Raw genomic sequence first — 55730 nt, 5'->3', positions numbered from 1 at the left:
CTTCGCCCGCATGAAGGCCTGGAAGATCCTCCGTGACTGCCGCCTCAAGGGGGACGGCGTTCATACCGCCATGCTCGGCATTGCCCGCCTGCACAACCTGCTGCAGGCCGCGTAGCCGTTCACTCCTCCGGAGGCTCAGCCCACCAGGCGCCCATCAAAGATCAATAGCGGGACAGCCCTTAGAGCAGCGCGGCCACCTGCGCGGGGATCTCGGTGACGCCGTCCGCACGGCGGACCGCGTGCTTGCCCAGCGCTTCGGATACGTCGGTGAGCTGTGCGGCCTTGAGCTGACGGGAGATGACCGTGATCCTGTCCTGGAGCTCGCCCGCCACACCGGGGCCCGTGATCGTCCCCGCGAAGCGGTAGTAGTCCATGCCCGCGATGCTGGCGAAGAAGTCGCCGCCGGTGATCCGGCGCATCACCGTCTCGCGCTGAAGCCAGCTCGTGTACCCGGGCTGGATCGGGATCTCCAAGTAGTCCTTGAACGTCTCGTCCCGGTGCCAGTCCTGGCCGTAGGACACGGTGACCGAGGCCTTGACCACGGAGAACAGGTCCGCCTCCACCGTCGAAGAGACCGAGAAGCTCTTGGTGGTCCCGACGGTGACCTCCCCGCCGATGGTCCGTGTGATCACATCAGGCGTGCTGTTGGTGACGGCGGCACCGACACCCACCGGGGCCCCGTAGTCGAACGACTGCTGCTCGGAGCGGGCGATGACACTGACCCAGGGCACCCCCAAAAGCATGCCGAACACGTCGGCGTGGCGCGGGTCGGCGAGGTCCAGCGGGGTCATCGCGAGTGCCCGGGCGGGGTCGAGGCCCTCGGCACGGAGCTGGTGGTCGATCTCGGTGTTGTCGGCGGGCTGCACGAGAAGCGGCATGACGACCTCCTTCTTCCGGGAAGAGCCCCCGGAGACGTTGTCCAGCGCACGACATCATTCCTCTCCCGAAGGAGGATGACGGTGCAGTGGAGGAGCATTGGCCTGAACTCGTCGTGTAGTCATACCGGAGCTGAGGGTGATACGCGGTCGAGGCCGCTCCGCCGGCAGAGTAAGAGATCAGCGGAAGCTGGACGGGGACGGCGCCAGCGCCCGGCTGGCGCCCGGATCAGGGCGCCAGCGGATCACACCGGCATCACTGGTGCCCGCCGTGGCCGCCTGCACGCTGGGACGAACTACACGCCGTCGTCTCAGTCCTGTCGCGTCGGAGCGCCCAATGAGGGCGGGTCTTGGCCAACGCGCTGGCCGTGCTGGACTGAGGTCAGCACGGATCTTCAGCACCCGGAAGGGGCGGGGCCCGGGGCGGCCGGCTTTTCCTGGTTGGGATGGCGGTCGCCCCAGGGGTGGGGTCAGAGCCGGGTGGGCATGACCAGGGCGCGGAAGACGTCGGCCTGGTCGACGCCGTGCAGGAGGACGGGATCGAGCGCGGCGGTGAGGTTGATCCGCGTGACGGGGCCGCTGATCTGCCGGACGGCCCTGACGAGCAGTTCCGGCCGGAAGGCGATGGTCAGCGGCTCGCCTTCGAGGCCGGCGGCGATCCGGTCGCGGCTGCGGCCCTCGTGGTCGCTGCCGGCGCGCACGGTGATGTGGTCGGCGGCGATGTCCAGGACGATCAGGTCGCGCTCGCCCAGCAGGGGCTGGATGTGCTTGAAGGCGTCGGTCAGGTCCTGGGTGCCGGTGGTGGCGACGGACGTGAACGTGGTGGGGAACGGACGATCGGGGAGTACGCCGTCGATGATGGGGCCGGTGGCCCGCCGGCCGGGGATGCTGACGGCGTAGTGGCGCCCGGTGATGGCGAGTTCCACCTTTTCGGCGTCGGCGAACACGCGGGCGCCGTCACGAAAGACGCCGGCCGGAAGGATCGTGCTGCCCTGGGTGCGGGGCATGTCCAATCCTTCCCCCTTGACGGCCGGGTTGGGGGTCCAGGGCACGTTGGCGACGTGGATGACGTGGCCGTCGGTCGCGGAGAGCACCATCGTGGTGCCGCTGAGGGTGAACTCGACGCCGGTCGAGACCGAGCGCTTCTCGTCGACGCCTTCGGGCGCCACGGCGCGGGCACCCGCCGCGACGCGGGCGGCGGCTTCGGCCAGCGCGGCGCCGTCGACCGTGCCGCTCGCGTCCGGGACGGCCAGCAGGGCCGGGTAGTCGGTCAGCGCGAAGGTCGGCAGGGCGATGCGCACGGTCCCGCACGACAGGACGAGGTCGGTGCCGTCCACGGCCAGCGTGGTGGGCTGGCCCGGCGGGAGCGTCGTGACGACGTCGACCAGCAGGCGCCCGGGCACCAGGACGGTGCCCGCCTCGGCCACCACGCAGTCCTCCACCGCGCGGGTCGAGCGGTCGGTGTGGTGGTCGACACCCGCCAGGGTCAGGGTGTTGTCGGCGGCTTCGAGTCGTATGCCGGCCATCGCCGGAGTCGACGTGGTGTCGGGAATGGCTCGCAGCGCCCACTGTGCCGCGTCGGACAGCTTGTCGGTGTCGATGGTGAGCTTGATGGCCGGGCTCCGTTCAGACGGTGGTGCTGGTGCGGGCGACGGCGTCGCGCCCATTGCCGTGGGCGGCGGTCGCGGTCGCTTCGGCACCGGAGTTGGTAAGGCGGTCGGCGTTGAGGCTGTCCATCGCGCAGACCGCCTACACCAACCGGGCTGGCCGAGCCTGGTGCCCTGGCGGTGGCGTGCGCGTCGCTCGAACCAGTACCGCACACAACACGGCGACCCTCAGGTGGCGAGGGTTGGTGACAACTACCGCGTTCAAGTGACAGCTATCGCTGTCCGGCACAACAGCCAGTGGTCGCGTCAAGAAGGCGGGTTTGCGCCCGATGCGAACGTTTGTTCGAAGATGAGGGTGTGTCGTCCTCGCCCGTTCCCACGTTCGTGCCGTCGCCGGGTGATGCCCAGTGGGCGCCGCAGAACTTGATGGACGGGCCAGGGCGCAGCCGGTTCGTGGACTGCTGGACGCTGGTGTGGGTGCGCGTCGGTGGCCGCTGGGTGCTGGGGCTGCTGACCGTGTGGTGCCGGCCGTGGAACAGCGGACAGTGGATCGCGCACGTGCGCTGGGGCAAAGACGACCACGGTGACCCCGCCACGTGGGGGTGGCTGCTCTACGACCCGGCCACGATCCGCCCGGTGCCCGCACCGCCCGACGACGCCCCCGCCCCCACGCCCGTGTCTTGGGGCCGCGGATGAGCGCGCCCGCACCAGCATGGACCGCGGACGCCGAACGGCTGGCCGCGCTGCTGGAGGCCACCGCCCCCGCCCACCAGCACCTGCGGGCGCCGACGACCAACCGCTGCGCATCCCGGAGGTGCTGGCCGACCTGATCCTGGGCGGGGCGCTGGCCCGCGGGACGGTGGTCGAGGTGCCGGATGCCGGGTTGCGCCTGCTGCTGGCCGGCGCCGGCTGTTATCCGCCCCAGTGCGAGTCCGGGCTGAGTGCCTGTGTCTATACCTCGACCTTAATGAAGATTCGGAATTTTTCACGAGCCTCATCAGCCTGACGTGCGTTTCGGGGCTCGTCCGAATGGCTCGTGTGGAAGGCGCTCGGAAGCCGCGGTTGGTTGCATGGCATCGGTGCAGCAGGGTGCTGCTTTCACGAGGGGTGAACCATGTCTTCCCACCTGGGTGCGCGTCGGACGGGTCTTCTTACCGTCTTCGCGGTCACAGTCGGCCTGCTCTTGAGTCCGCATGCGCAAGCTATGACTGGTGGCACTCCGGCCGACCCTGGCCAGGACCTAGAGGACGTCGCGTTTCTCCATCCTGATGGGTCCTTGGCCTGCGAAGGATCGATCATCAGCGCGACTGCGATCCTGACCTCGGCAGCATGCGTCGACGGTGAGCACGGCGTGACCCTCGCGTTCCGTTACGGCTCCCACGACGACAGCGCGGGCGGGCACATCGGCTTGATCGGCGGCAGGGTGATCGACCCGGACTACAACCCGACCACACACGACTCCGACATCGCGGTGGTGCATCCTGTCCTGCCCGTGGTGCTGGACGCCAACGCGCAGCCCATCCAGCTGGCCTCCGACGGATCAGACCCCGGCCCCGGTAGCACGGTCATCGAATCAGGTTGGGGGAATGCCGCTACACAACAGGCGGCCCGAGCCGTCGCCCCCAACCTGTTGCAGCAAGCGCAGTTCATGGTCATCCCTGGTGCAGAATGCCAGTCTGCACTGGGCAAGCCTGTCAACTCGGCGACCATGATCTGTTCCTCCAGTCGGAACGCAGCCGAGTGCTTCGGCGACTCAGGCGCCCCCATGTTCTCCTACGGGACGGATGGCCGACCGGTCCAGGTGGGTATTGTCTCGTGGGGGCCGCGCACGTGCTCCAACGCTCCCACGGTGCATGCCCGGGTGTCGTACAGCCTTGATTTCATCCAGAAGGCTTCGGCCGGGTAGTTCATCAGCTCCCAGCTCTCTCGGAGAGGTAGCCCGGCACTCCCTTTCCTCAGGTCTGATGTGATCCACCCCCTTTGGGGTTGATCACATCATCGCCCAGGCGCTGCTCGCAGGGTGGCGAATCTGCTGACGGGGCGTTCGCGGCCGTGGGAAGCTGGGGCCGTGCCGCTGTTCGCGGGTCCCTGGGACCTGTTGTTGATGGAGAGTCAGTCCCGTTGGGCTTCGCGGGGCGGGGGCTGGCCCTTGCGGCGGGACTGGCGCTGGGTGAGGCGCCTGGTCATCAGCGTGATCGCCGCCCAGGTGATCAGCGACTCGGAGTGCTGGATCAGCCGTTCGTAGTCGCGGGCGTGCCGGCGGGCGTGCATCACCCAGGCGTGCGAGCGCTCCACCACCCAGCGCCGGGGCAGGACGACGAACCCCTTGGCGTCCTTGGGCCGGTTGACCGTCTTGATGGTGAGGTTCAGGTACTTCTTCGCCCAGCTCACCAGTTGTCCGGCGTAGGCGGAGTCGGCCCAGACGATGGTGATCTGCGGGTGCATCAGGCGGAGCCGGAACAGCACCTCCTTGGCCGCGTCGCGGTCGGTCATGTCGGCCGGGGTGACCATGACGAACAGCGGCAGGCCCTTGGTGTCGACGACCAGGTGCCGCTTGCGGCCGTTGATCTTCTTGGCCGCGTCGTAGCCGCGCGAGTCCCGGCCGACGGTCTCGGCGGCCTTCACCGACTGCGAGTCGATGATCGTGGCGACCGCCCCGGGAGCGCGGCCCATCTGCCGTCGGACTTGCTGGCGCAGCTGGTCGCGTAGCTGGCCGATGACGCCGGCCGCCGCCCAGCGGGCCATGAAGCCGTAGGCCGTTCGCCAGGGCGGGAAGTCCTTCGGAAGTGCTCGCCACTTGCAGCCGGTGTCGACCACGTAGCGGATCGCGTCGACGATCTCGCGGCGCGGGTGCTTCTCCGGCCGGCCTCCCCTCGGGGTCTCGCAGGCCGGGGTGGGCAGCAGCGGCTCGATCAGGGCCCACTCGTCGTCGAAGGTGTCCGACGGGTAGCAGCGGCGCCGGGCCATGCCGTCGGCCTCCCCTCAGAGAGAGGCTCGGGCCAGCCGCTTCGCGGCCGGCCCGAGCAATCAGGAGTCGATGAAGTCGGCGATCACGTCGAGCGTGGACTCCACCGAGTTGAGCTGGGTGTTCAGGTGCTTGATCCAGCGGCCCTTGGGCTGAAGTGCCGCGTGCGGGGCCACGACCGAGGTGATGAACCGGCGGATCTTGGTCAACTTCTCGCGGATCACCGCGACTTCGTAGGCCTGCAGCTCGGCTGGGTCGGAGCAGAACTTGTAGCCCTCGGTGCGGTTCCAGATCAGTGGCGGCCAGCCACGCTCGGCGATGATGTCGCGTAGGCAGGCCAGCCCCGCTCTGACCTGGCTCGGGCTCAAAGCCGAGGCCCGGGCCAGCTGGTCGAAGACCAGGCCGGCCGGGCGGGCCTCGAACAGCACGAAGCGCACGGTGTCCGCGTGCCGCTCGGCGGCGGGCGACCTGGGCTGGGAGGCGCGTGGCATGCCACTACTCGCCCTGCAGCAGGCGGGCCAGCTCGCCGTCGACGTCCACCTTCCCGGTGTCCACCGCCGTCTCGATCCAGTCGAGGGTGGCCCGGCAGGCGGCAATCCGCTCGTGGATGATCGCCTGCTCGTCCGGGTTCAGCTGCCGGTCGCGCAGGCCCGGGACGACCCGGCCTGCCGCGGCGACGAACGCGTGGCAGGCGGTCACCAGGGCCAGGAACTCCACCGACCGGTCGATCTGGCGGACCGCCGGCGCCACCGGGCTGGCCTGCGCGAAGTGCTCGCGGGCCTGCCGGCCGCGCTCGACCTGGGCGTGGTTGACCTGGTGGCGGGCGGTGTGCCTGTTGACCGGACTACCGGACGACACACCGTGGTGCTGAACGGAGCACGTGCTGGCTGACCGGTAGACCTCACTCGTGATGAGAGTGAGGATCGGGTGAGGTCGTTGGACGAGGCGGAGCGGGATCTCGCTGCCATCCGCCTGCCGAAGTGGGGCAGGGTGGTCCCGGCCGAGGGCGTCGTGCCTTGGCTGGTGGTGGCCCCGGACGGGACGCCGGTGGTTCCGGTCCGCAGGTATTTGCACGACTTCGTGGCACGGAACCGGCCTGGCTCGGTCCGAAGTTACGCGTACGCGCTGCTGCGGTGGTGGCGGTGGCTGCTCGTCGTCGACGTCGAGTGGAGCAGGGCCACGTCCGCAGAGGTGCGGGACCTGGTGCTCTGGCTCCGGCAGACGTCCAAGCCGCGCAACTCACCACGCACACGGTCGGCGGCCACCGCGGGCACGGTCAACCCGATCACCCGCAAGCGCAACCTGAACGACCAGTACCAGCCCAGGACGATCCGGCACAGCAACGCCGTCATCCGCAGCTTCTACGAGTTCTGGATCGAGACCGGACACGGGCCCCTGGTCAACCCCGTGCCACTGGACCGCAGGGGCGGCCGGCCGAACGCCCACCACAACCCGCTCGAACCCTTCCGACCGGAAGGCCGGATCCGCTACAACCCCAAGGTCCCCAAGAACAAGCCGCGCGAGATCCCCGACGAGCGGTGGAACGCGATCTTCGGCGCCCTGCGCTCCAACCGCGACCGGGCCCTCCTCTCACTGGACATCAGCAACGCGGCCAGGGCCAGCGAACTCCTCGGCATCCGCAGCGTCGACCTGGACTGGGGCGACCAGCTGGTCAGGGTCAGCCGCAAGGGCAGCGACGACCTCCAGTGGCTGCCGGCCAGCCCGGACGCGTTCGTCTGGCTCCGCCTCTACCTCGCCGAACTCGGCCCCCTGGAGCCGAACGACCCGGTCTGGTGGACACTTCGCCGCCGTGACCGCGGCGACGGGCTTCGGCGCCAGCCGATGAACTACGAGGCCCTGCGCGCGGTGTTCCGCCGGATCAACGCGGTGCTGGCCACCAACTACACGATGCATGACCTGCGGCACACCGCCGCGCTGCGGATGAGCCGAGACAGGAACCTGACCCTGCTCGATGTGCAGACGATCGTGGGCCACGCCCACCTCAGCACCACCGCGGACGTCTACCTCATCGAGGACGAAGCCGTGGTGATCCGCCGCGTCGCCGAGCACCTGGCCCAGCGAGAGGAGCGAGCTCGCCAGCCCGCACCGCCGGTCGCCGCCGGCTACCACGCTGCCGACCTGGCCGTGCTCTTCGGAGGTCTCCCGCAGTGACCATGACCACGACCGCCAGGTCGGCATACCCCGTCCGGTCGGCTCCTCCACTCGAACCCCCGCAGACGACCGCTCCGGAGCGCGGACCGTTCGACAGCTTTCCCATCGAGAGAGTGCTGGAACTGCTGCCGTCGCTGGCCTCCTTCCCGCCGCCGACCGGCAAACGAAACCGGAGCAAACGTACCGAGCGCTCGCGCGGGACCGCCCGGATCCTGGACTGGCTGCTGACCTTCCCGGGCGACGGGTGGCAGGAGCGCTGGACCGTTTCGGGAGCCGACCGCAGCACCGAATGGATCGGCCAGGTCACGGCCGGATACGGGCGCGTCGAAGCAACGCGGCGAGAAACCACAACGGAGGGCCTGGCCTGCATTCTGCTGGCCAGGGTGGTGCGGCCGAGCTACGAGTTCCTCCAGTGCTACCGCTCGTCGGGGCTCCACCGCCAGGCCAAGCAGGAGTTCGGCTCCGAGTTGTTTGAGCAGGTCCGACGGGCCGGACTCGCCCGCGGAGTGATTCCCAGTCAGCTGAGCACGGCCGAGAACAGCCTGGTGAAGGTCTGCTTCCGCACCGGACGCGGACTTGCCCAGCTCACGGGCCGAGGACCTGGTCGCCTACCACGAGTGGCACCGGCGGACCTTCGCCAAGGCACCCGCCGGCCTTCACGCCGCCTGGGACCTGGCGCGCGACGCTGGCGTTCTGACCGAGGAGCTGCCCCTTCGCCGGACGCTCGCACGCGGGCCGCTGTCCACGGCACAACTCGTCGACCGGTATGGCATCCGGCCGGGCCCGGTCCGGGACCTTCTCGTGCGCTACCTCGACGAGCGCCGTCCCAGCCTGGACTACAGCTCCCTGTCCGGCCTGGCCAGCCAGCTGGTGGGCGCGTTCTGGGCCGACATCGAGAAGCACCATCCCGGGATCTCCAGCCTGCACCTGGCACCGGAGGCCGCCGAGGCATGGAAGCAACGGGTGAAGGTGATCACCCGGGAGGGCAAGGCCCCCGTCCCCCGCGAGAACTGGGTCAGCGTCCTGGCCGCGGTTCGCGCCTTCCACCTCGACCTCGCCGAGTGGGCTCTGGAGGACCCGAGCTGGGCGGTCTGGGCGGTTCCCAGCCCGGTCCGCCGCTCCGACACCGGCGGCTTCACCAAGGTCAAGAAGAAGGCCCGCGCCAAGATGCACCAGCGGGTGCGCGAACGCCTTCCCCGCCTGCCCGAGCTCGTCGCCACCGCCGAGCAACACCATGCCGACCAGCAGCGATTGCTCTCAGCGGCCGAGGCCACCCCGGTCGGCGAGACCTTCACCCACGGCGGCCGGCACTACCAGCGCGTCGACAGGAAGCACGACCGGAGCAGGAAGCGCCTCCACTACCGGCCCACCATCGTGCTCGCCCAGGACCCCGCCACCGGCGAGCAACTGGACCTCACCCGCAGCGAGGACGAGGCGTTTTGGGCCTGGGCGGTCATCGAGACCCTGCGGCACACCGGGATCCGTCTCGAAGAGCTGCTGGAGCTGACCCAGCTGGCGCTGGTGTCCTACCGGCTCTCCGACACCGGCGAGATCGTCCCACTGCTGCAAGTCGTCCCGTCCAAGAGCAACGAGGAGCGGCTTCTGCTCGTCAGCCCCGAGCTGGCCAGTGTCCTCGCCACCGTCATCAGCCGTCTCCGCGGGGACAACGACGGCATCGTTCCCCTCGTCGCCCGCTACGACCCCCACGAGCTGGTGACTGGCCTGCCTCTGCCGCACCTCTTCCAGCGCCGCGTCGGCTGGAAGCGCGACGTCATCACCACCAACATGGTCTACCAACTGCTCAACGACACCCTGGCCCGGGCCTCGCTGTCCGACCCGACCGGCCAGCCCTTGAACTACACGCCCCATGACTTCCGGAGGATCTTCGCGACCGAAGCCGTCGCTGGCGGACTGCCGGTCCACATCGCGGCCCGCGTCCTCGGTCACGCCTCGCTGACCACCACGGAAGCCTACGTTGCCGTGTTCCAGGACGACCTGATCCGCTCCTACCGGGCCTTCCTCGACCAGCGCCGGGCCGTCCGGCCTGCCGAGGAGTACCGCGAACCGACCGAGGACGAATGGCGCGAGTTCCAGCAGCACTTCCACACCCGCAAGCTCGAACTGGGTGATTGCGCCCGTCCCTACGGGACTCCGTGCCGACACGAACACGTCCCGTTGACCGAACTAGCTTGGGCTCCCTTCGAGGTCAACTCATAGTGACCACAAGGGGGTTGTTGCTCCTGCAGGTGGGTCGCGGTGACTGCGCGTGTGGTGGTGGATCTGGTTTCATCGCGTGTCGTCGAGTAGGTCAGTCGGCCCGTGGAGGTATGGATGCCAGAGCACAGCACGACGGTCCGGGACGTGGCGGCGCTGAAGGTGGCGCGGGTCGGCCGCGTCGAGAAGAGCGATGACCCGCTGCAGCCGTTCCGGCTCGTAGACGCTGATGGCACCGAGGTGGCGGCGGTCAGTGAATTCCTGCACCACATGGTCGCAGACGACGCGAGTCCGACGTCGCTCCGTTCCTACGCCTACGAGCTGTTGGCGTGGGTCAGGTTCTTACGCGCCGTGGACGTTCCCTGGCATCTGGCGAGCCGCATCGAGGCCCGTGACTTCGCACTGTGGCTGAAGACCACGAAGAAGCCGCCCCGGCAGCGTCGTCCCGACGCGCCCGCCCCCGGCTCGGTGAACCCGGTCACGGGGAAGGCCGTGCCCGGCGAGCACTATGCCGCTCGGACCAGGCGGCACGCTCGCGCGGTGATCCGCTCGTTCTACGAGTACCATCGCGAGACCCATGGCCGACCGCTGATCAACCCGTTCCCGCAGGGAAGGGCTGCCGACGAGGGGAGTCCGAATGCGCATCACAACCCGATGCAGTCGTTCCGGCGGCCCTCGCGCCGGGGCACCTACCAGCCCAAGGAGCCCAAGCCGACCCCGAGGATCATTCCTGACCAGGCGTTCAACGACCTGTTAGCCGGGTTGAAGTACAACCGGGACAGGGCTCTGATCGCGTTCTACATCTCCACCGGCGCCCGCGCCTCCGAGCTGCTGGGTGTCCCGCAGGGCCTGGTCTCGCCCGGGGACCAGACGATCGGCGTGGTCCGCAAGGGCAGCCAGGCCCTGCAGCACCTTCCCGCCTCCGCCGACGCATTTGTATGGCTGCGGCTCTACCAGCAAGAACTGCGCGGCATGGTCCCCAAGCACCCGTCGGAGCCGCTGTGGTGGACGCTGCGACGGCCCTTCCGCCCGTTGGAGTACGACGCGGCCCGGATGGTCTTCACCCGTGCCAACCAGCTGCTCGGCGCGAACTGGACCCTGCACGACCTGAGGCACAGCGCGGCCAAGAGGATGGTCCGTGATCCGAACCTGACCCTCGCCGACGTTCAGTGGGTCATGGGGCATGCCCACATCACCACCACGGAAATTTACATCGCTCCCACGCCCGACGAGGTCGTTGCCCACGTCCTGGCCCACCACGAGCGGCAGCGCGCCGAGCAGGCCAAACCGCCGGCCCCGCCGGCGCCGGGCTACCGCCCCGAGGTGCTGGCAGCGCTGTTCGGCACCGCGACTGCGGGCGGCGAGAGCCGGTGAACCCGACCGTGAACATCGACGTCGCCAGGCCCGTCGAGCCACATGTGGTGGACAAAGCGCTGGAGTGGGAACCGCGAGTCGGCGAAGCGAGCTGGTGGCAGACCCGTCAGAGCCGGGAGGGCCTGGTCGAGCGGCTGCTGAGAATGTTCACTGACCCCGTCGCGGGCCTGACCCGCGACAAGACCCGGCGGCGGGGCCTGGGCAAGCTGCTGGACTGGCTCGAAGGCCAGCCCGGAGAGACCTGGCAGGAGCGCTGGATGGCCAGCGGGGCGGACGACGCCGGCTTCGAGTGGACCGATCTGCCCCTGCAGGGACGCGGCACGCCCAAGAGCCACTGGCGCGATGAGCTGGCCACCGGGCTGGTACTCCTGGTCGCCGGGCAGGCGATCCGCCCCGGCTACCCGTGGCTGCTGCGGCAGCGCGTGACGGTGATGCTCACCGAGTCCCGGGCCGCCAGCGACCCCGATGCCTTCCAGCGGCTCGAACAGCTGGCCCAGCATGCGACAGTCACAGCGAGGTCCGACGCCCTCAACAAGCTCACCTGTTTCGTGATCCGAAAGGGCGGCCTGGTCAGCGACATCACCGTCGGCGACTGCATCGAGCTGACCGCCGCTCTGGAGGAACACCACTTCCGGGGCAGCGCCGGCCGGCCGCTGTTCTACGCCCTGCTCAAGGAGACCGGCGTGCTCCCGGCCAGCGCACCGCTGCGGCTTCGGGTGCTCCGCATCGAGGGCCGCCGCAGCGTCGAGCAGATCGTTGACGCGTACGGCATTGAATGCCGGGCCGTCCGGGACCTGCTGGTCGAGTACTTCACCGAGCGGGCTCCCGAGCTCGACCACGTCTCGCTGCGGTCGATCGCCCGCAACCTGTGCCGGTTGTTCTGGCGCGACCTGGAGATCCACCACCCCGGCATCGACTCGCTGCGGCTGGCGCCCGAGGTTGCGCAGGCGTGGAAGGAACGCCTGGCCTTCATCCGTGACGCCCAGGGCCACCCGGTGCGGCCGCGGGTGAACTTCCGCAGCGAGCTGGTGTTCGTCCGGGCGTTCTACCAGGACATCGCCCGCTGGGCCGCCGATGACCCGGCGCGGTGGGCGCCCTGGGTGGCGCCGTGTCCGATCAAGGCGAACGAGTGTGCGACGAAGAAGTCCAGGTCCGGGGTGAAGTCCCGGATGGACCAGCGGACCCGGACCCAGCTGCCGCTGCTGCCCGCCCTGCTCCGTGCCGTCGACCGGCAGCGCAAGGACGCCGAGGCCCGCATCACCGCAGCTCGCGCGACGCAGGCCGGTGGACGGTTCCTCGTTGCCGGGGAGGAGTTCGAGCGCTGCGGATCAGGGCAGGCGCGCCGCGTCTACGTCACCGAGGTGTCCGCCGGCAGGCGGCGGAACCTGACCCACGAGGAGGAGGCGGCGTTCTGGTCCTGGGCGACGGTGGAGGTGCTGCGGCACACCGGCATAAGGATCGAGGAGATGCTGGAGCTCACCCACCACAGCTTCATCGCCTACACCCTGCCCACCACCGGCGAGGTGGTGCCGATGCTGCAGGTCGCCCCATCCAAGACCGATGCGGAGCGACTGCTGCTGGTCTCCCCGGAGCTCGCGGAGGTTTTGACCGCGGTGATCTTCCGGGTCCGGGCCGGGAACGCCGCCCTGCCGCTGGTTTCGGCCTACGACGTGTTCGAGCAGACCTGGAGCCCGCCCATGCCGTTCCTGTTCCAGCGCCGGTACGGCACCGAGGACCGGCCGCTGACCCGCAGCTACATCCGCGAGTGCCTGGTCGCGACCTCGCAGGCCGCCCAGCTCACCGTGGCCGGTGACCCGCTCGAATGGCGCCCCCACGACTTCAGAAGGATCTTCGTGACCGACGCCATCCGCTCCGGACTGCCCCCTCACATCGCCGCGAAGATCTGCGGCCACGCCGCTTTGGACACCACCATGGGGTATGCCGCGATCTACCCGGAGGATGTTATCTCCCATCACCGGGCGTTCATCGCCCGCCGCAGAACCGAGCGGCCCAGCGAGGAGTATCGCGAGCTCACCGCCACTGAGTGGGACGAGTTCCTGGCCCACTTCGAACTCCGCAAGGTCGCCCTGGGGACCTGCGGCCGCGACTACGCGACCCCTTGCCAGCATGAAAACGCCTGTGTCAGATGTCCCCTACTGCTCGTGGACCCGGCCCAGATGCCACGCCTCCAGGAGATCCACGCCAACCTCGTTGACCGCCTCCAGGAGGCCAGGGACCAGGGCTGGCTCGGCGAGGTCGCCGCCATCGAGACCACCATGGCCGCCGCAGCGCAGAAGCTGGAGGCCATGCGCGAGCGTGCAGCCCAGCCCTTCACCGTCCACCTCGGCATGCCCGACTTCCGCCGGGACGCCGGACGAGGCAGCGCCGATTCGCAGGCCTGAGCGCCGATGAGTTCCGGATCTCCGGCGCACAAAATGGAGTCTTCTCAAGGCGTGTGCGGCATGATCGCGAACATGAACGAACCGGAACTGGACCTGCTCTCACGGCTGTGGGACGAGCACAAGCGCGCGATGTTCCCGCCGCACCTTCGCGGCCGGGACATCGAGGGCGAAGACCTGGTGATGCTGGACGCGAATATCGCCGGCTGTGTCTCCTCGTCCCTGGCCGGACCCCTCGATGAGCGGCACCGCAGCATCTTGCTCCAGCGCCTCGCTGTCCTTGAGACGGTCGTGCCATCGATCGGTGATGACGGCGGTGCGATCGAGTACTACGAGCGCCTGCGCGAGATGGCCACGCTTGCAACCGAATCCGGGGCCAAGGCCCAGTAGCGTCGAGTTAGGTGGGGTGGTGGATCGGCCCACGGCTCTGGCTGTGTAGGTGACCGTCGAGGGCGGCTTTGGTAGCTTCCGCAAGCAGATGCTGGCTGATGGTGCGTGGATTGTCGGCGAGAAGTGAGAGCGCTCTCGCGCGTGTCGGTGCCGTCCGGAATGATGCCCTTGTTCGAGTTCGAGTGAGAGGGCTGTGATGGACGACGAGCTGGACGATCTGATCCACCTTGCCGATCCGCCTGGGACGAGCGGTCATGTCGTCGCACTGCGGGTGCTGAAGCAACCGGAGCCGGGCGGCGAGTTCCTGGACTGTGAATTCGTCGTGTCGACGGAGACCGTCACCGGCAGCTTCCCGGTGGGGATCACGTCCCTCGACCTGGACGCGTGGGAAGAGGCCCTTGATAGTCTTGCCGGAAACCGGTTCGTCTCGTGGCTGAACTCCGGCAGGACGGTCCAGTTGAAGATCAAGCCGCTCAGTCCCAGGACAATCGGGGTGTCGATCAGCGACGACCCGTCCTCGCAGGTGATGGTCAGCCTGCCCATGTCTCCGCCGGCCGACTGGATCGATGACCATCGAGCGCGTCTGGTGAGGGCACGGCAGGTCATTTCAGGCTGACCATCTCCTGGCCGGCGCTCAGGTCACCTGTGCAATGGGACTGGGCCACCCCGCCGGTCGGTGTCGATTGGCCGAGGGGGACGATTGCCCGAACGAACGTCCCCTACGCTCCGAGGTCTCACGTGATCGTCCGGCTCAAGTCACTGCCTGGTTCCCTTGTCCAGCAACTCGCCGAGCTTGCACGGGTGAGCTGGGACCACCCCAGCGTCGATGACTTCCTCGCCGGACGGGGCTGGGACGAGTCGACGTGGAACGGCTACAACACCGCCAGCGGCCATCAGCTGATGCCAGGCGATCCCGACCGGATTGGCGCCGGCCAGTCGCGCTTCCACCTGCCGTTCTGCTTCTTCGATCCGAGCGACGACGCCGAGGCCGGCCCGCTCGGCGACGAGTTCGAGATGGACGGCTGGGCCAGCCTGGAAGGCGATCCCGTGGCCTTCGGTCACGCCTGGTCGGCGGCTTGCTCCACGGTTACCACCGAGCTCGGCGCGGCCGAGACCACGCTGAGCTGGTCCCTCGGCTCCCGGCCGTGGAACTTCGCGGGCTGGCGGGTCGGGGCCAGGGCCCTGATCGTGGCTCAAGGAGAGGAATTCGGCTCCTACGGCGAGCTGGACATGGCCGCAGTCTGGCTGGTCGACCTTGCCCCGGACGTGGCTTTTCCCGATGCGAGCGGCTTCTACAGCTGGATGCTGGGCGAAAACTGACCTCCGCGACACGCCCGAAGGCCCGATTCTCCCCACTTTCGTCCACTACTTTCAGCAACCAGCATTGGCCTACCCTGTTCAAGCCTCCGCTGCGGGTAGTTCGGATAATCCTGTATCAGATGCCCGATGCTGCAGGTCTCACCACGTCAGCGCGCGCGTCTCGCCGAGATCATTCACAACCTCAACGACCGCATCGCCGAGGCCCGCATCAACGGCTGGCTTGGCGAGGTCCAAGGCCTCCAGGTCAGCCTGACCAAGGCCAGGGAGAAGCTCGCCGCTCTCGACAGGAGCCTCCAACGTGCCTGCGGTACCGACCACGGTGTCACCGATCTCGGCATGCCAAGCGTCGCGCCACCACGAGCATGACCAACACAAGGCGGCACGAAAACCGCTGGTCACGCGAGGCGTCATGAGGGATGCTGCCGGGCATGTTCGATCGCGAGTACGCCCAGCGCATAGCCCAGGAAGACCTGGACCGCAGCTACTCGGGGCGCCTGATGGTGTCCGGAGTGGAGGCGCGTGAACTCGTCTGGATCGTCCATTACCAGACCGCGGCGTTCCTCCGAAGCGGAGATCCGGGGCAGCTCCTGGCGGGCAATGGCCCCTACCTGGTCGACCGCATCGACGGCGGTCTCCATCAGATCGGTCCGGTCTCCTACGTCACCGGCGAGTGGGAGGGCGACTACCGCCAGCGCATCCGGAAGATGCCAGTTCGCACGGCCGTCGACGACCTCCACGACGAAATCCGCCAAGCGGTGGCAGAGCAAGGTCGAATCATGGCTATGCACCTGCTACGACAACGTGTCCCGAGTCTGGTCTTCGCCGAGGTTGTCGACTATGTGACCACTTTGGAGACTGGCTCCGCGCCAGAACACCTCGTCGCCATCGCCACCAAGGCCCTTGTTCCTCCTCTCGATCCCGTCCTCATGGTGGAGACGATCCAGCCTGGACGTGGCTCCAAGAGTTGAGCTCACACGGCCAGCCCGTAGTCCGGATAATCGTCCGACATCGCCTTGAACGCGACGTTCGGGCGCCGCAGCAGACCGGTGGTCACCTCGGCGGCCACGTGCTCGTCGCGGGTCAGCTCCTCGACCACCTTCACATTGTCGGCCGGCGCGACCCTGGCGACCACCGCCGGGCGCCGCAGGAACTCGGGTGCGACCGCGGCGGCGACCTGGTCGTCGCGGGTCAGCTCCTCGACCGCCCTCACCTTGTCCTCCGCCTTGACCTGGGCGACCACGTCCGGGCGCCGCAGGAGATCGCCGGTCACCACCACGGCCACCTCCTCGTCCTTCGCCAGGGTGTGGATGGCACTGACCTTCTCCTGCGGCGTGACCGGCTTGGTGACCTGCCAGCCGACCCGCCGGTTCGCCTCGTCCGGCGTCCAGCGTGCCTTGCCCTCGGGCGGCGTGAGGATCGCGGCGAACCGCTCCTCCTCGTCCTCGATCCGCGCCAGGATCCGGTGGACCGTGAACGACACGCCCTCCTGCCGCCGCTCCTTCGGCCACCTCGAAGCCACCCACCGCACCGTCGACACCGTCTTGTAAGCCAGGCCGATGTCCTCCGAGAGGCGGAATACCGACTCCTTCACCGTGAAGAGCGAGGCGCCCGCCTCACCCTGGGCGTACTGCTCGCGCATCGGCTAGATCTCCAGCGCGCGGTCCCCAATGGTGAACTGGCCCTTCGTCTGGGCCTCCACCACCTCGCGCAGCTCGGCCACGATCGTCTCGTATCGGCTGCCGCTGACGCTGCCGACCTTCTCGGGGGTCTCGATCTCCTCGGGCATGGCTCACCACCCACCCGCGGGCCGGGCACGGCCTTCGGCCGCGACGGGACGACGGCCCGCTTCCGAGCAGCAGAGTCAATCCCACGGTGAGCTGATCACAACAAAACACTTGCAGATGAACGGAATTGACCGGGTTCGACTGCCCGATCCGTTCGCATTGCGGTCACTGTGACCGTTCGCCGAACGAATCCCTCCGGGCCCGCCAGGCCCTTGTCGCGCACCGCCGCGAGCAGTAGACGGCGTTCGAACGCCGATCCACCCCGGCCACCCACCAGGCGTCGCACTCCGGGCACTCGACCCGGCCGGCACCGCTGATCTCGGCCGCCACCCGCTTCCGCAGCACACGCTCCACCCGCCACCGCCTGGCACGACACGCCGCCGAGCAAAACACCGCATCGAGCCGCGCTTCCGGCCTCAGCCGACCACCGCAGCCCCCGCACTTCCGCTCTCCGGCCCGCCTGGCACCCTCGGACACCAAGCCAGGCTAGAGCTCCAGGCTACCCAAAGCAGGGGTTCAGACACAGGTACTCAGGAATCCCTCTTCCCCGCCCCGAACTGACTACCTGACGCCGTCGGGACCTCGGTGGTCGTGCGCTTCGGGTGGACAGCAGATTCGCGCAACCGTGAGTGACCGCAGCTGCCATAGACTCCTTGATCATGTTCAAGGGCTGGTGGCACGTCGTGCCGGATGAAGAGCGGCAGCAGTGGCTGCTGGAGCCGTTCGTGGGTGTTGGGCCACTGCGCTTCGGTATGAGCCCCGGTGAGGTGGCGGACGCCATGAGCGGCCTCACTGCGGAGGTCGAGCGACACACCCGCCAACGCGGGGTAGATGCGAACGTCTACACAGTCGTGGAAGGCAAGTATCCGAAGTTCGGCCTGCACCTCTACTACCGGGATGAACAGCTCGCAGGCATTGTGGTCGACGCTCTGTGCGGACCACAGGTCTCCGCGGACGGTGAGGCACTCGTCGGCCGGGTGCCTTCGGTGCTGGAGCAGTGGCTGCTCGATCGAGCCGAGGCCCGCGCGCCCGAAGACGAGCTCTCCTACATGAGCGCGGGCATTCCCGGCTCGGAGTCTCTGGGCGTGGTGATCAACGTGCAACGGGAGGGTGACCGCCTCCTCACCCGGCCGGTGTTCTTCCCCACCGAGGCACTCGACGACCTCTCCCACTGGCTACCGAGGGACACCTGGGAGATCCACGACTGAGCACTGCCACGACACCTGCGGGGACCATGGTCTGACCAGCAGCGTCGGGTAGTCAGCCTGTGAGGGCTGGACCAACGGCTCGAGCCCTCTGGCACGTCCACGAGTGAGGCCCCGGCCGCGACTTGTCAGGGAGGCGACCCGGGCCTGCGATCACAAGCTACCGACGCTCCGCCCTCAGCCCCTACGGACACTCCGCCCAGACCCACCAGGTCACTCGATCAGTGGCTCCCGATCTCGCCGAAACGGCTCCCGAACTCACCAAAGAACAGCCGCGACAGTCGAGTACACCATCGCCACGAATGGCCCAGACCTGGCTCCCGTTCCCACCGAAGCAGTGGCTCTCATATGACCCGACAAAATCAGCCGCCTCCAACCGGGCTCACCGACGAGCAGGCCCTGCTGTGGCTGCAGCGCGCCCAGCAGCACCGCGCGATTCACCTCATGGCCGAGGTCGCGAGCTGGGCCCTGTACAGCGAGGAGGAGGTCGAGGCGCATCCGATGTGGCGCGTGCACGGCCTGGGCGCGCTCGCGCGCCGCCTGCGGCTGCTGCTGGCCGCCACCGGGACCAGCGGGGCCGCGCTGGGCCGGGCCGCGGGACTGAGCAGCGCCCGCATCGGCCAGTGGACTACCGGCCGATCCCGCCCCGACCCCGCGCAGCGCCACCAGCTCGCCACCGCGTTGGGCATCCACGCCAGCTGGCTCGCCAAGAACCTCGACCACCGGACGCCTGCGGCCTGGTACGCCTTCGACTCGGGCTGCCCCTGCCGGGACGTCGAGCCGACCTTCATTCAGGCCCCGCTCGATGGACACAACACCGGCATCGGCGCCCTGGTCGAGCGGGGCCTTTGGTGCGCGGGCCCGGATGGCTGCGGACAGCCCTGCCTGGTCGACGGCGAGATCTTCTACCCCGCCCCGATCCTGCCCGACGGCCACGGCCCCAGGTTCGCCGCCGTCACCGACCTGCCCGTGCAGGACAACTGCGGCCCCGAACTCGCCCTGCCCTGGCCCCACGCCCTGTGGAACACCCCAGCCGGCCCCCACCGCCGCGGACCACAACGCCTACCCGTCCTGCTGACCCGCGCCCCAGCCCCGTAGTAACCGAAAAGGCCACTCATCATCCCGGCAGCGGTCCCCGCGTCGACCAGCTGCACTGCAGCACGCACCCGGGACGAACCGTCACAGGCCGCTTCCTCGGTGCATGGGTGGTCGGTCCAGGACTTCGACGTACACAATCCGGTCGTCCACGACGTCCAAGACCAGCGTCCCCTTCATGGGAAGGAGCGGCACGCACCGGTGGCCGGGGCCATACGGCTGCCCCTGCGGATGGTCTGCCGTCCGAATGCTCTGGCAAAAGGAGTCGCCGCAGCCGCATTCGCCCACCAGGGGAAGATCACGCAGGCTGGCAGCCAGGTCGTGCTCCCCCTCGACCTCCAGGAGGGCGTGGAGCTCGGTGACGAGGTCGGGGAACACATCGCGTACGAGTTGGGGGCCCTGATCCACGGCGTCACAGTACCTGCGGCAGCCAGCTCACCGGCAACAACTCAGACCAGCCGCGTTGACAAGGGGCATTGAGAGGTTTCTTCGGGCAGTTGTTCCCGCGCTGACCCCTTGCTGCGCGTCGGGTGGGACGCCGCTGGGGCGGGCATCGCGCCGGCGCCTGCCGACGTCCTCATTGGACCGCCGGTGCCAGGGCGGCCCGCATATCGCTAGCCCTCTCCTCGGAATTCCCTTATCGTGCACATGATCACCACGGCCCGCTCGTGCTGACGCCAGACGACCTGGGGGAGTCCTTTGAGCTGCACGGCCTGTAACGGCGACCCGTACATACAGGCGGTCGGCGGCTGCTCCGCCTGTGGTGCCGGTCCCGAGGCGCCGCCGGCCGGTGTTTCCTGGCCGTATACCGCGGGCCGCGCACCGTTGGCCGGCCGGATCAAGGATCCGCGCCTGCTGGCCAGGCTGACCCAAGGTCTCCTTACGGTGTCGGTCGTCCTTCCGCTGACCGCGGACGCCTCCGGCAGTGACACGGGGCCCCTCGGCCAGGCGGCCTTCCTGCTCTCGGCCCCGCTGCTCCTGACTACCGCTGTCTTCTTCATCAGCTGGTTCGCTCGGTGCCGTGACAACGCGCAGCTGTTGGCCCCGGGGAGCCAGCGCCACGCACGGGGCTGGGCGATCGGCGCCTGGTTCGTCCCGTTCGTCATGTGGGTCCTCCCGTACCGGATGGCGCGGGACATCTGGCGTGCCAACGGTCCCGCCCGAGGAGAATGGCTGCTCCACGCCTGGTGGGCCGCCTGGCTCGCCAAGACGGCAGGGGCCATCGTCGGGGTCGAGCTCGGCCTTGGGCTGGATGGCTTGAAGTGGTTCCGGTTGGTGGCCCACTCGGTGGCCGGTGTCCTGGCGATCCTGATGATCCAGCAGATCAGCGCAGACCAGTCCCGCTTCGCCACCGGCCGCACCGCAGCCGTCGTCACGGCTCCATGAGCATCGCCCCCACACTGTGCAATCGGCACAATCCGTCGACATTGCAGCAAGCGCCGCAGTCGCACGACGATGACATTCCTGATCGTCTCCGTCCTACCTCGTGGGTGCCGTCTGACGCCGCCCCAGGCTGCCATCCTCCCTCTGTCCCAAGGAGCGTTCGTGCCCGTCTTCAGCCCGATCCGGATCGCTGCGACCTGTGCTCTCGTGGTACTCGGTGTCACCGCCTGCGGTGCAGGAGGCGGCGGCGCGAAGCCGGCGGCCGCGCCCGTCCGGGCCTCTGCCTCCGCTGCATCGTCGGCCGGCGCCTCGGGTTCGACGGCCGGCACGGATCGGGCCTCGATGAGCGGTAACGAGATCCTTCAGCAGGCGTTCGACAACCTGAAGAGCCTCGGCTCGCTGACGGTCGACATGAACGGCGTACAGGACGGACAGCCGTTCCAGGGCCACATCTCGCTGGACACCAAGGGTGAGTGCCGAGGAGCGGTCGGCATGGGCGCCAAGGGCAGCGTCGACATCCTGCGCACCACGCAGACCCTGTATCTACGGCCCGATGCGACGATGGCGGCGAGTATCGCAGGCGGTTCGGCCGGTGCCCAGATCGTCAACGGCCGCTGGATGACCGGCTTTCCCGACGACTCCGACGAGGTCAAGGGCCTGACGGAGTTCTGCACCCTCGCGCAGTTCACCGCCCAGTTCACCGACGTCCAGAACAACGCCACCAACGGGGGAGCCGACACAGTCAACGGTCAGCCTGTCGTGGTCGTGAACTACACCGACACCGACGGCAGCCGCAACGAGGTGTGGGTCGCCTCCCAAGGCACCCCCTGGCTTCTGAAGGCCTCGACCCAACAAGACAACGGTGACGGCGCCACGATCGTATTCAGCGCCTTCAACGCCCCCGTCGACGCGACCCCTCCGGCCGCCAACGACATCTTCGACGCGTCGAAGTTGCCAGGGGTCTGACGTCGAGCCCCGTACGGGGCTGACGGCCAGTGCGTGATCAACGACACGCCGCGTGGACGGCCGCCTGGCGGCTACCGCCCACTCCGGGCGGCACGCCCTCGAGCAGCCACGTTGTCGACCGACCTGAACCACCCTCAGCGGCGCTGCCACCTCGGTCAACGCTTCCGCGACCAGCCGCTACGCGCTAACCCGTAGCCATCGTCCACGCCTCGAGCGCGGCAACATCACCTGAGCCTGGGCGGTGCCTGCGGCGCAGTGACCTCGATGTCAGGCAAGGGCGGCCAGGGCCTGTTCGGCGGCCCGGGTTCGGGGGTGGTCGGTGCCGAAGTGCGTGCGCCAGGCCGTTGCATTCGTCGTCAGCTCGGCGCGGGCCTGGGCCGGGTGGCCCTGGGCGGACTCGACGAGCTTGAAGACCATCGTGAGGGCCGCGGCCGGCCTGCCAGCGGGGATCGGTCCAACCAGAGGATGCAACCACGGTTGTATGACTTTTCAACCTGGGTTGAAATCGCCAGCACTCCGGGCCGCCCTGGCCGGCCTGGTGCAGCAGCAGCTTGCCAGGCTGCAGGCCGACCCGACCGTGGCCGCCGCAGTCAAGGCAACCGCGCCACAGCCGTCACCCACGCCCTGAGCGCCACAGGCATCACCCAGGCCTAACCCGCAGGGGCCGGTTCCCGCGTCGGGACCGGTTAGGGCAGGGTGGGCGGCTGTGGGGGCAGCGACTGCACCGTGAACGTGGACGTCGGGGTGGGTCGGGGCATCGGGATGCCGCTCTGGACCGGGTCGCACGGCGGGTACTTGTTCAGGGAGTGCGGGGGGCAGGGTGCCGGTTGACCGGGCGGTGTCTCCCAGGTGCAGTTGCTGCCGCAGGACCCGGGTGGGATGTCCCATGGCGGCGTGGTCGCGGGGCGGGGAGCCGGGCGGGCGGGAGGAGACTGCTGCGGGGTGTGCTGCTGTGCGGCAGGGCGCGGTGTGGGCCGTACCGAAGCGGCGGGTGGCTCGGCCGCGTCGGCCGCCGGCGACGCGGCCGACGCGGCTGGCGAGGCCGACGGAGCGGCGGTGGGCGAGGCGGCCGGTGCAGCGGAGGGCTCGGCGCTCACGGAGGGTGAGGCGGATGGCGGGGCCGATGGGCCGGGGGCCGCGGTCGAGGGCGAACCGCCAGTGGCGGCGGGAATCGCCCCGTGGCGGGCCGCCGTGGTGGAACTCCCACCCACCGCCAGCCAGCCGGCCACCGCGACCAGGGCCAGCGCCCCCGCGGCGACCACGGCCAGGGGCCCTGTGCGCCCGGCGAACCGCGCGGTCAGGGCAGCCCTGCCGCCTGTGCACGCGGCACCCCCGTCAACGCCGCCCGGCCGCCCCTGGCCCTGCTCCGGCTCCCGCTCGGACATCCGCCTACTCCCCTGATTGACCATGCTCAGCCGCGGATCCTAGCGATCGCCACCGTCACCCCCACCACCGCCCCAGCGGTGCTGCCGCCCCGGACCGGCGGCACGCCCGGCCGAAGGTGGGCCAGCGCCGCGACGAGCAGGAGCCCAGCACCCCGGCAACGACGACCCTCGAGGTAGCACAGGCGGTGAGGGTCGATCAGCCAGGCGCCGCGGCAGCTGGCAGCACTGCACACACAGCTGCGCCTCTACCTCCACACCCGGCTCTCGCCTGCGGCTGCGACGCGCAACGCATGCCGGTGCCGTCGGCGTCGCAGCCCCGGGGATCGAGGGCGACGCCGACAGAGCCGAGCGGGTGGTGGTCCTGGCATCGGGTGTCGAGGAGCCCGCTTCGGCTGGGGCGGCCTGACATCGGGCCCGCGGTGCCGGGCTGGCTGGCGAACAGCAGCCGGGGATGTCCTTCACGTTCGGCGAAGACGCGCAGCGCGGCCAGGAGGTCGGCGAACCGCTGGGCGTTGCTGCGCTTGGGGGCCTTCGCGGCCCTGGCGGCGACGGCGGCCCCGTCGGGGCCGGGCCCAGGCACGGCCCGGCCCGCAGCGCCACAAGAGCCAAGGGCCCGCCCCCCGGCGGTCGGCGCCGCCGGCCCCGCGCCTGGGTTGCCCGCTGCGCCCGGGGCCGCCGAAGGCCGAGCCCGTCGACCATGGTGTCGGCGGGGCGCAGACGCAGGCTCAGTCCCCGGTTCGCATCGCAACGTTCTGGCGAAGGTCGTTGTGGAGCCGGAGCCGGAGCCGGAGCCGGAGCCGGAGCCGGAGCCGGAGCCGGCCGCCGGTGAGAGGGTGCCACCCTGGCGAGGGACATACAGCGCGGTGGCCACTCGGTACGCTCCTCGCAGGGTCGCACGTGCGGCGGATCGTCAGGGACCGAGGGGGTGCTGCGTGGTGGCCACCACGTCGGTGAGTGAAGAGGGCCTGCGTGCGATGCTGGCCGATCGCAGCGGCCTGGAGGCCGACTCGCTGTGGTATCCCGTTCACGACGTACCGCGTGCCTACCAGGTGGTGTGGCCGTTGACGGCCGGGCAGGCCGAGGAGGTGCTGGCCGACCTGCTCGATGCCCTGCGCCGAGTGCTGCCGGCGCCCCGGCCGGATGCGCCCGGTCGAACCGGTCGGCGGTACGTGTACCTGTCGGAGATCACCGATTGCTACCAGCGGGGCGACACCCGCCGCCTCCTGGAGCGCATCTGCCGCGCCGGCATCACGCCTGCCGGCACCGCCTTCGGTGACGAGCTCTACGATCCACGCTCCGATCGGGGCTGGGGCACCCGACCCGCTGCGACCGCTGACCGCGGTGGGCAGCCGGACTGGGCCTGGTGGCAGGAGGTTCGTGCAGCCGGGCCGCGCCCGTACTACCGCCTGCCCGACCCGTGGGTCGGGCAGGGTGAGCCGCCGGTGGACCGCGCCCTTGAACTGCGCGAGAGCACCGGCAGCACCAAGGCGTACCGTGCAGCACTGCTGGCGGCGGTGCGCGAGGACCCACGGCAGATCGACTGCTGGGCCCACTTGGGCCACGACGCGTTCGAGCGCGCCGACCTCGACCCTTCGGCGCTGCGCGAGGCGTTGGGCTTCTATCAGACAGGCGTGGCAGTCGCCGAGTTGTCGCTGCCAGCGGACTTCACCGGCGTGCTCGCATGGTCGGAGCTGGACAACCGTCCCTTCCACCGGGCGCTGCACGGCCTGGGCCTGGCCTGGTGGCGCCTGGGCGAGAGCTTGAAGGCGGCCGCGGTCTTCGGCAACAGCCTGTGGACCAACCCCGACGACAACCAGGGCATCCGGGACCTGATCGGGCAGGTCAGGGTGGGCGTGCCGTGGGACCGGGCGCAGGGAGACTGACCGCAGTGGCCCGGCGATACCCGTGCTCGGGAGGGTGGTGGCTGACCGGCCCAGGGGCGGATCGGTTCCTATCGCGGGACGGTCATGGCGTCGCGGGCGGTGCGAGTCAGTTCGGCTGCCTGATCCATGGTGAGCGTGGACGGCATGCCGTCGGGGACCGGGGTGAAGCCCACGGTCCCGGTGGTGGCGTGGTCGGCCCAGGCACACAGCATCTGGAGCATTCCTGCTTGGTCCACCGTCCCGCAGCCGAGCTTGCCGTCGGTGTCGTGGGGGTCCCTCGCGGCCTCATTCGTGAACGGTTGTGCCCAGCTCGCGTGGTGGATGGTGTCGACGCCGTTGGTGGCGATGTTGGCCATGATGGCGGCCGGATCGGTGAATGCGCCCCAGGACCCGATGACCGACGGGTCGCCGTCGTCGTCCTTGCCGAGGTAGCGAACGCGCACGGTGCCGTCGATCCTGCCCGTCCCTGACGTAGCCGGCGTGGGGGTCGAGGTGGACGATGAGTCGATGGTGTACCCACCAGGCAGCGTCGCCGGGGGCACCAACCGCCATCCGCTCCCACTGCCGGCTCCGGAACCCAGGGGCGTCGCAGGTACGGCGGCCGGTTGCGTTGACGTCGTTGCGGCCGTGCTCCGCCCCTCGCCGCCGCCGCAGGCCGCCACGGAGACGACCAGCGCGGTCGACGCCGCACTCCAGATCACAACCCTCACAGCCCGCATGCTGCCCCCCGGTCGCTTTCTCGGTCACCACGAACGATCAGCAGACCCTATCCTGGCCTGCCATGCTGGAGCCGCGAAATTTCCCAGCGGTGCCAGGAGATTCGATGACGACGATGTCCACGGCCATTGGGACGTCCGGGTGAGCGGACAGTTCGTGGTCCTGGTAGGCGGACAGCTCATCTCCCTGCGCAGTGTGATTAATCGTCACTCGGAGGGACCGTTGGGGTTCGGTCCTGGTCCGCCTGTCGTAGGCGCATGTCAGGCTGCTGCCGGACCGGTTCGTGACGAGGTGGAGGGTGGCTGAGGTGTGGGAGACGGGTGAGGTCTGGCGGCTGTTGCAGCAAGATGAGCTGGTCGGGGAAATCGGGCTCTGGCGAAGATCTTGTGATGTGTCGGGGGCGACTTCGATCTTCGGCTCAGTCCTCGCCAACCTGGAGCAGAATCGCGAAGAGCTCACCGTTACTGCCAGCAACCACGCCATCGAACGTGCAGGCGGTCACGGGATCCCAGGAGTTGCCCTCCCGGTTGGTCCACCAGGTCGCGCCAGGCCCGAGACACTTCACGATGCGCGTCGCAGTGTGGTGCGCGATCTCACGGTTCATGAGCACATGGTTGGACCGTACGAGGTCGTCGGCGGCGAGCGCGGTCATCACTTCGATGGCCGCATCGGAACTGAGCGGTTCCAGGCGAGCCTCGATCTCCGAAACGCTCGGAGGAGCGACCTCGCTGGGGACGTATCGCTCCCAGAGTGGGCGGATTTCGGCGACGAGCTCGTGCACCTGGCCGGCGAGGCTAGCTAGCCCATGGCCACGGTCAGCCCCATCCGGCAATTGGCCGTATCTCACGGCTACAATGGGCCTGCTCGACAACGACTGCAGCAGGTCGCCGAGTTCAGACAGAATCTCTGCACGGTCTCTACGGTTCACCCCCGCATCCTGGCATCCCGGGGGTGAGGCCGAACACGGAGGCCATTTGTCCTGCGGGCACCCGGAGGTCACCGATACTGATCAGGCATGGGTCACCGCCCACCAGCGGGGACACGCCCTGGTCCATCGTGTCGATCCCCGCCATGGACTGACGGATGGCGACTATGCGGCTCTCGATTCATAGCTACAACGGCTGCCATGACATTCGGCCGGAGCAAGGGAAGTCAGGTCGCGAGGAGTACTCGCCGGCGGAGCAGGTCGAGATTGGCGCGGCCGTAGCCCTGGCGCTTCAGGAGCTTGATCCGTGTGACGTGGCCCTCGACCTGGCCTGAGCTCCAGTGGCTGGACAGACCGGCGACCACAGCGTCCTGGTCACGGCGTAGTCCGGTGACCAGGGGCTGCAGTGCGGGTAGATCGTCGGCGAGGACGCGGTTCATCCACTCAGGCAGCAGGTCGCCGCGTCGGTCGTGGAGCATGGCGGCGAAGTCGCGGACGTGCCCGGCCGCGGCATCGAGGTGCGGGCAGGCCGCCCGGATCTCCTTGAGTTCCTGGGCATCGCTGGCGCGGAGGCGGGCGGGGTCGGTCATGATCCAGCGGACCACCCGGCGGGGCCGCGGGGCGGGCCGGGGCGCCGCTGGGAAGCCGTGTTGCTTGGCTTCTCGAAGGTAGCGGCGAACGGTCTGGATGCCCCCAGGGAAGCCGAGTTCCCGCAGTTCGCGGTGGAGCATGGGGATGTCGTGGCAGCCTTCGTTGCAGCGTTGGTGCAGATGGGGCTTGTACTCGTCGACGTGGACGGCCTGTGGTGCTCCAGTGCTGGCGCCTTCGGCGTAGGCGCCAGCCCGGTCCCGGCAAATGATCTCGATCTCGGGGTGCCGGGCCAGCCAGGCGGCCAGGGGTTCGGCTTCCCGCCCTGGCAGCACGTCTACGGGGCGGCGGGCCTCCAGGTCCACCATGTGCGTACGAGTCGCCCTTGCGCAGAGCGAAGTCATCGACGCCCAGTACCCGAATCGGGGCTTCGGGCGGCTCGGGAATGGCGCGCAGTAGGTTCAGCAGAGTGTCCTTTGCGACGCGGATGCCCAGCAGTGCCGCCAGACGAGCGCCAGGTCGGCCGGCCAGGGCACAGGCGATGGACAGCAGGACTGACCGCAGCAGCGGCGTCTTGCGGGCGTGCGGTGTGGTCAGCCCGTCGATCTGCTCTGCGAACGTCACCGCGATGCAGTCGCCGTTCAGGCAGCGAAAGCGTTGCACGAGCAGCTCGACGACCACGGCCCTGCCTCCGACCGCTGCGTCCGCAAGACGCCGCACGTACCGCCCGTGCACACGCCCAGATGCCCTGGAACAGTGCGGACATATCGCCCTGGCCGCCCGCGCGTGGGCATGGAGGACGATCTGGGTCGCCGACTGTTGGACGAACTCGACCATCACGCCAGCCAAATGAGGAAGAAACGCCTCAAGGTTACGCGAATTGCACGCCTGACATCAGGTCGGTCGACTGCAGTACTGCGGCCCCGATCGCAAGATCTTCGCCAGAGCCGAATTACGTGACGTCGATCATGCAGATCATGGGGAATTGTTTGACCGCTGACAACGCGTTCTTCCGATCAGAGGAGGCCGGGTACCGGCCGTTGCGCGAACCGTCGGCCAGTGAAGACAACAGCGAGCGGTAAGGCGCCGTCAGCTAGGCTTGGCCGTCCTCGCCGGCGGCCAGGCACTGCCCGGCGATGACGGCAGCAGGGACCGGCAGGCGATGCCGACGAGGGAGTTGGGGGGATCCGTCCGGAAGCAGCAGCGGCGTCCGGTCAGGCAGATCGCTCGGCACCGTAGTAGCCGTGGCGCATCCGGAACCTCATGGGGTCGGTGCCGTCTGCCTGGATGTGCCCGATCAGCATCGACCGCAGCGGCTCGGGCAAGTCCTTGCCGTGCGCTCCGGTCCACTCGAAGGAACTGAAGAGTTGGGCCGCGCCGTCGAGCTGGCCCGGGCTCGGCAAGCCGGTGGCGAGCGAAGCGAGGATGAGGGCGGGGTCCTCGGCGAGTAGCAACTGCTGGACTGCTATGTCGTACCACTTCAGGCCGCCGGTGGACTCCCTGGCGGAAACCCCGGCCCATGCCAGGAGGGCACGGGTCCGCTCGATCCCGTCAGGACTGCCATCTTGGACGAGCTTGGCGAGCCGGGCCTTGGCATCGCGAAGCTGATCTGACCAGGCTTCCCGGTCCTGCCCCGGCGGGTTGGAGACGTCCATGGCCGCGTCGTGCAGCCCGGCGGGCGCGGCCTGGAGCCAACGGCGTCGGCGCCGGTCCTCCTCGGCCTCTTGCGCCGCCAGCTCCGCCTGAGCCTCCCGTGATCCGGTCAGGCCGTGCTCCGCCAGCCACTCGGTGAGTGCCGGACCGTCCTGAAGGTCGGCATCGCAGTCACCGATGCCTCGAAGACCGGATTGATGGTGCAGCGTCCAGCGGGCGATCAGTTCGCCCTGGACGTCGTGCACCATGATCGTCGGCCAGCCGTTGCACAGGCACCGGTCGCCGGTACCGCCGTCCACAATGGCCAGCACTTGGGCCAGGTCTGCAATCTCAGCACCGGTCACCACGATCCGCGCCACGCTAGCGGAGTCCGCCTCGTCAGGAGATCCCTCAGCGATCACAACACGCCCAGCACAGTCCAGTACATCGCGCAGGCGCGCCGTTGTCGGAGCGCCCTCATCCATGCCCATCGTTCCCTCGTCGATCACGCCCGAGAGGATATCGATGTCGGTCTGGTGACGGCCCGCGGTTTTCGATGGACCAGCTTCCATCCGCAGCCGAACCCCTGGCCGCGGCCGGGCCGGGGGAGGCGGACCTGGAGGACGCGGTGCCCGCCGGCCACCCGTGCCCGCACCACCGGCCCGGCGCCGCCCTCACCGGGCGCGCCGGCAGCCGTGCTGCCGCCGGTGCCGGTCACCAGGTCACGCCGAGCGCGGCCGGCTGCTCGCGCCGCCCGCCGTGCTTCTGTCGCAGCGTCAGGTTCGTACGGCAGTAGGCAGCGATCAGCGGGACGCGGTCCGCCGATGGCAGCCCCCGTGGCCGGCCGGGGCGCAGCATGTCAGGCCCCTCGCGGCGGAGCATCCCGACTTGGTCATCGTCGACGACATCGGGCTCCTGCCCGTCTCACCCGACGCCGCCGAGGGGTTCTACCGCTTGGTTGATGCCGCATACGAACGCCGCAGGCCAGGATCAGCGGAAGACTCACCCCGCCCCTACCCGGGCGTCAGTACTCGGCCGGTCGCCGCGCTCGACCGCTCCAGAGCACCGGCCACTCAGCCGGCGCGGCAGTGCGCCGTTCAGCACGTCGGTGTCCCTCGTCAGAGGACGTGCTCGCGTGCGTCACATGCCGCGCTCTGGTCCGTACCTCGGCGCGGGGCGGGCATCGGGTGAGGTGGGAAGCGGCTCCAGGAGCACCGGGCCGGGGTAGAAGGCGGAGCTGTTCGGGCCGACCATGTCCTCGCCGATCAGGTAGCGGTAGAGCCACTCGGCGAAGGTCATCCGGTACTCGTACCAGGAGCCGTCGTGCTCGACCGCGCAGATCCGGCGGCCCGTGCCGTCGGGCAGCGGCGCAAGGAAGATGTACTCGGCCCGATCGGTGCTGGTGAGCGGGATCAGGCCGCCGCTGGTCCCGAACGTCATCTTGCTCAGGCCAAGGACGGCGCGGGCGTTCTCCTGCGGCTCCAGCCAGTGCTCGCGTTCCCAGTCGAGCTCGGCCCAGACCCGGGAGGTCTCGCGAATCTCCTTGCCGAGGTTCCAGCGCTCGGTGGCGGGGTGCTTGAGGGTGAGGTGTCCGTTGATCTGGATCGGAGCGTAGGCGTCGACCACCCTCTTGTAGTCCTCAGGAAGCTCGGTGCCGAGTTCGGCCTCCAGCTCGGTCCACGCCGCGGGGCTGGCGAAGCGATCGCCACCGGGGCCGAGCATGGCGAAGTCCTCAGCGAGATAGTCGCGCACCAGCTCTCCATTCGGATTCGGGCGTCGGACGCCGCGTCATCGCCACCGCGAACGCCGTGGCCCGCCGAGGGTAACCAGAGGCAGCGACATGACGACCTGTGCGCATGCGCGGCGCGCACCTCGCCGGGTGGGCGCACCGTCTCGACGGCGCGGCGGCGGCCCCCTGGTCGCTGTTGCGCGGAGCATGGGGTGGATGCGGCCGGCTGGCGGTGGCCCAGTGGGCTTCGCAGACTGGGAACGTGCTGGAAGACGGATCCACCGCGGATGAGCAGCACCTCCTGGAGCGCCTGCGGGACCTGGCGGGGGAGGGGTTGGCGTGCTCGGCTGCGGTGGTGCTCGATCAGGGGCGCCTGTTCACCCCGGGGCCCTGGCCCGGGCTGGGGATGCCCAAGCGCAGCCCGTTCGGGTCCTGCCACCGCAACGCGCTGCGGGTGGCCAGGTCCACGGGCGGCGCCTACGTCGAGGGCTTCGCCCTGGCCAACGGCCGGGTGCTGCCGCACGCCTGGTGCCTCACCGCGGGACAGGTGCTGGATGCGACCTGGCCCGACGGCACTGCGCAGGCGCTGGTCGGCGTGGCGGTGACGGTCGCCTACGTCGAGGCGGTACAGCAGCGCACCTGCACCCGCACGGCCTTCCCCGGCATCCTGGACACCACGCTGCAGTGGAACAGGGACGCGGGGCGGATCTTCGAGTATGGCATCCCCGACTGGGCGCTCGCGGACACCCGGCACCACCCGAGCACACCGAAAGCGGGCTGACACCCCACCAGCTGCGCCGCGCCTCCCCGGGACCCTGACGCCCACCAGTCCCAGGACAGCGACGACGACCCACCCACCAACCGGTGGACTTCCGCCAACGACCAGCCGTTCTGCCGATCCGACTGCCACACTGCACCGTGAGGACCGCCGCCGGGCGGCGGACAGAAGGACGTGCGGGTGTTCGACTTCTGGGACAAGGCAACCGAGCTGCGCATGGTGCGCGCCCTGGATGCCTGCTGCGCCCTCGTCCAGGGTCCACGTCGTCCTGTCGCACTGCACGTGGCCGTGATCCCGCACTGGTCGCAGTGCTTGTGCTTGGCGTGGACGTAACCCCACTCGTGCGGGTGGGCATTCATGCGTTGTACTCGCGCTCGCGGCGGATCGGGTTGCGGAACTGGTCGAGCGGCGCCGCCTTACCCATGAACTGGGCATGGAGCGGGTGCTGCTCGCTCACCACCGTGCCCTCGTAGCAGTACCGTCCCTTCGGCACGTGATCGCCGTGGACGGCGGTGGGTATGGCGAGGGCCACCACGGTGCTCGGGGTGATCGGGTCGCTCGCGCTGGTGGCGTACACGATGAGGTCGGGCAACTCGGATGAGGTGTCCCAGTGGTGGCGGTTCACGGCGTGGACCAGGTCCGGCGACATGCCGAGGTACCAGCCGCACCCGATCTTGCCGCACGGGTCCACTGGGTGCTCGCGCCACGGGGTGACGGTGATCTGGAGAAGGTGCACGAGAGTCCTGTCGTGAGAGTAAGAGGCCCTGCGGCGGATCCGGCCAGGGGGCGGGGCTTGAGCGATGTTAGATCGTGCGTCAGTAGCAGCGCGTCGCTGTCTCACAGAGGGACGGCCGAGCTGCCCTCGGACTCGGCGTGGTGCCGCGCTCCGCCGCCACCGGACGTCGAGCACCTGGTGGCCCGCCTGTTGGACGGCGACGGCCTGGAGGTCGAGCTTTGCCGGACCGTGGCCTCGGGTTCCTGTGGGCCGACCCGACGGCCGCGGGGCGCCGGTCAGATGTCGGGGCTGTCGTGGGTGAGGCGGATGAGCGGTGCGTGGCCGGTGCGGTGTTCGCGCCTGACGCGGTGGTAGCTGCGGCTGTTGATGGCCCCAGTGGGCATCTCCAGCCGGAAGGCGGCCTCGATCGCGTCCACGCTCGCGGGGATCGTCCAGTGCTTGCCGGTCGGGCCGGGCACAGCCTGGGCCAGGGCGTCGGCGAGGGCCTGGGCGCGGGCGCCGGGCAGTAGGGGCGCGAGCGTGGCGACGCGCCGCAGGGCCTCCAGCTCGGATCTGGTGAGCTCGATCCCGGCCGGCACCGGCGGCGCGGCCGGTGGCTCGCCGGTCACCGCCGCCGTGTGCAGTTGGTGGTAGCGCAGGACCAGTAGTCCGGCGGGCAGGATTCGGGCCGCCCACCCGGGCCGGTGGCCGTGGTCGTCGCGCAGGTTCTGCAGGATCTGGTCGTCGGCGAGCTCGCACAGGCCCTCGGCGGCGAGTTCGCGCACCGTGGTGGCGCGCCGACGCCGGCCCTCGTCGGCGGGGCCTTCCGCGACCCAGGCGCCTGGCGTCTCGGCAAGGCTGGTGAGCAGGCCCCACTGGTGGGGCGCAGCGTGGTCATCGGGTGGCTCCGTTCTGCGTGCGGTGGTGCGGCGGTCGAGGACCAGCCGGTGCCAGCGGGTGCGGACCGTGTCCTCGGTGTCGAGCCAGCGTGTGGTGGTGGGGTGTTCGAGGGGCAGGTCGGCCATGAAGTGGGCGATATCGACGTAGAAGGCGTAGTCGCCAGAGCTGGTGAGTTGGCGCAGGGTCTCGATGGTGGCGGTCAGGGCGTCGGTGTTGCCGGCGACGGCGTGCTGCAATGCCGAGCACCACGGCCGCCGCTCCGGCCAACAGCGGCCCGATGGTCCCGGTCACCGCGCCGGCTCTGCTGGCCGCCGTGGTTCAGGCGCTGCCTGCCGGGCTGAGGGCCGATCACTTCGAGGTCGGCCCGGCCTCCGCCACCGATCCTTACCCCAGTGTCTTCGCCCAGGTGCACACGCCCGCGGGCACCGGCCAGATCGGGGTCAGCATGTACCCGAGCAACGGCCCGCTGACCTGCTCGGACGCCGGCACCTGCCACACCGACTCGGCCGGCGAACCGGTCCAGGTCCAGCACGAGGCGGGCAACTGCATCCAGAACACCGTGGTCACGGTGCAGCGCCACGAGGGCTTCACCCTTCAGGTCCAGATCTCCAGCTGCCTGTTCGCCGGCAACGTGCCGGCCGTCTCGGCACTGACTCAGGACCAGGCCGTCGCGCTGGCGGGCGACCCGGCGATCACGACCAGGATGCCCGCCTCCTTCGTGCGGGCCGCCGGTGCACGGTACCCGGACCTCCCCTTGGTCTAGGCTCCGCTGTTTCGTTTCCCGTACTGCGTGATTCTGCTTGTGCGTGTTGTGCGCGTTTTGCATGGTTTTGGTGATCACGGTTCGGCTACAGGTCAGCTCCCGGCTGTCGGTTCAATCCGTGGCCGAACTACGCTCGGGCTTCCGCGCGGCAGGGGACCGCGCGCGCCACGGCTGACCTCCCGTGGCCGGACCAGTACAAGGACTTCTGCACATGCGCATCCGCCTGACCGCCGTCGCCCGCCACCTCGCGGTGGTGGCGGCCATCACCGCACTCGCGGCCGGGGGCATCGTCACGACGGGTGCGGCATGGGCGGGCGGGCAGCCGGTGACGCTGCGCCTCGACGACGTCGTACTCAAGCCGGGCGAGGGACAGGGCTCGCTGGGGCCCATGGCCACCCAGGGGGACTTCGACGGCACGATGGTGTACGCGGTCAGCACCAGGCCCCTGACCGATCCGGCCGGTGCCGGCCTGGGCCTGCCGGCGGGCATGAAGGTGACGGTCGGTGCCGACGTTTTCGGGACTGCCGGCTGCTCGGTGGCGCCCGGCACCACCGCCATCTACCTGTGCACCGTCAGCCCGAACGCGGTGCCCGGCTCGCCGCAGATCTCGGCGGCCGCGGACGTGCCGGACGGCACCACCGCCTATTACGGTGCCGTGTTCGTGCCCAAGGGCGGCAGCATCGACGAGGCGCTCACCGAGGTCCGCACCATCGGCACGGCACCGGTCAGTGCGCCCCGTGCCTACCCCTCGTACAGGAACGCGGCGAGGGTGGTCGTCGAGTCCCCCGAGCACGTCGCCCGCAACACCGTGCGGCTCTCGATTGCGGATCTGAGCGCCAGCAACGCGGTCACCCAGCAGGTGCGGGTGCACGCCGTCGACCCCGGACAGGTGGAGCTGCTCTTCAAGAGCTCGGCCGGTCAGCCTGCCTGGAGCCCGGACCAGCAGATCGGGGTGCGGGTCACCAACGCCACCACCACGACACCGGGCGCAACCTGCGACGACGAACCGGCCGACCTCACCTCGCCCACCCCCCTTGTGTGGTGCGACCTGCCGGCCGGCGACAGCACCATCAGCTACACGCTGGTCGCGCAGCCGCAGGTGGTGAGCTGGAAGGTGGACGTCAACGCCCAGTACCGGGTGTACACCTCGGGCCAGGGCAACCCGGGGGCGACCGCGACCTTCTCCATCAACGGCACCGGCCCCGCACCGTCGACGGCGTCGACCGGCAGCTCGACGGTCGCCGCTCCGTCGGCCGAAGCCGCCCCGCCGAGCGCAACCACCCCGTCGGCCGAGGCCACTGCGTCAGGCGCCAACACCTCGTCGGCCCGGCCGGCCGCCACGGTTAACCGCGGGACCTCCCAGGCGCTGCTGCTGACCGTCGCCGGTGGGGTGCTGCTCGGCGGCACCGCGACCGCGCTGCTGGCCGTCCGGCGTCGCCGCACCCGCGGCAGCAGCTGACCGGCGGTCAAGCCGGTGTCGTCGGGCCGCCGGGCCGACGTCGGAGACTTCTGGGTCCGCGCCCGCCCCACCCTGCCGATCGCCGACCGCCTGGCCCGCATCGGCGCCCTCGACTCCCTGGCCCCCGGCGCCCGGCGACGCGACCTGCTCCTGCACCTGGACGAACTCCACCGCCAGCACGCCGGCACCGCGATCCCCGAGCAACTGCTGCTCACCCCCGTCACCGCAGCCCAGCAGGTGACCGGGCTGCCCGACATGACACCGCGTGAGCAGATGGAGGCCGAGCTGGAGGTCATCGGGATGGACGCCAGCCGCCACCTGATGCAGCCCTTCCACCCCCTGCTCGCCGAACTCGGCGTCACCCCCTCCCACCAACTGGGCGAGGTCCCGAGCGGGGAGACGGTCCTGGTGGCCGGCGCCAAGATCGCCATCCAGACCCCGCCCATGCGCTCGGGCTGCCGCACGATCTTCGTCTCCCTGGACGACGGCAGCGAAGGTGGTCAGATCGACCTCGCCTACTTCGACGACACCCACGAACCGGTGGTTATCTAGGGTTGTCAATAGCTCTTCCCAGGTCAGCAGCGAAATTGTCCTTCTGGCACATGAGGCAAGTAGGTGACTGCTGGTCCACCTGTGTCCTGTGTCAACGCCGGCCTCGCCACGTCGGACCGCACGGATGAGCGTGCCGAGGTCCGCGAGCGCGGCCATCGCCACCAAGTTCGGCCTCTCGCCCACCAGCCCGAACACCGGCGGAGTGCCCTGTCACGACCCACTGCGATGATGACCGCCAAAGCCGACAGGAGGGGGCACAGGACGTGATTGAGCTGGCCGAGCAGGTCATCCGGCGGATCGCCACGGACGTCGTCAGACATGCGCCGGAGGGCTGGACCGAGGCAGTGCTGAACTTCACTGCGGGTGTCGGTGTGTGCTTGAGGTCCGGTGGATACACCGTAGCCGGGGAGCCCTGGCAGCCGTTCCGCCGCTACGACTTCTACCCCGAGCTGTGGAGCCTGGCGGAGGCCATTCGCGCCAGCCGGGGCTGGGAGCACGCCGGCATGGAGGTTCGGTGGCGGCCAACGGGAGAGTTCGACCTGGTCGAATTCCCGGATGCGGTCACCAACGCCCACGGGTACGGTGCCGGCTTCCAGGTCGTGCTCGATCACGACTACCGGCTGCCTCAGCCGGGCTTCGGGCAGGAGCCGGGAACGGGCGGCCCGGCCGGCGACCCGGACCTGGCGGTGGCCCGGTTCCGTGCGTACATGGAGCGCCGCGCATCGATCCTGGGGCAGCCCGAGCAACTGCCGCCTCCCGCTTCGGCCACTGCGCTCGACGAGGCCGAACGCCGCCTCGGCCGCCCGCTGCCCGCCGACCTGCGGGCGCTGTACCTGATCGCCGACGGCGACGGCATCGGGTACGAGAACCTGAACCTGTTCGGCAACAACCTCTGGCTGTCGCTGGAAGGCCTCGTCGAATGCCAGGACGAGTGGCGTGAACCAGTCTGGTTCGGCTGGGACTTGGAGTGGGACGCGGTCGTCTTCGACGCCAACCCCGCCGATACCGTCCGGCGCTGTGGCGGGCACCCGGGCTGGCTTCCCTTCGCCTCCGGCCAGGACGGCAACTTCCTGGCCGTGGACACCGCCCCGGCCTGCAAGGGCCGACCTGGTCAAGTTATCCAGATGGGCCGCGACTACGACCACAGCCCGGAGTACGTCGCGGACTCGGTGACCTCACTGCTCGGCCACTACCTGGAGCTGCTGGAAGAAGGCGCATACGAGGTGCAGGACGGCAACATCCGCATGAGGGAGCCCGACCGCGGCTTCGACCGCGGAATTGCCGTCGGCGAGATCCCGGCGGAGATCCCGCCGACCCTCCAGGACATCACCATCAACACCCTCTCCAGCGCGGTTGACCTCACCCCGCTCACCGCCGCCCCGAACCTGCGACGGCTACAGCTCCACAACGGTGGTACCACGGATCTTGCCCCGGTCCGCGCCCTGCCCGTCGAGACCCTGCACGTCACCCTCGACGGCACCGACCTGACCCCCCTCGTCGACCACCACCACCTTGCCGCCCTGAACCTGGGCACCACAGTCGTGACCGACCTCGCACCGCTGCGTACCGTCCCGAACCTGCGCTGCCTGGACCTCTCCCGAGCCGCCGCCACAGACCTCGCCGTCCTGGCCGATCTCCCCGGCCTGCGCTACCTGGTCCTCACCGCACAGCAGTGGTCCGTCCTGCTGGACGAAGGCAACGCACCGCCCAACCTCGCTGCCGCGCGTCTGGCGGGTGCCGATGTCAGTTTCGACGACGCCCTGGCCTGGTCGGCTCGCCTCGGCCGTGGCAGCGGTGACGCGTTCCGCCTTTCCAGCACCTTCGGGCCCAGTGGCAGTTGAGTCCCTCGCGCACTCGCGAAAGCTGCAGCAGAACGTACGCGCGGACCTCCGAGCGGGCTTGCTCCCACACGGGTGCCGCGGCCCGCTCGCCACCACCGCGGTGGGCGGCCATCAGGGTCAGCGTGGTCGCGGTGACCGGGTCGGCCGTCTTGGCGACCCGGCGCAGCAGCTCGGCCCGTTCCCACTCCTCCACACCATGCAGGGGCAGGGAGGAGAGCATTCCCAGGCAGGAAACGGCCGCCGCCCATACCGCCTCGCCACCACGGTGCTCCAGCTCGGCTGCCAGGGCACGGAAGGCCTCGCCTTCCCCGGTGGCGACCGTCGTGTCGAACGCGGCGTCGAGCAGCTGCTCGATGGTCGGCTCGGCTGGGGCGGGAACGCCGGGGGAGGGCGGCTGCGCGGGGTCGTTCACGAGGCGGACCGTACCTCGGGCCACCGACACAAGAGCACGTCCATCTGCCGTGCGCCGAGCAGGTCTGCCCGCTGCGCCCCGGCCGCAGGGGCGGCGGGGTTGCCGGGTGGGTTCAGGCACGGGCGCGCCACCGTGCTGCGGTGCGGGCGATGTGGGCGCGCAGGGCGGCCTCGCCAGCGGTGCGTTGCTGGGCGGTGGTGGCGCGGCGTGCGCAGCCTTCGCTGACGGTGACGTTCACCGAGTGGCGGCGCTGGGATCCGGGGAGCTGGTGGTGCATCCAGTGCCAGCCCTGCCGGTACAGCTGTTCGACCTGGCCGGGAACGTACCCGTTCTGCTCCAGCAGCGCCTCGATCACCCCAGGTCCATCTCCCACCCCGCATACCGGTACGTCCCCGCCGCACAGGCTGGGCAGCCGGCGCCCGTGCAGGCCTCGATCCGCGCCTCCCACCGCGGCGGCGGCCGGCGCGGCACACCACGCTGCTGCACGTAGGTGACGCCCTCCAGCGCCAGACGCTCGTAGTCGATCCACCCGGCAGCCGCCAGGGTGCGCACCGCCCGCCGCACCGACGCCACCTGCGCCTCGCTGGCGCGCTCCACCCCGAACACCGCGGCGGCGATTTCCCGCACTGAGCTCCAGGCGGGCAGGCCGGTCAGTGCGCTGCGCCCGAGCGGTTCGGTGGCCAGGTGGGCGAGCACGGCTCGCTGGATTCGTCCGAGACCGCGCGACATGACCCCAGTGTCCGGTGTTGTCCCGCGTCTGAGCAACGAACGCTTACGCCCCTGATCGCCTTCCCTGACTCGGGTGATTTGTTGCTGTTCCCGGGTGTGGCGGCGTGCCGTTGTGGGACAACGGGTTCCGGGCCCGTCGGTGGTCGGGCCCGCGCGCGTGCAGGAGGGAGCGGGTTGGTGAGGGTTGCCGAGGCACGGGAGCTGATCGGCGAGGCGGTGGTCGCGTCCGTGCGGGCGGGCTTCGCCGCCTGGTACCGCGAGATGAACTACGCGCAGCATCCTGCTGGGCCGCCGGCCTTCCAGGCCGTCCGGGACCCGGCCGGGCACGACGCCTCCCAGGTCCCGGACGTCGCGAAAGCGGAGGTCGAGTCGCAGCTCACCGAGGGCATGCCGCACATGTTCTTCACGTACAAGCGCGAGTACGGCGGCCCGCCGATCGTGCAGCTGTGGCTCCACCCGTCGTGGGCCCGGAAGGTCGCCCGGCCGGGCTGGGCGGTGATGGACGGCCGCGCAGTCCTCGATGTGCTGGCGTGGGAGCCGGCCGGGGGAGTGGAGGGCGGGCAGCGTCCGGTGCGGGTGCGCGCTGCGGTGGTGCAGGCCGACTACGACAGCGGGATGCACGGCTGGCGCGCCCACGCCGACAACCTCGACCTGGCCGTCGCCTGGAGCGAAGGCGGCAAGCCACAGCTGTTGTTCCCCTGGCAGGAGGGCAGAGCTGACGGCCCCCAGGCCACCCCGGTCGCGTGATGGCCTCGCATGTTCGGTTGCCGGCGGCGTTCACCGCGCGGCTGAAGGCCGCCGCCAGCCGAACAGCGAGGCGAGCGCGCCTTCGTCGCAGGCGCTGGCACGGGCTCCTACCGGCCCAGCCAGCGGGGCCCGGCCCAGCGCGCCTACCCGGCTCTTCTCCCGGAGCGCCTGGCCGCTGGCCCGCTCCGGCTCCAAGGACCGTCGTGACCGCTCCCGCCCCGCCTACCCCCGAACGTCCTTGCCCGGCCCACTGATACTCAGGAGCGCCGTGTCCGCCGTCACCACCGCCTTGCCCGCCGCCGATGAGCTGACCGCTCGTCTGACCTCCGTCGGCCCGACCACCCCGGCGCCCGTCCCGGAGGAGATCCGCAGCGCGCTGATGAGGTTCGCCGGCTGCGAGGTGACAGGCAGCCGCCTGGGCAGCAGTCTGGCCGGAGCCGCCCGCGGGTACCTGGGCCTGCCGCTGACCCCCTACACCGCCGAGGAGCGCGCCGGGATCAACACCGTCCTGGCGACGCTGCTCGCCATCCTGCTGCCCGAAGTGGTCCGGTTGGTGGTCGACGACCAGCAGGTCGTGGCCGATGCCTTGGCCGCGCTGCGGTAGTGCCCGGGTGGTGAGGCCCCGGCAGTTGGTCCGCGCGGTGCCGGGTGGGACAAGCGGTCTCGGCCCGCCGTCGGACGCTGCCGTAGGCTGCTGGTGCCAGTTCGTCAGGTTCTGGTGGTGGCGGCGCATGCTTGCTGGACCAGGTCGAGTACGTTCGCTGCGGGTAGCAGGTGCGCGTTGAGGGTGGTGGTCCAGCCGCCCTACGGCATCTGCCCGGGCCTAACGAACGGGCCGGCCCCACGGCGGCGTCGCGCCCGCTGCGGCACCCACGCCTCCACCCGCTGCGCCTGTTTGATCTTGTCGAACTTGAAGCGTTCGCAGTTCTTTTGGGGTAACTTCAGCCTGCCCTCAAGTCCATTTCTCTGTATAGGAGTTGATAGTTCCGCTACGGGGCCGCGCCACTGCGCGGCCGGTTCCGAGGGCTGATCCGAGAAGAAGCGCATGTGAGCCATGCTGGTCCGAGGGGGAGAAGTGGCTTATCTGGTGGAGCTGCCAGTCGGTGGGACGGCGGAGCGGCCTGAGGTTGTGCGGATCGAGGTCGAGCAGGCCGCGGAGGGTCTGGTTCAGGTCGCCCGGCCGGGGCAGGTGGTGGCCCGGGCGACCAGGTCATTGGGGGAGATGTTGGCCGGGGTCCTACCGGTGGCCGAGCACTTCGTCGATGGGTTTCGTGGCATGGCCCACGCGCCGCAGGAGATCTGTGTCGAGTTCGGCCTCTCGCTCTCTGCCGAGGCGGACGTGGTGATCTCCAGCACCACGGCGCAGGCCAACTTCAAGGTGTCGCTCACCTGGCATCGCCCATCGGATGAGGCCGACGGCGCGGGCGAGGGTGGTGGGTTGGCGTCGGGGACGGCGGCGTCGTCGTGACCGGGGCCGTGCCCGACGGTATCCCCGGGGCCGGGCCTGGCGCGGTTGGCGGGGCGAAAGCGCTGGACGCGGCCGTGTTGCGGATCAGGGACCGGCTGGAGAACCCGGTCGGCCTGGGCTTTCTGGTCACCCCCGAGCTGGCCCTCACGTGCGCACACGTCGTCGAGGCCGCGCTGGCTGGCCAAGGCGTCGAGCCTGGTGTCGGGAGTGCGGTCTTCGTGGACTTGCCGCTGCAGCCTTCACCGCGGGGGCAGGCCCGCGCGAGCAGCGCCGGTGTGGCGGCCGTGGTCGAGGTCTGGGACCGTCGGCAACCAGACGGCGGCGGTGACGTAGCTGTGCTGCGACTGAGCTCAATGCTGCCTGGCGCCCGCCCGGTCCGGCTGATTGAGGCGGGCGAGGTGTGGCAGCACCCGGCTCGGGCCTTCGGATTTCCGCTGGGCCATGACGGCGGGGTTTGGCACTCGGGCGTTCTGCGGGCCAGGCAGGCCAATGGCTGGGTGCAGGCCGACCTCGCTGCCACGGGTCACCGCGTCTCGCGGGGCTTCAGCGGGGGGCCCGTGTGGGACGACCAGCTGGTCGGCGTGGTCGGCATGATGGTGGCTGCCGAGGCCGGCCAGCCCCCGGTGAGTTACCTGATCCCCACCGACGGCCTGCTGGCCGCCTGGCCCGTGCTGCGCGACCTTGCGCTGCCGCCGTCGCCGTTTCGCAGCCTGATGCCGTTTGCGGAGGCAGATGCCCACGTCTTCCACGGTCGCCGCGCGGAGAGCGCCGAGGTGGCCGCCCGGCTGGGTCGCGAGCGCTGGGTCACCGTGGTCGGACCTTCCGGGTCTGGGAAGTCCTCGCTGGCGTTGGCTGGCGTCGTGCCGCGGCTACGGGCTGGCGGCTCGCTGGTGCTCACCGTCCGGCCGGCCAATGGCAGCAGCCCGCTCTCGGCACTCGCTGCAGGCCTGCTGGCCCTGCTGGAGCCAGAGCTTCCCGAGACTCACCGTCTGACGGAGCTCCCACTGCTCACCAGCCTGCTGGCCGACCCGGATGGCCTGGCAGACCTGGTGCCGCGGCTGCTCGCTCGCCACAACTGCAGCCGCCTGCTGCTGGTTGTGGACCAGTTCGAGGAACTCCTCGGCGCCGGCCCGGGTGACGTCGACAGATTGGCCGAGGTGCTCTACCACGAACAACTTCCCGAGACGGTCCGGGTGCTGACCACGCTGCGGGCCGACTTTCTAGCCGCTGTGCTGGACCACCCGCGGCTGGGCCCGGCGATCCGGCGCGAGGTGTACGCGCTCGGGCCGATGAGCCCCGAACAGCTGCGCGAGGTGGTCACCGCGCCGATCGAGGCCGTCCCCGGGGTGACTTACCAGGCCAACCTGGCCGAGCGGCTGCTGGCGGAGACGGGCTCCGGGCCGGGGGCGTTGCCGCTACTCGGCTTCACACTCGACCAGCTGTGGCACCGCCAACACGGCGGGCTGCTCACTCACCAGGCCTACGACGACCTCGGCGGAGTCCGTGGCGCGCTGGGCGCGCACGCCGACGAGATCTGGCAGACCTGCGTGGCCCCGGCGGACGAGGCACCGGCACGCCGTCTCTTCACCCAACTGGTCCGAGTCCCGCTCGAGGCCGCATCCGCAACCCGTCGCTGCGCACTGCGCACCGACCTGGGCGCAGCCGAGTGGCGCATCGCCCAGGACCTCGCCGCCACCCGCCTGCTGGTGACCGGACGCAACGCCGAGGGCGTCGAAACCGTGGAACTCGCGCACGAGGCCCTGATCACCGCCTGGCAGCGGCTGCGCGGCTGGGCCGAACAGGACCGCTCCTTCCTGGCCTGGCGGGAGGTGCTGCGGCACGACCTGGAGCGCTGGCAACTCGGTGGGCAGACCACTGACCTGCTACCTACCCGCAGCGCCCTGGCGGGGGCGCAGCCGTGGCTGAGCACGGGCAGCGGGCTGCTGAACGCGGCCGAGCGTGACTACCTGCGGCGCGGCCGGCGGCACCGCCGCGCCCGGGCCCGGCGGGTACGGGCGGTGATCGCGGTGCTGTGCGTGCTGGCCCTGGCTGCGGCGACCGGCCTGGTTCTCACGGTGCGCCAGCAGCACGACACCGCACGGCAGGCGGCGATCGTCCGGTCCAAGAGCCTGGCCGCCGACGCGGCCGCGTTGCGCAGCACCGATCCGGGCCTGGCCAGCCGCCTGGCGATCGCCGCCTATCGCTCCTCACCCACTCCGGAGGCAGCCGATCAGCTGTACGGCGTGCTCGGCAGCATGCTGGACAGCGTTGTCGGTGACACCGGCAGCCAGATCCTGCGGATCGCCACGGCGGTGCACAGCCCGCTGGTCGCCGCTTCGGCCACCGACAACAGCGTGCGGATCTGGAGCCTGGCCGACCCTGCCGCCCCGGTTCTCGATGCGGCCATCCACTCATCGGCCGCCGCGGTGGCTCTCAACCCGAGCGGATCCCTACTGGCCGCCGCATGCGACGCTGGCGACAACCCTGGTTTGTGCCTGTGGGACCTGGCCGACCCTCGGCACCCCATTGTCGCGGGTCGCCTACCCCGGCCCGCGGGCGGGCCTGACAGGCCGAGGCAGACTGTCCCCTCCATGGCTATCACACCAGATGGCGGCGTGCTGGCCGCGGGATTGGGAGACGGCGAGACCGTACTGTGGTCGATCACCGACCCCTCGGCACCCCGGCTCCTGGCCGACCTGCCTAACCCGACCACCCCGGGCTCGGCAGGGCTCACCGCAGTGGCCTTCGCCCCACGCGGCAACCTGCTCGCCACCACGGCCCTCGGCGCGACCACCCAGCTCTGGCAGGTCGGCGACCCGGCGCACCCGCAGCACACGGCCACGATCGCAGGAAGCTTCCAGGCGATCGCCTTCAGCCCCGACGGCGGTCTGCTCGGCGCTGCCAGCGACAGCCAAGTAGGCCTTTGGCGGCTCGGCGACCCCACCCAACCCACCGCGATCAGCGTTAACACCCCCGGTCTCCAGACCCTGCAGTCGCTGGCCTTCAGCCCCGATGGCGGCCAACTCGCCTACAGCGGTATGGACACCATCTCCCCTCCGAGCTCGGTCTGCCTGATGGACCTGTCGCCGGGCAATCTGGACCAGCAGCCCGGGCCGTCCATGAAGTGCTCGCCCGAGGCCTCCGGTGCCTTCGCCATGGCCTATACACCGTCCGGCGGGCTGCTTACCGGCGGCGATGACGGCATCTTGCGGCAGTGGCGGCACCCGTTGCTACCGCAACTCGACGCACAGGTGGAGGATTCTGGTCCCAACTGGAGCCTCAGCGCGAACGGCCGGTTCCTGGCCGCGCCGCAGTCGTCCGGGCAGCTCAGTCAGGATCCGCAGTCCGTCGGGATTTGGGATCTCTCCACGGCCGACCAACCCGTCCTTGAAGCCACACTGCCGGTCAGTGCGATGGGGGCCTCTTCTTTCTTCGCGACACCGCGCTGGTCACCGTGACACTGACCGGGCAGGTCCGACTCTGGAACCTGAGCGATCCACATCATCCCGCGATCAGTACCTCCCTCGGCACCGCCGACTTCCCCACCTTGGCCGGCTTCTATGTCGGCCCAGGCGTCACCTCGGACGCTGCCGGCGACCTTGTGGCGGTGGTCGGCAGCGGGGCCCTGCACCTGTGGCGGATCACCGATGCGATCGACGCGGTGGCCGCCGGCTCCCTTCCCGTGCCGGCAGCGGCGAACAACTTCGCCGGCGTCCTCGGCAACCACACAGCCATGGTGGCTACCACGGCTGGTTTCGATTGGTGGGACGTCAGCAACCCTGATCACCCCGTCCGTGCGGGGTCCTCCTCGGTCGCGGCCGCAAGCACCGACACCAAGGCCAAGCAGGATGGCGTGGTCATGAACAGTGCGACCACCGGCGGCGCAGTCCTCGCCGCCGACACCACCAACCAGGTCAGCTGCCAGTGCAGATGGCTGCTGTTCCGCTTCGGGGCCAACGCCGGTCCCACCGCTCGGGTTACCCTGCCCGGCGCGGTGGGCTCCGTCCTGTCCCCGAGCAACGACAACCGGCTGCTCGCCTCCGACAGCAGCAACGCCAACGTTGTCACCCTGTGGGACATTAGCGACCCACAGCACCCGCAGCCTCGCTCCAGCATCCTCGCGCTGGAGGGGATCAGAGGCATCACCTTCGACCCCGCCGACAGGGTGATGGCGGTCTGGAACAACGACACCGTGCAACTCTGGGACATCCACAACCGCACCAGCCCCAACCTCGAAGCCTCGTACAAGCCGGCCGACGGCTCCATCGCGACCGCCGCGTTCTCCCTGACCCAGCCAACCCTCCTGCTGGCCACCAACGGCACCGTGTCAATGCTCGACATGGACCCCGCCAAGCTCGCCGACCACCTGTGTCAATACACCGGCGGCGCCCCGCTCACCGCCTCCCAGTGGCAGCGCTACGCCCCCGGTATCGCCCCGCAAGACCCCTGCCTCCGGCACTGACAGGATCGGTGGTGCTCCGGCGGCAGGCTGCAGCGCCTCCGCGCGGACGCCCCGCGCAGCGCCCGGTTCAGGTCGCAATCGTGCAGGTGGTGGGCTCCGCACGGGGCCCGCACCCGCGGTCGCCGGTCGGGCGGGTGAGGCGGACCCTCAGGACGCGGTGGTCGCGGGCCCCGCCGGCAATCCGTGCCCGCTCCACCGTCGCCGGCTGAGCCAGGGGCGTCTCGTCGGTGCTGCTCGTCGGAGGACCGTCCGTCACGTGCCTTGCTCGGCCTTGGCCTCGGCGAGGAGTGTGCGGCCCCACTCTCGGGAGACGCCGACCTGGTGCCGATTTGTTGGACGGTCAGGCCGGGGGTCGGTATGCAGCATCTGCCGATTCTGTTCGCCACTGTTTGGCGGCGGGGTTGGGCGTCGCGGTACGCCAGCGCGGCGTGGAGTCCTTCGGCGCCGATGGAACGGCCTCCCGCCTTCGACTTGCCACGCAGGAGCCGCCTCTCGCCACAGTAGGCCCTGATGGTGGAGCGCTTGCAGTGCTTGATGCCGAAGAAGATCGTGTCGTGCCTCGGGCCGGCGGTGTGTCCTTGGCCGGGCGTGCCGAGGGCGTGGGCCTGCAAGGCCGTGCGGCCGGCCGGTGCTCTGCTGAGAAACGTGAGCTGGGTCCTCATCATCGTGGGCGAGCGCGTACACGACCCACCGGGCGCCGGTGAACTGCAGGGACAGCCGGACGTTCAGTGGCCAAGCGCTCGCAGCGACGTCGGTGAGTAACTGCGCGATGAGGCCGACCACCAGGTCCTCGGCGGCACCGAGTTCGGTCGGGCAGGGCGCCCGGCGAGGCGGCTGCTCATCCTCACGGCGGGCGTTGGCGAGCCGTGAAGGGGTGATACCAGATCGGCGGGCTATGGAGGTGGTGTTCGCAGTTATTTCACCCGTACGGAGCGATTGTCGGGGAATGGCTTCGCTGGAGCGTGCCCGGGACCTCGGATGATCGCCCAAATGACCTGTTTTGCGCACTGTATGACTGTGCGAAGGGTGCGTCTACGGTTGCGCACGGTGCGCAGGTCGCCGCTTCAGTTCGCGCCGATCCGACGGCCTGCGCACCGCACATACCTACTACTTCGAGGAGGTGAGGAGCGGTGACTCGCTCCCCGCATTCCCGTTCGACCGAACCCGCTGGTGAGGGCCCTGCCGGTGGCAACAACGCTACCGGAGGGGGTGAGACGACCCGGAGTATGAACCGGGTGGGCAAGCGGCGCCCGCATAACCGGCGGCCCGCCGGGCGCATGAACGTGGTGGTCGTCATCCCGCCGCAGGGCATGCACCCGTCCGACTGGGTGCCGACCGTCGCGTCGCTGCTCCTGGTGGTCGCCCACAGGTTGTGGCGCCGCCGGGCCTGACCCGGCACCGAGAGGGTGGGGCCGCTGCCAGCGGCCCCACCCCGCCGCGTATGCCGAGCCTCTAGAGGGGGCGGGGCCCTGCCGGATCCGATCGGATTCGGCGGGTGCCGCCTTCCGATTCGTGACACCGACCTCGGCCCCGGACCGGGCCCCGGAGACGGAGTGGCCGATGATCACCAGCCCGTTGTGCGCCAACTGCGGGATCCCGCTGCACGAGCGCCGACAGGGCCGCCCCCGGCAGTGCTGCAGCGACGCCTGCCGCCAGGCCCTGCACCGACGCCGCCTCGCGGCCGACGCCGCCTCCTACCCGATGGCCACCGGGGACCTGGACGACATCCTCGAGGAACTGGTCAAGGACCTCGCCGCCGGCCTGAACGCGATCCAGCGCGACCTGCGCACCACGGCCGGCACCGGCACCGGTGTCACGCCCACCGCCTTGGCCGACGCCCGCCAACTCGCGGTGCGGATCGAGGACCTGACCGCGGGCCTGGTCGGCCAGGCCCGCCTGCACCGCACCCCCTGGGCCCAGATCGCCGCCGCGCTTGCGGTGAGCGAGGACACCGCCCGCCACCGCTTCCGGCCCCACGACATCGAAAGGCGCCTGGCCCGGCTGCGCCGGCGCACCGCGCCCGCGGCCAAGGCCACCGGGCCAGGCGCCCGGGTGCCGGCACCGGGCGAGAGGAGTGCGCCCGCGCCGCCGCTTCCCGAGCCCGCAGACCGGCCGGCCGTCAATCGCCTGGCCCCGGTGCTGTCACGGTTGGTGCGTGCGACCGGCCGCAGTCAACGCGCCGTCAGCGATGCCTCTGGCCTGTCTGCCTCCTATCTGTCCCGCATTCTGGCCGGCGGGCGCATTCCGACGTGGCGGCTGACCGAGGCCATCGCCCTGGCCTGCGACGCCGACCCCAAGGTTCTGCGCGAACTCTGGGAAGCCGAGCGTCTTCGCGAGTTCGAGCACCGCACCGCCCCCAACCGGCCCGGCACCCGAACGCAACCGCATCCGCCCACCACCGGCTCTTCCCGCACCCGCGCCCCCAAGGACGACCCGGCTGCCGCCCGCACCGCCCTGCAGGCAGCCCTGAGCACGCTGCACCTGAGGGCCGGGCGCCCCAGCCACCGCCGCCTGGCCGCCGCCACCGACTACCGCCTCACCCAGGACCGCATCAGCACCATCTTGGACGGCACCACTGCGGTGGCCTGGGACGACCTCGCCGTACTCGTCGACGTCCTGGCCGGCGAGCGCGCCTACTTCCAACCCCTCCACGCGGCCGCCACCGGCCAGGGCGGCGCCGAGGGTCGCAGCACCCCGTCACCGGCCCTGCGGCACGCGCCCGAGTCCATCATGTCCGCAGCCGACCACCGGGCGCAGATCCTGCACCGGCGCGCCCGCGCAGCTCGGGTCGAGCAGACCGTCCACCCCGAGGCCGCCGAAGGTTGCGGCATTCCCGACCCCAGGAGCGCTGTGCCCCGTCAACTCGATCCCGAGACCGCCAAGGCGAACATGATCGCCAAGAATGTGTGGCCCATCTCGCCCTGGCCCACGGCCGCCAAACCGTGGCTGAGCGTCTGCATGGACTGCGGCCAGTACGTCACCCCGATCTACCGCAACGTGATGCAGCCCGGCCGCGGAGGCTGCGAACCGTGCGGCCGCGCCCGCGCCGTGGCCAAGCGCAAGGTCCCCGCCCACGTCGCCCTCGCCGAGCTGCGCGCCAAGGGCGTGGAACCCCTTACGGACTACCCGGGCATCGACGTCCCCTGGCCCAGCCAGTGCCGCAGCGCCCTGTGCCCGGGCCTGTGGCAGGGACAGCCGGCCGACATCAGCCCGCGCCTGTCGGATGCCCGCCTGGCCACCATCTCGGCCTGCAAGTACTGCGCAGGGATCGCGATCCGACCCGAGCGAGCGGTCTACGAGATGATCCAGCGCGGCGTCCAACCGCTCGCCCCCTACCGCAAGGCCACCACGCCCTGGCCCTGCCGGTGCCTGACCTGCCGAGCCGAGGTCAGCCCCACCTACGCCAACGTCGTCCTGAACGGGCAGGGCGGATGCCTGCCGTGCAGCGGGCGCGCTCGCGTGTCCGAGGCGCAGGCCCACGCCGAGATGCTCGCGGCCGGCGCCCGGCCGCTCGAGCCCTACCCCGGAGTCAACAAGCACTGGCGCAGCCTGTGCCTGGCGCCCCACTGCCCTGGACCCACCGACCGCCTCATCCACCCGCGCCTGGGATGGATCAGGCGCGGCGCCCAGGCCTGCAAGTGGTGTGCCGGCGTGGTCATCGACCCGGACACCGCCCACGACATCATGCTCGAAGCCGGACTGCAGCCCCTGCAGCCCTACCCGGGAGTGCGTGAACCCTGGCGGTGCCGGTGCACGAACCCGGCCTGCCAGGCCATCGTCCACCCCACCCTGGGCAGCGTGAACAGCCGCGGCACCGGCTGCTTCGAGTGCGCCGACTACGGCTTCAAACGCGAACGCCCCGCACAGGTCTACCTGCTGACCCACGAGGGGCTGGGCGCGGCGAAGATCGGCATCTGCAACCTGAACACCGGACGGATCCAGAAGCACCAGGGCCAGGGCTGGCAGTTGCATGCCACCCTCGACTTCCCGCTCGGGCGCGACGCCGCCCGGCTCGAACGCGAGGTCCTTGCCGAATGGCGGGCACAGAACTGGAAGCCGGTCCGCGACCACGGCCGAACCTACGACGGCTGGACCGAAACCGTCCCCGTGACCGCCGACGCCTCCCGCGAGGTGCTGTGGGAGGGCGTCGTGCAACTGCACAACCTGCTGGCCCACAGCAAGACGAGCAGAGCGGCGGCCTGATCGTCAGGCACCCGATTTGCCGGACAGGACGTCCAGCACGTCGACGGGGTAGGCGCAGCGTCGTTGATCCAGGACAGATCCGACGACAGGAGGCACGGCTCGGCGTGGCAGGAGAACGGGACCGCAGGCGCGCTCGCCCGCGGTGGGCGACGTCGGCCCGAACCCGATGTGTAGAGGTAGCGGGTCTACGCGAGTGCCACCGGGCGGCGCCGGTGGTCGCCGCGGTGAGCATGGCGTGCCGCGGGGCAAGCGGGCCCGTGGCGCTCAGGCTCCCCAAGCATTGTCAAGGAGCCTTGACGGCCATGACGAGTGTCAGGGATCCTTGACACAAGGTCAGGCAGGGGAGAGGGGCGCGGTATGTCATGGGTGGATGAGACGGGCCGGCACGAGGGGTTCCCGGTGGCGGTGTTGGCGGACGGCCACGAGCCGGCCCCGATCGCCGACGGGCGCACCGAATGGTGGCTCTACAACGGGGCGGACGGACCGCGGGCGGTCGGGGTACGGGCCGGGTGCGGCTGCGGCTGGCGTGGCGCGGACATGCATCTGGTCGACTTCGGCGACGACGAGGCGACCGAGGGCATCGAGGAACGCACCGGCGTGTTCGCGGACTGGGAGTACCACGTCGAGCAGGCCGAGGGCGTGATCCCCCGTGACGTGGAGCAACTCCTCGACACCCTGACCCGCCGCATCGAGAACCTCTCCCAAGCCGGCCGCTCGGCCGCCGCGCTGCGCGTGGTCGCCCACCTCGAGCGGACCACCGCGCGCAGCGGCCTGGACGCCGTCCGCACCGCCCGCGACGGCCTCATGACCTGGGAAGCCATCGGCCGGGAACTCGGCTGTAGCCGCCAAGCCGCCCACGAGCGCTACGCCCGCCGCATCAACGACCAGATGCCCGACACCTAGGAGTCGTCTTCAAAGCCGATCAAGTGATGAGAGATCATGTCCGGCATGGTGCGTCGTCATGAGCTCTCTGATGCCGAGTGGGCTGTGCTGTTGCGGCTCCTGCCTAGTTCGGGGACCGCTGGCCGGCCCCGCAGCCCGGTGAACGGGGCTATCCATGACGATCCCCGACGCCGTGATCACGCGAGGCATCGCATGATCATCGCACCTGCGGCCGGCGGACTCGGAGATCGGCCCGGCCTCAGAACTCGAACCACAGGTCGATGTCCGGGTGGACGCGTTCGCGCAGGCAGTTCGAGTGCGAGTAGGCCTGCTGCCGCACGGCACCGCCTCGCACTGGGTCAACCGCACCGAGCCTGAGCTTGGTCGCTGCCCCGTCCTGGTCGAGATCGATGACCTGATAGCAGAAGCAACAGGTGGGGTTCGGGTTCAACGATGCCCTTTCATGTCACCGAGACGACAGCGCCAGCCGCGCTGTCCCGCAGACCCTACGTCGAACAAGACGCCGAGAACGGGACAGCCCTTCGCCGAGGCAATCCGAGGCCTGCGCGAGGAGCCGGCACGAGCCGTCCGTATCACCGCCAGTTCCTCGGCGCAGCAGTGGCAGGAGTCCGTGAGCGGGAACAGGGACCTGAAGCGTGCCGCCGAACGGACCGTCGACCACCTGGTCGACAGAAGCGACCTGCCCGCGGAACGCCTGTCCATCACCTACGGGCCCATCGCCACCGCCGACCTCACCGGCACCGCGGGCCACATCCTCGCCGACCGGATCGCCGACGACACCGAGGCCCTCACCCACATGATCCGCCCGCTGCTCCAGACGCTTACCTCCGCCACCGTCCAACTCGACGCACCAGCCCGCGACGCGACCGCGGCCCTCGTCCAGCTGATCACACGAGCTGCAAGGAGCCTGCTCGCCCTCGCAGACCAACTCCACCCCGAGTTCACGGAGGCCTGCGGAGCGGACGACGGCCAACTTGCCATCGACCGCCTCGCGGCCCTGCGCAGTGACCTGGACCATCTGGAGGACCTCCTGCTTCCCCCGGTCACCATCAGCGTTTCGCTCCCTCCCCAGCGCGCCGCAGCCCTGGACACACAGGGCGGCCGGCCGGCCTCGCCCTGATCGCCGAAGCCGACCCCCTGCTCGGCCCGCGACTGGCCCGGCTCGCGCGCCGCGACTGACAAGCGCTGCGCCGCAGCAGTGGCTCCCCTTCTGCCTGCCCAGCTGATCGTTGTCATGCCGTCGACTCCCTGTTTGCGCCGACCGGAGCCTCCGACCCGGGATCGGGCCACTTGCGGCCAGGCCGGACGAATCGCCCCAGCCGCCGGCCCGTCCTGTCACCGGCGCCGGACCAGCCCGGACGTGACCGAAAGCCGTGCCACCAACCCAGCCCGCGACACAAGCCCGGTGCGGGCACGATGGATCCGGGGGATGCGGTCGGGGCAACGCTGCACTCCAGCGTCGGCAAAGGGCTCGTAGACCTGGTCGCGGCCGCAGCAGCGCGAGTCGACCGATGGGCAGTATCACCTGGCTGGCCGGGCCGGCGCCGCCTCGGCTGCAGACCGGGCAGAAGACAGTCGCCCTGGTACGCGAGGACAAGGAGCCGGGCTTCACCGCGACCCTGGAAATCCGAGGAACTGCCATCGGGGTGTTCCGGCCGCGCCAGGTGGTCGCGACCGTGGGATGCCTGGATGCCTGGATGCCTGTGGCGGGGGGGCCGGTGCTCCGTCGGCAGGGCTACGGCCGCTGTCGGGCACGGTGGTTGCTGTCGTGCGCAGCCGCTTCCGGTCGGGTGGCTGCCGTGGGCGGGAGGCGGTGTGTCTGGGTGGGGTGGTGTGCGGGCCCGCCGCACCACGGTGTGTGTGGTGCGGCGGGCCGGGGCGTCAGGGGCAGTTGGTGGAGGTGCCGGTCTCCTCGTTGGTGATGCGGCAGGTGTTGTTGCCGCCCACTCCGGCGTCGATGGTGCCGACGTTGTCGACGGAGCCGTTGTTGGGCGCGGTGATGGTGTTGCTGCCGCCGGATCCGGCGTCGATCTTGCCGGCGTTGGTGGTCACGGTGATCGTGTTGCCACTGCTGCCGGTGGCGCCTTGGATGGTGGCCGGAGGGTTTGCTGAGGTGGCGATGCCGTTCCTGTCAACGGTGATCTGGTTGCCATTGCCGGCGAAGTTGATCGTCGCACCGTCGGCGTTCCCGTTCGTGGACAGGCTGCCTGTGCCGGTCTTGGCGGTGATGGTGGCGCCGCCCGCGTTGGTGGTGATGGTGCCGGTGTTGCCCTCACCGCTGTAGCCGAGGAAGCCGCCAACGGCGCCGCTGCCGTTGCCTCCGGTGGCGGTGATGGTGGCGCCTGTGGCTGAGGTCGTGGCGGTGACGGCGCCGGTGTTGCCCTTGCCGCCGGCTCCGCCACTGTTGCTGCCGTTGCCGCCGGCGGCGGTGACGGTGGCCTTGGTGGCTGTGACGGTGATGGTGCCGGTGTTGCCGTCACCACCGCTGCCGCCAGCGTTGGTGCCCGTGCCTCCGGTGGCGGTGGCGGTGTTGGTGGCGTTGATGGTGCCTGCGTTGCCGGTGGCGCCGTCGCTGGCGGTGCCGGCCTTGCCGCCGGTGGCGCCGGTTCCTCCGGTGCCGCCGGCTGTGCCGTCTGCTCCGGTGGCGGTGACGGTGAGGGCGGTGATGGTGGCGTTGGTGGCGTTGCCGATGCCACCACCAGCGGCGTTGCCGCCGTTCCCGCCGGTTCCGATGGCGGGGGTGCCGCCTCCGCCGGCTCCTCCGGTGCCGCCTTGTCCGCCGGTGGTGTTGGCTGTTCCTGCGGCGTTGACGGTGGCGGTGGTGGTGCCGTCTCCGTTTCCGTCGCCTCCGTTGCCCCCGTTTCCGCCGGTGCCGCCGTTGCCGGGGCTGCCGTTGATGTCGGCGCCGGTGCCGGCTCCTCCAGTGCCACCGCCTCCGCCGGTGCCGCCCTTGGTGGTGGCGGTGCTGGTGGTGTTGGTGGTGGTGATGGTTCCAGTGTTGCCGTCGCCGGCGTCGCCTCCGGTGCCGCCCTTGCCGCCAGGGACGATGATGCTGGTGAGGGTGCCGGTTCCTCCGGTGCCCCCGACTCCGCCAGTGCCTCCGGTGGCAGTGGCGTTGTTGCTGGTGGTGATGGCACCGGTGTTGCCGTCTCCGCCGTCTCCTCCGGTGGCCCCGGCGCCACCTCCTCCTCCGGCTCCGCCGCTGCCGTCGCCTCCGGTGCCGCCCTTCCCGCCGGTTCCGCCGGTGGTGGTGATGGTGCCGGTGGCGTTGATCGTGGCGGTGTTGCCGCCGCCGCCAGCACCGCCGACCGTGCCGTCACCGGCAAAGCTCGAGGTGCGGCCGGTGGCACCCATTCCACCGTCTCCGCCGGTGATGGTGAGCGCGGTGGTGGTGATGGTGCCGGCCGTGCCGGTGCCGCCGCTGCCACTGGCCCCTGGGGCGCCGTTTTGTGGGGTCGTGCTACCCGTGCCGCCGCCGCGGCTGCTGCCCCCCGCTCCGCCTGTGGCGCCGTCGCCTGCGGTGACGGTGATGGTGGCGACCGCGTTCAGGGTTCCGTCCTGGATACCGGTGCCACCGGCGCCGCCGTTGCCGCCGTTGCCCCCGTTCCCGCCGGTGGCGCCTCCGGCATCGCCACCGCTACCGCCTGCGGCGCCGTCGCCGCCGGTGGCGGTGATGGTGGCCGTGGTGGCGGTCAGGGTGCTGTTCCGCCCGCCGGCCCCGCCGCCTCCGCCGCCTCCGCCGGTGCCGCCGGTGCCGTTGGGGGCTTGCTTGTCTTCGAGGCCGGTGCCGCCGGCACCGCCCATCCCGCCACCGCCGGCGCCTGCGGCGTTTCCGCCGGTGGTGGTGAGCGTGGTGGCACTGACGGTGCTGTTCACGGTCCCGTCACCGCCGTTGCCGCCCATGCCGCCGGTTCCGCCGTTGCCTCCGGTCCCGCCGGGGTTGTTGGCGGTGGTGTTGCCGCCGTCTCCGCCCATGCCGCCCGCTCCGCCCGCGGTACCGTGTCCGCCGGTGAGGGTGGCGGTGCCGGAGGCGTCGATGGTGCACCCGCTCGCGCCCGCCCCACCGTTGCCGCCCGCTCCTCCTGTGCCTCCGGTGCCGCCAGGGCCGGGTGTGATGGCGTTGGTCCCGGGCGTCCCGGCCGCGCCGGTGGTGCCAGCGGCGGTGGTGCCGCCGTTGCCGCCGGTGACCTCAAGTTGGCTTTCGGTGCCTGCGTGCAGGGTGATCGTGCCGCCGTTGCAGCCGGCCCCACCACTGCCGCCGGCGGCGCCGGCGTTCTGGGCGTCCGCGCCGGTGCCGCCGTGGACGGTGACGAAGGCATCGCGGGTGCGCGGCGGGTCGCCGACCGGGGCGGTGGTGACGGTGATCTTCCCGTCGACGCCGTCGGCGCCGGCCCCACCGGTGACCGAGACGGTCAACGTCCCGTTGCCGGTGTAGTTCAACGCGCCGGTAGAGGAGATGCCGGGCTGCCCCGCGGCGTTGGTGATGGTGACCCTCGTATCGCCGTCCGCCAGGTTCCAGACCTGGCTCAGCCCCTTGGTACACCGGTAGGAGAAGCCGAGCAGGCCCGGCAGAGGATCGGTCTGGACACAGCCGTCCGGCAAACCGGCGGCACGGGCGGGTGCTGCCAGGGCCACGGCCATGCCGGCGGTGCCGAGGAGGGTGGCGGTGGCGAGGGCCACCATCCGGGAGGTGGGACGGGGCACGGGCATCGCGACTTCCTGGCAGTACTTCCGGGTGCTGGACACCGGAAGTCATATCCGCCCAACCCGGCCGCAAGCCCACAACCACGTTATTCCGCCGGTTCGGATCATTTGTCGGACCGTCAGATCCAGGCCGCCACACGCTTCGCCCGGGCCGGGCGGGATGGGAGCCGGGCGCGACAGCGCCCGGCTCTCGTCGAGGTGTCGTTACTGACCTCGGCGCTTCAGGGTGATGGCGTGGCGGTGGGAGGTCCAGGGGCCTGCTGTTCCCGGACAAGGTGATCACCTGCCCCACCAGCCCCGCATCGCAGCGGAGCGTACGTCGGGCCGCTCTGGTAACCGCCGGCCTCGAGCTGAGCGCACCTTCCGGTGTGGCGGCAGGCCCGGGCCAGTGGGCGGTGGCGGTTCTGCGGTGGCGGGGGCGGCCCGGTACGCGAATGCTTGCCCATAGGGTCCCGATCCTGCCTGATCAGGCCGCGCGGCCAGCGG

48 protein-coding genes and 6 pseudogenes are annotated in these 55730 nt (G+C 70.3%); 33 read left to right on the top strand and 21 right to left on the bottom strand.

Annotated elements, in window-relative coordinates; genetic code table 11:
* Positions 1-115 (top strand): annotated as a pseudogene (locus ACQRUO_RS13705) (IS5/IS1182 family transposase); the annotation flags it as partial.
* Between the two features lie 64 nt (positions 116-179).
* Here the strand turns inward: ACQRUO_RS13705 and ACQRUO_RS13700 are convergent.
* Together ACQRUO_RS13700 and dnaN are read right to left on the bottom strand one after the other, a co-directional pair.
* Positions 180-878: a hypothetical protein gene (locus ACQRUO_RS13700; protein WP_428316135.1), complete on the bottom strand. Its 699-nt coding sequence runs from the start codon at positions 876-878 to the stop codon at positions 180-182.
* A gap of 467 nt (positions 879-1345) precedes the next feature.
* A complete protein-coding gene (gene dnaN / locus ACQRUO_RS13695) occupies positions 1346-2542 on the bottom strand; it encodes a DNA polymerase III subunit beta (protein ID WP_428316134.1) in 1197 nt (398 codons plus the stop codon).
* Between the two features lie 417 nt (positions 2543-2959).
* On the opposite strand from dnaN, the gene ACQRUO_RS13690 reads away from it, so the two are divergent.
* From ACQRUO_RS13690 to ACQRUO_RS13675, 4 genes are all read left to right on the top strand, one after another.
* A complete protein-coding gene (locus tag ACQRUO_RS13690; RefSeq protein WP_428316133.1) occupies positions 2960-3178 on the top strand; it encodes a hypothetical protein in 219 nt (72 codons plus the stop codon).
* Positions 3175-3312: a hypothetical protein gene (locus tag ACQRUO_RS13685; RefSeq protein ID WP_428316132.1), complete on the top strand. Its 138-nt coding sequence runs from the start codon at positions 3175-3177 to the stop codon at positions 3310-3312. The genes ACQRUO_RS13690 and ACQRUO_RS13685 overlap by 4 nt, the downstream gene beginning before the upstream one ends.
* A complete protein-coding gene (locus ACQRUO_RS13680; RefSeq protein WP_428316131.1) occupies positions 3297-3488 on the top strand; it encodes a hypothetical protein in 192 nt (63 codons plus the stop codon). Before ACQRUO_RS13685 ends, ACQRUO_RS13680 begins: the two co-directional genes overlap by 16 nt.
* A gap of 108 nt (positions 3489-3596) precedes the next feature.
* Complete coding sequence (locus ACQRUO_RS13675; RefSeq protein WP_428316130.1) at positions 3597-4388, top strand: S1 family peptidase; 792 nt, start codon at positions 3597-3599, stop codon at positions 4386-4388.
* A gap of 206 nt (positions 4389-4594) precedes the next feature.
* On the opposite strand, the gene ACQRUO_RS13670 is transcribed toward ACQRUO_RS13675, so the two are convergent.
* The 3 genes and pseudogenes from ACQRUO_RS13670 to ACQRUO_RS13660 all read right to left on the bottom strand — a co-directional run.
* Positions 4595-5449 carry an IS5 family transposase gene (locus ACQRUO_RS13670; RefSeq protein ID WP_428316129.1) on the bottom strand — a complete coding sequence of 285 codons (855 nt, stop codon included), beginning with the start codon at positions 5447-5449 and terminating at the stop codon, positions 4595-4597.
* Positions 5450-5509: 60 nt separating this feature from the next.
* A complete protein-coding gene (locus ACQRUO_RS13665) occupies positions 5510-5938 on the bottom strand; it encodes a RacP protein (RefSeq protein WP_428316128.1) in 429 nt (142 codons plus the stop codon).
* Positions 5939-5942: 4 nt separating this feature from the next.
* Positions 5943-6275, bottom strand: a pseudogene (locus ACQRUO_RS13660) (DUF6192 family protein); the annotation flags it as partial.
* A 99-nt stretch (positions 6276-6374) separates the two neighbouring features.
* On the opposite strand from ACQRUO_RS13660, the gene ACQRUO_RS13655 reads away from it, so the two are divergent.
* From ACQRUO_RS13655 to ACQRUO_RS13615, 9 genes are all read left to right on the top strand, one after another.
* Complete coding sequence (locus ACQRUO_RS13655) at positions 6375-7619, top strand: tyrosine-type recombinase/integrase (protein ID WP_428316127.1); 1245 nt, start codon at positions 6375-6377, stop codon at positions 7617-7619.
* 576 nt (positions 7620-8195) lie between these two features.
* Positions 8196-9836, top strand: coding sequence for a tyrosine-type recombinase/integrase (locus ACQRUO_RS13650; RefSeq protein ID WP_428316126.1), 1641 nt, complete (start codon positions 8196-8198; stop codon positions 9834-9836).
* Between the two features lie 114 nt (positions 9837-9950).
* Positions 9951-11207: a tyrosine-type recombinase/integrase gene (locus tag ACQRUO_RS13645; protein ID WP_428316125.1), complete on the top strand. Its 1257-nt coding sequence runs from the start codon at positions 9951-9953 to the stop codon at positions 11205-11207.
* Between the two features lie 143 nt (positions 11208-11350).
* Complete coding sequence (locus ACQRUO_RS13640; protein ID WP_428316124.1) at positions 11351-13609, top strand: tyrosine-type recombinase/integrase; 2259 nt, start codon at positions 11351-11353, stop codon at positions 13607-13609.
* Positions 13610-13669: 60 nt separating this feature from the next.
* Complete coding sequence (locus ACQRUO_RS13635) at positions 13670-13996, top strand: hypothetical protein (protein WP_428316123.1); 327 nt, start codon at positions 13670-13672, stop codon at positions 13994-13996.
* Between the two features lie 196 nt (positions 13997-14192).
* Positions 14193-14612, top strand: coding sequence for a DUF5959 family protein (locus tag ACQRUO_RS13630; protein WP_428316122.1), 420 nt, complete (start codon positions 14193-14195; stop codon positions 14610-14612).
* Positions 14613-14734: 122 nt separating this feature from the next.
* The gene (locus ACQRUO_RS13625) at positions 14735-15316 is read left to right on the top strand and encodes a hypothetical protein (RefSeq protein ID WP_428316121.1); all 582 of its coding nucleotides are present in this window, start codon (positions 14735-14737) and stop codon (positions 15314-15316) included.
* A gap of 126 nt (positions 15317-15442) precedes the next feature.
* Positions 15443-15682: a hypothetical protein gene (locus ACQRUO_RS13620; RefSeq protein ID WP_428316120.1), complete on the top strand. Its 240-nt coding sequence runs from the start codon at positions 15443-15445 to the stop codon at positions 15680-15682.
* A 62-nt stretch (positions 15683-15744) separates the two neighbouring features.
* Entirely contained in the window at positions 15745-16284 is a 540-nt protein-coding gene (locus ACQRUO_RS13615; RefSeq protein WP_428316119.1) for a YrhB domain-containing protein, read from the top strand.
* Between the two features lie 29 nt (positions 16285-16313).
* Here ACQRUO_RS13615 and ACQRUO_RS13610 read toward each other — a convergent pair.
* Positions 16314-17102, bottom strand: a pseudogene (locus ACQRUO_RS13610) (DUF6192 family protein); the annotation flags it as partial.
* Between the two features lie 657 nt (positions 17103-17759).
* On the opposite strand from ACQRUO_RS13610, the gene ACQRUO_RS13605 reads away from it, so the two are divergent.
* Both ACQRUO_RS13605 and ACQRUO_RS13600 read left to right on the top strand, forming a co-directional pair.
* Positions 17760-18308, top strand: coding sequence for a hypothetical protein (locus tag ACQRUO_RS13605; protein WP_428316118.1), 549 nt, complete (start codon positions 17760-17762; stop codon positions 18306-18308).
* A gap of 345 nt (positions 18309-18653) precedes the next feature.
* Positions 18654-19403 carry a helix-turn-helix domain-containing protein gene (locus ACQRUO_RS13600; RefSeq protein ID WP_428316117.1) on the top strand — a complete coding sequence of 250 codons (750 nt, stop codon included), beginning with the start codon at positions 18654-18656 and terminating at the stop codon, positions 19401-19403.
* An 81-nt stretch (positions 19404-19484) separates the two neighbouring features.
* Here the strand turns inward: ACQRUO_RS13600 and ACQRUO_RS13595 are convergent, their stop codons facing one another.
* Positions 19485-19808 (bottom strand): hypothetical protein, encoded by a 324-nt coding sequence (locus ACQRUO_RS13595; protein ID WP_428316116.1) that lies wholly within the window; start codon positions 19806-19808, stop codon positions 19485-19487.
* A gap of 417 nt (positions 19809-20225) precedes the next feature.
* Between ACQRUO_RS13595 and ACQRUO_RS13590 the strand changes: the two genes are divergently transcribed.
* The gene (locus ACQRUO_RS13590; protein WP_428316115.1) at positions 20226-20786 is read left to right on the top strand and encodes a DUF4328 domain-containing protein; all 561 of its coding nucleotides are present in this window, start codon (positions 20226-20228) and stop codon (positions 20784-20786) included.
* A 159-nt stretch (positions 20787-20945) separates the two neighbouring features.
* Positions 20946-21749 carry a hypothetical protein gene (locus ACQRUO_RS13585; protein WP_428316114.1) on the top strand — a complete coding sequence of 268 codons (804 nt, stop codon included), beginning with the start codon at positions 20946-20948 and terminating at the stop codon, positions 21747-21749.
* Positions 21750-22016: 267 nt separating this feature from the next.
* Here ACQRUO_RS13585 and ACQRUO_RS13580 read toward each other — a convergent pair whose 3' ends face one another.
* A complete protein-coding gene (locus ACQRUO_RS13580) occupies positions 22017-22166 on the bottom strand; it encodes a hypothetical protein (RefSeq protein WP_428316113.1) in 150 nt (49 codons plus the stop codon).
* Between the two features lie 1900 nt (positions 22167-24066).
* Here ACQRUO_RS13580 and ACQRUO_RS13575 point away from each other — a divergent pair.
* Positions 24067-25017, top strand: a complete 951-nt coding sequence (locus ACQRUO_RS13575) for a hypothetical protein (protein ID WP_428316112.1) — start codon at positions 24067-24069, stop codon at positions 25015-25017.
* 68 nt (positions 25018-25085) lie between these two features.
* Here ACQRUO_RS13575 and ACQRUO_RS13570 read toward each other — a convergent pair whose 3' ends face one another.
* The 6 genes and pseudogenes from ACQRUO_RS13570 to ACQRUO_RS13545 all read right to left on the bottom strand — a co-directional run.
* Positions 25086-25460: a hypothetical protein gene (locus ACQRUO_RS13570; protein WP_428316111.1), complete on the bottom strand. Its 375-nt coding sequence runs from the start codon at positions 25458-25460 to the stop codon at positions 25086-25088.
* Positions 25461-26152: 692 nt separating this feature from the next.
* A complete protein-coding gene (locus ACQRUO_RS13565) occupies positions 26153-26515 on the bottom strand; it encodes a hypothetical protein (protein WP_428316110.1) in 363 nt (120 codons plus the stop codon).
* A 371-nt stretch (positions 26516-26886) separates the two neighbouring features.
* Positions 26887-27615, bottom strand: coding sequence for an ISL3 family transposase (locus ACQRUO_RS13560; RefSeq protein ID WP_428316109.1), 729 nt, complete (start codon positions 27613-27615; stop codon positions 26887-26889).
* A 331-nt stretch (positions 27616-27946) separates the two neighbouring features.
* Positions 27947-28084: pseudogene (locus ACQRUO_RS13555) on the bottom strand (hypothetical protein); the annotation flags it as partial.
* A 377-nt stretch (positions 28085-28461) separates the two neighbouring features.
* Positions 28462-29388 carry a hypothetical protein gene (locus ACQRUO_RS13550; RefSeq protein WP_428316108.1) on the bottom strand — a complete coding sequence of 309 codons (927 nt, stop codon included), beginning with the start codon at positions 29386-29388 and terminating at the stop codon, positions 28462-28464.
* Positions 29389-29644: 256 nt separating this feature from the next.
* A pseudogene (locus ACQRUO_RS13545) lies at positions 29645-29767 on the bottom strand (IS5/IS1182 family transposase); the annotation flags it as partial.
* On the opposite strand from ACQRUO_RS13545, the pseudogene ACQRUO_RS13540 reads away from it, so the two are divergent.
* A pseudogene (locus ACQRUO_RS13540) lies at positions 29765-29860 on the top strand (ATP-binding protein); the annotation flags it as partial. The pseudogenes ACQRUO_RS13545 and ACQRUO_RS13540 overlap by 3 nt on opposite strands.
* A 159-nt stretch (positions 29861-30019) precedes the next feature.
* On the opposite strand, the gene ACQRUO_RS13535 reads toward ACQRUO_RS13540, so the two are convergent.
* The gene (locus ACQRUO_RS13535) at positions 30020-30631 is read right to left on the bottom strand and encodes an SMI1/KNR4 family protein (RefSeq protein WP_428316107.1); all 612 of its coding nucleotides are present in this window, start codon (positions 30629-30631) and stop codon (positions 30020-30022) included.
* Between the two features lie 239 nt (positions 30632-30870).
* On the opposite strand from ACQRUO_RS13535, the gene ACQRUO_RS13530 reads away from it, so the two are divergent.
* Positions 30871-31389, top strand: a complete 519-nt coding sequence (locus tag ACQRUO_RS13530) for a hypothetical protein (protein ID WP_428316106.1) — start codon at positions 30871-30873, stop codon at positions 31387-31389.
* Positions 31390-31741: 352 nt separating this feature from the next.
* Here ACQRUO_RS13530 and ACQRUO_RS13525 read toward each other — a convergent pair whose 3' ends face one another.
* On the bottom strand, positions 31742-32122 hold the full coding sequence (locus tag ACQRUO_RS13525; protein ID WP_428316105.1) for a hypothetical protein: 381 nt from the start codon (positions 32120-32122) through the stop codon (positions 31742-31744).
* Positions 32123-32397: 275 nt separating this feature from the next.
* On the bottom strand, positions 32398-33237 hold the full coding sequence (locus ACQRUO_RS13520; protein WP_428316104.1) for a hypothetical protein: 840 nt from the start codon (positions 33235-33237) through the stop codon (positions 32398-32400).
* Between ACQRUO_RS13520 and ACQRUO_RS13515 the strand changes: the two genes are divergently transcribed.
* From ACQRUO_RS13515 to ACQRUO_RS13500, 4 genes are all read left to right on the top strand, one after another.
* Positions 33237-33764: a hypothetical protein gene (locus ACQRUO_RS13515; RefSeq protein WP_428316103.1), complete on the top strand. Its 528-nt coding sequence runs from the start codon at positions 33237-33239 to the stop codon at positions 33762-33764. The two genes, ACQRUO_RS13520 and ACQRUO_RS13515, sit on opposite strands and share 1 nt — an antisense overlap.
* Positions 33765-33975: 211 nt before the next feature.
* Complete coding sequence (locus ACQRUO_RS13510) at positions 33976-35223, top strand: hypothetical protein (protein WP_428316102.1); 1248 nt, start codon at positions 33976-33978, stop codon at positions 35221-35223.
* 15 nt (positions 35224-35238) lie between these two features.
* On the top strand, positions 35239-35775 hold the full coding sequence (locus tag ACQRUO_RS13505; protein WP_428316101.1) for a hypothetical protein: 537 nt from the start codon (positions 35239-35241) through the stop codon (positions 35773-35775).
* Between the two features lie 263 nt (positions 35776-36038).
* Complete coding sequence (locus ACQRUO_RS13500) at positions 36039-37616, top strand: SMI1/KNR4 family protein (RefSeq protein ID WP_428316100.1); 1578 nt, start codon at positions 36039-36041, stop codon at positions 37614-37616.
* Here ACQRUO_RS13500 and ACQRUO_RS13495 read toward each other — a convergent pair.
* The 3 genes from ACQRUO_RS13495 to ACQRUO_RS13485 all read right to left on the bottom strand — a co-directional run bounded on the left by ACQRUO_RS13495 (position 37519) and on the right by ACQRUO_RS13485 (position 38757).
* Positions 37519-38028 (bottom strand): hypothetical protein, encoded by a 510-nt coding sequence (locus ACQRUO_RS13495; protein WP_428316099.1) that lies wholly within the window; start codon positions 38026-38028, stop codon positions 37519-37521. The two genes, ACQRUO_RS13500 and ACQRUO_RS13495, sit on opposite strands and share 98 nt — an antisense overlap.
* A gap of 112 nt (positions 38029-38140) precedes the next feature.
* Positions 38141-38383 (bottom strand): hypothetical protein, encoded by a 243-nt coding sequence (locus ACQRUO_RS13490; protein WP_428316098.1) that lies wholly within the window; start codon positions 38381-38383, stop codon positions 38141-38143.
* Complete coding sequence (locus tag ACQRUO_RS13485) at positions 38380-38757, bottom strand: hypothetical protein (RefSeq protein WP_428316097.1); 378 nt, start codon at positions 38755-38757, stop codon at positions 38380-38382. Before ACQRUO_RS13485 ends, ACQRUO_RS13490 begins: the two co-directional genes overlap by 4 nt.
* A gap of 177 nt (positions 38758-38934) precedes the next feature.
* Here ACQRUO_RS13485 and ACQRUO_RS13480 point away from each other — a divergent pair, with 177 nt between their 5' ends.
* The 8 genes from ACQRUO_RS13480 (at position 38935) to ACQRUO_RS13445 (ending at position 51660) form a co-directional block, all read left to right on the top strand.
* A complete protein-coding gene (locus ACQRUO_RS13480; RefSeq protein ID WP_428316096.1) occupies positions 38935-39504 on the top strand; it encodes a hypothetical protein in 570 nt (189 codons plus the stop codon).
* Positions 39505-39772: 268 nt separating this feature from the next.
* Positions 39773-40108 (top strand): hypothetical protein, encoded by a 336-nt coding sequence (locus ACQRUO_RS13475; protein ID WP_428316095.1) that lies wholly within the window; start codon positions 39773-39775, stop codon positions 40106-40108.
* 471 nt (positions 40109-40579) lie between these two features.
* Positions 40580-40972 (top strand): CU044_2847 family protein, encoded by a 393-nt coding sequence (locus ACQRUO_RS13470; RefSeq protein ID WP_428316094.1) that lies wholly within the window; start codon positions 40580-40582, stop codon positions 40970-40972.
* Positions 40969-44430 (top strand): trypsin-like peptidase domain-containing protein, encoded by a 3462-nt coding sequence (locus ACQRUO_RS13465; protein ID WP_428316093.1) that lies wholly within the window; start codon positions 40969-40971, stop codon positions 44428-44430. Before ACQRUO_RS13470 ends, ACQRUO_RS13465 begins: the two co-directional genes overlap by 4 nt.
* The gene (locus ACQRUO_RS13460) at positions 44427-45434 is read left to right on the top strand and encodes a hypothetical protein (RefSeq protein WP_428316092.1); all 1008 of its coding nucleotides are present in this window, start codon (positions 44427-44429) and stop codon (positions 45432-45434) included. The genes ACQRUO_RS13465 and ACQRUO_RS13460 overlap by 4 nt, the downstream gene beginning before the upstream one ends.
* Before the next feature lie 1560 nt (positions 45435-46994).
* Positions 46995-49637, top strand: coding sequence for a helix-turn-helix domain-containing protein (locus ACQRUO_RS13455; RefSeq protein WP_428316091.1), 2643 nt, complete (start codon positions 46995-46997; stop codon positions 49635-49637).
* Positions 49638-49994: 357 nt separating this feature from the next.
* Positions 49995-50540, top strand: a complete 546-nt coding sequence (locus tag ACQRUO_RS13450) for a hypothetical protein (protein ID WP_428316090.1) — start codon at positions 49995-49997, stop codon at positions 50538-50540.
* 610 nt (positions 50541-51150) lie between these two features.
* A complete protein-coding gene (locus ACQRUO_RS13445) occupies positions 51151-51660 on the top strand; it encodes a hypothetical protein (protein WP_428316089.1) in 510 nt (169 codons plus the stop codon).
* A gap of 761 nt (positions 51661-52421) precedes the next feature.
* Here the strand turns inward: ACQRUO_RS13445 and ACQRUO_RS13440 are convergent.
* Complete coding sequence (locus ACQRUO_RS13440; RefSeq protein WP_428316088.1) at positions 52422-55250, bottom strand: hypothetical protein; 2829 nt, start codon at positions 55248-55250, stop codon at positions 52422-52424.
* Positions 55251-55730: the final 480 nt, after the last annotated feature.

It is taken from the genome of Kitasatospora sp. LaBMicrA B282 (assembly GCF_050325825.1).
In the GTDB taxonomy this organism is placed as follows: domain Bacteria; phylum Actinomycetota; class Actinomycetes; order Streptomycetales; family Streptomycetaceae; genus Kitasatospora.
Note: the sequence above shows the minus strand (reverse complement) of the source record. Positions and strands in the feature narration are given on the sequence as shown.

Coding starts and splice junctions, on each gene's coding strand:
- ACQRUO_RS13675 (WP_428316130.1), top strand. CDS start 3,597: ATGTCTTCCCACCTGGGTGCGCGTCGGACGGGTCTTCTTACCGTCTTC.
- ACQRUO_RS13485 (WP_428316097.1), bottom strand. CDS start 38,757: ATGTCGCGCGGTCTCGGACGAATCCAGCGAGCCGTGCTCGCCCACCTG.
- ACQRUO_RS13670 (WP_428316129.1), bottom strand. CDS start 5,449: ATGGCCCGGCGCCGCTGCTACCCGTCGGACACCTTCGACGACGAGTGG.
- dnaN (WP_428316134.1), bottom strand. CDS start 2,542: ATGGGCGCGACGCCGTCGCCCGCACCAGCACCACCGTCTGAACGGAGC.
- ACQRUO_RS13440 (WP_428316088.1), bottom strand. CDS start 55,250: ATGCCCGTGCCCCGTCCCACCTCCCGGATGGTGGCCCTCGCCACCGCC.
- ACQRUO_RS13685 (WP_428316132.1), top strand. CDS start 3,175: ATGAGCGCGCCCGCACCAGCATGGACCGCGGACGCCGAACGGCTGGCC.
- ACQRUO_RS13515 (WP_428316103.1), top strand. CDS start 33,237: ATGCCGAGCACCACGGCCGCCGCTCCGGCCAACAGCGGCCCGATGGTC.
- ACQRUO_RS13510 (WP_428316102.1), top strand. CDS start 33,976: ATGCGCATCCGCCTGACCGCCGTCGCCCGCCACCTCGCGGTGGTGGCG.
- ACQRUO_RS13620 (WP_428316120.1), top strand. CDS start 15,443: ATGCTGCAGGTCTCACCACGTCAGCGCGCGCGTCTCGCCGAGATCATT.
- ACQRUO_RS13615 (WP_428316119.1), top strand. CDS start 15,745: ATGTTCGATCGCGAGTACGCCCAGCGCATAGCCCAGGAAGACCTGGAC.
- ACQRUO_RS13580 (WP_428316113.1), bottom strand. CDS start 22,166: ATGGTCTTCAAGCTCGTCGAGTCCGCCCAGGGCCACCCGGCCCAGGCC.
- ACQRUO_RS13605 (WP_428316118.1), top strand. CDS start 17,760: ATGTTCAAGGGCTGGTGGCACGTCGTGCCGGATGAAGAGCGGCAGCAG.
- ACQRUO_RS13640 (WP_428316124.1), top strand. CDS start 11,351: ATGTTCACTGACCCCGTCGCGGGCCTGACCCGCGACAAGACCCGGCGG.
- ACQRUO_RS13700 (WP_428316135.1), bottom strand. CDS start 878: ATGCCGCTTCTCGTGCAGCCCGCCGACAACACCGAGATCGACCACCAG.
- ACQRUO_RS13450 (WP_428316090.1), top strand. CDS start 49,995: ATGTCATGGGTGGATGAGACGGGCCGGCACGAGGGGTTCCCGGTGGCG.
- ACQRUO_RS13635 (WP_428316123.1), top strand. CDS start 13,670: ATGATCGCGAACATGAACGAACCGGAACTGGACCTGCTCTCACGGCTG.
- ACQRUO_RS13560 (WP_428316109.1), bottom strand. CDS start 27,615: ATGGTGGACCTGGAGGCCCGCCGCCCCGTAGACGTGCTGCCAGGGCGG.
- ACQRUO_RS13665 (WP_428316128.1), bottom strand. CDS start 5,938: ATGCCACGCGCCTCCCAGCCCAGGTCGCCCGCCGCCGAGCGGCACGCG.
- ACQRUO_RS13600 (WP_428316117.1), top strand. CDS start 18,654: ATGACCCGACAAAATCAGCCGCCTCCAACCGGGCTCACCGACGAGCAG.
- ACQRUO_RS13455 (WP_428316091.1), top strand. CDS start 46,995: ATGATCACCAGCCCGTTGTGCGCCAACTGCGGGATCCCGCTGCACGAG.
- ACQRUO_RS13645 (WP_428316125.1), top strand. CDS start 9,951: ATGCCAGAGCACAGCACGACGGTCCGGGACGTGGCGGCGCTGAAGGTG.
- ACQRUO_RS13630 (WP_428316122.1), top strand. CDS start 14,193: ATGGACGACGAGCTGGACGATCTGATCCACCTTGCCGATCCGCCTGGG.